This window comes from Streptomyces sp. NPDC086549, assembly GCF_044746205.1.
In the GTDB taxonomy this organism is placed as follows: domain Bacteria; phylum Actinomycetota; class Actinomycetes; order Streptomycetales; family Streptomycetaceae; genus Streptomyces.
The window spans coordinates 1-55945 of record NZ_JBIVBS010000031.1; the positions used below are offsets into that span (position 1 = coordinate 1).

General features: G+C 70.1%; 49 protein-coding genes, 2 tRNA genes and 5 pseudogenes (1 of these 56 cut by a window edge). 35 read left to right on the plus strand and 21 right to left on the minus strand.

Annotated elements, in window-relative coordinates; all coding sequences use genetic code 11:
- A partial coding sequence (locus ACIPSA_RS47850; RefSeq protein ID WP_402647709.1) for an ATP-binding protein occupies window positions 1–345 on the plus strand: 345 nt, incomplete at its 5' end.
- 243 nt (window positions 346–588) lie between these two features.
- Here the strand turns inward: ACIPSA_RS47850 and ACIPSA_RS47855 are convergent.
- Together ACIPSA_RS47855 and ACIPSA_RS47860 are read right to left on the minus strand one after the other, a co-directional pair.
- Window positions 589–1665, minus strand: a complete 1077-nt coding sequence (locus ACIPSA_RS47855; protein ID WP_402647711.1) for a YncE family protein — start codon at window positions 1663–1665, stop codon at window positions 589–591.
- A 154-nt stretch (window positions 1666–1819) separates the two neighbouring features.
- Complete coding sequence (locus ACIPSA_RS47860) at window positions 1820–2710, minus strand: YncE family protein (protein WP_402647714.1); 891 nt, start codon at window positions 2708–2710, stop codon at window positions 1820–1822.
- 869 nt (window positions 2711–3579) lie between these two features.
- Between ACIPSA_RS47860 and ACIPSA_RS47865 the strand changes: the two genes are divergently transcribed.
- Window positions 3580–4077: a hypothetical protein gene (locus tag ACIPSA_RS47865; RefSeq protein WP_402647715.1), complete on the plus strand. Its 498-nt coding sequence runs from the start codon at window positions 3580–3582 to the stop codon at window positions 4075–4077.
- A gap of 1369 nt (window positions 4078–5446) precedes the next feature.
- Here ACIPSA_RS47865 and ACIPSA_RS47870 read toward each other — a convergent pair.
- The 3 genes from ACIPSA_RS47870 to ACIPSA_RS47880 are packed head-to-tail and all read right to left on the minus strand — an operon-like array spanning window position 5447 to window position 6652.
- Entirely contained in the window at window positions 5447–5773 is a 327-nt protein-coding gene (locus ACIPSA_RS47870; RefSeq protein ID WP_402647718.1) for an antibiotic biosynthesis monooxygenase family protein, read from the minus strand.
- A 46-nt stretch (window positions 5774–5819) separates the two neighbouring features.
- Window positions 5820–6308 (minus strand): MarR family winged helix-turn-helix transcriptional regulator, encoded by a 489-nt coding sequence (locus tag ACIPSA_RS47875; RefSeq protein WP_402647720.1) that lies wholly within the window; start codon window positions 6306–6308, stop codon window positions 5820–5822.
- Window positions 6309–6316: 8 nt separating this feature from the next.
- Window positions 6317–6652, minus strand: a complete 336-nt coding sequence (locus ACIPSA_RS47880) for a hypothetical protein (protein ID WP_402647722.1) — start codon at window positions 6650–6652, stop codon at window positions 6317–6319.
- Between the two features lie 267 nt (window positions 6653–6919).
- On the opposite strand from ACIPSA_RS47880, the gene ACIPSA_RS47885 reads away from it, so the two are divergent.
- The 5 genes from ACIPSA_RS47885 to ACIPSA_RS47905 all read left to right on the plus strand — a co-directional run bounded on the left by ACIPSA_RS47885 (window position 6920) and on the right by ACIPSA_RS47905 (window position 11696).
- A complete protein-coding gene (locus ACIPSA_RS47885) occupies window positions 6920–7927 on the plus strand; it encodes a zinc-binding alcohol dehydrogenase family protein (RefSeq protein ID WP_402647724.1) in 1008 nt (335 codons plus the stop codon).
- A gap of 76 nt (window positions 7928–8003) precedes the next feature.
- Window positions 8004–8669: a peptidoglycan-binding protein gene (locus tag ACIPSA_RS47890; RefSeq protein ID WP_402647726.1), complete on the plus strand. Its 666-nt coding sequence runs from the start codon at window positions 8004–8006 to the stop codon at window positions 8667–8669.
- Window positions 8670–8681: 12 nt separating this feature from the next.
- Complete coding sequence (locus tag ACIPSA_RS47895; protein WP_402647728.1) at window positions 8682–9008, plus strand: hypothetical protein; 327 nt, start codon at window positions 8682–8684, stop codon at window positions 9006–9008.
- Window positions 9009–9121: 113 nt separating this feature from the next.
- Complete coding sequence (locus ACIPSA_RS47900) at window positions 9122–10603, plus strand: FG-GAP and VCBS repeat-containing protein (RefSeq protein WP_402647730.1); 1482 nt, start codon at window positions 9122–9124, stop codon at window positions 10601–10603.
- A gap of 61 nt (window positions 10604–10664) precedes the next feature.
- The gene (locus tag ACIPSA_RS47905; RefSeq protein ID WP_402647732.1) at window positions 10665–11696 is read left to right on the plus strand and encodes a YIP1 family protein; all 1032 of its coding nucleotides are present in this window, start codon (window positions 10665–10667) and stop codon (window positions 11694–11696) included.
- Between the two features lie 166 nt (window positions 11697–11862).
- On the opposite strand, the gene ACIPSA_RS47910 is transcribed toward ACIPSA_RS47905, so the two are convergent.
- Both ACIPSA_RS47910 and dcd read right to left on the minus strand, forming a co-directional pair.
- Window positions 11863–12360 carry a phosphoribosyltransferase gene (locus tag ACIPSA_RS47910; RefSeq protein WP_402647735.1) on the minus strand — a complete coding sequence of 166 codons (498 nt, stop codon included), beginning with the start codon at window positions 12358–12360 and terminating at the stop codon, window positions 11863–11865.
- A 5-nt stretch (window positions 12361–12365) separates the two neighbouring features.
- Window positions 12366–12941, minus strand: a complete 576-nt coding sequence (dcd, locus tag ACIPSA_RS47915) for a dCTP deaminase (RefSeq protein ID WP_402647738.1) — start codon at window positions 12939–12941, stop codon at window positions 12366–12368.
- Window positions 12942–13510: 569 nt separating this feature from the next.
- On the opposite strand from dcd, the gene ACIPSA_RS47920 reads away from it, so the two are divergent.
- From ACIPSA_RS47920 to ACIPSA_RS47930, 3 genes are all read left to right on the plus strand, one after another.
- Window positions 13511–13584, plus strand: a tRNA-Gly gene (locus tag ACIPSA_RS47920).
- Window positions 13585–13785: 201 nt separating this feature from the next.
- Entirely contained in the window at window positions 13786–14670 is an 885-nt protein-coding gene (locus tag ACIPSA_RS47925) for a HEAT repeat domain-containing protein (RefSeq protein WP_402647740.1), read from the plus strand.
- A gap of 59 nt (window positions 14671–14729) precedes the next feature.
- A complete protein-coding gene (locus ACIPSA_RS47930) occupies window positions 14730–15635 on the plus strand; it encodes a LysR family transcriptional regulator (protein ID WP_294003753.1) in 906 nt (301 codons plus the stop codon).
- Window positions 15636–15806: 171 nt separating this feature from the next.
- Here ACIPSA_RS47930 and ACIPSA_RS47935 read toward each other — a convergent pair.
- Window positions 15807–15986 (minus strand): annotated as a pseudogene (locus ACIPSA_RS47935) (Tn3 family transposase); the annotation flags it as partial.
- A gap of 6 nt (window positions 15987–15992) precedes the next feature.
- Here ACIPSA_RS47935 and ACIPSA_RS47940 point away from each other — a divergent pair.
- The 3 genes and pseudogenes from ACIPSA_RS47940 to ACIPSA_RS47950 all read left to right on the plus strand — a co-directional run.
- Window positions 15993–16061 (plus strand): annotated as a pseudogene (locus ACIPSA_RS47940) (hypothetical protein); the annotation flags it as partial.
- A 385-nt stretch (window positions 16062–16446) separates the two neighbouring features.
- Entirely contained in the window at window positions 16447–17040 is a 594-nt protein-coding gene (locus ACIPSA_RS47945; protein WP_402647743.1) for a PP2C family protein-serine/threonine phosphatase, read from the plus strand.
- Between the two features lie 128 nt (window positions 17041–17168).
- Window positions 17169–18875, plus strand: a complete 1707-nt coding sequence (locus tag ACIPSA_RS47950; RefSeq protein ID WP_402647745.1) for an RICIN domain-containing protein — start codon at window positions 17169–17171, stop codon at window positions 18873–18875.
- Between the two features lie 91 nt (window positions 18876–18966).
- Here the strand turns inward: ACIPSA_RS47950 and ACIPSA_RS47955 are convergent, their stop codons facing one another.
- The 4 genes from ACIPSA_RS47955 to ACIPSA_RS47970 form a co-directional block, all read right to left on the minus strand.
- Window positions 18967–21450 carry a non-reducing end alpha-L-arabinofuranosidase family hydrolase gene (locus ACIPSA_RS47955; protein ID WP_402647747.1) on the minus strand — a complete coding sequence of 828 codons (2484 nt, stop codon included), beginning with the start codon at window positions 21448–21450 and terminating at the stop codon, window positions 18967–18969.
- Between the two features lie 129 nt (window positions 21451–21579).
- A complete protein-coding gene (locus tag ACIPSA_RS47960; protein ID WP_402647750.1) occupies window positions 21580–22365 on the minus strand; it encodes a hypothetical protein in 786 nt (261 codons plus the stop codon).
- Complete coding sequence (locus ACIPSA_RS47965) at window positions 22362–22892, minus strand: SigE family RNA polymerase sigma factor (protein ID WP_402647752.1); 531 nt, start codon at window positions 22890–22892, stop codon at window positions 22362–22364. The genes ACIPSA_RS47960 and ACIPSA_RS47965 overlap by 4 nt, the downstream gene beginning before the upstream one ends.
- A gap of 146 nt (window positions 22893–23038) precedes the next feature.
- Window positions 23039–23185, minus strand: coding sequence for a hypothetical protein (locus ACIPSA_RS47970; protein WP_402647755.1), 147 nt, complete (start codon window positions 23183–23185; stop codon window positions 23039–23041).
- Window positions 23186–23678: 493 nt separating this feature from the next.
- Here ACIPSA_RS47970 and ACIPSA_RS47975 point away from each other — a divergent pair.
- Both ACIPSA_RS47975 and ACIPSA_RS47980 read left to right on the plus strand, forming a co-directional pair.
- Window positions 23679–24265 (plus strand): annotated as a pseudogene (locus ACIPSA_RS47975) (ABC transporter substrate-binding protein); the annotation flags it as partial.
- 494 nt (window positions 24266–24759) lie between these two features.
- Window positions 24760–24951: pseudogene (locus ACIPSA_RS47980) on the plus strand (non-reducing end alpha-L-arabinofuranosidase family hydrolase); the annotation flags it as partial.
- Between the two features lie 250 nt (window positions 24952–25201).
- Here the strand turns inward: ACIPSA_RS47980 and ACIPSA_RS47985 are convergent.
- A complete protein-coding gene (locus ACIPSA_RS47985) occupies window positions 25202–27856 on the minus strand; it encodes an RICIN domain-containing protein (protein WP_402647757.1) in 2655 nt (884 codons plus the stop codon).
- A gap of 892 nt (window positions 27857–28748) precedes the next feature.
- Here ACIPSA_RS47985 and ACIPSA_RS47990 point away from each other — a divergent pair.
- On the plus strand, window positions 28749–29228 hold the full coding sequence (locus tag ACIPSA_RS47990) for a DUF5990 family protein (RefSeq protein WP_402647817.1): 480 nt from the start codon (window positions 28749–28751) through the stop codon (window positions 29226–29228).
- Window positions 29229–29658: 430 nt separating this feature from the next.
- Window positions 29659–29742: transfer RNA gene (locus ACIPSA_RS47995), tRNA-Gly, on the plus strand.
- A gap of 310 nt (window positions 29743–30052) precedes the next feature.
- Here ACIPSA_RS47995 and ACIPSA_RS48000 read toward each other — a convergent pair.
- Window positions 30053–30151, minus strand: a pseudogene (locus tag ACIPSA_RS48000) (VapC toxin family PIN domain ribonuclease); the annotation flags it as partial.
- Between the two features lie 437 nt (window positions 30152–30588).
- Here ACIPSA_RS48000 and ACIPSA_RS48005 point away from each other — a divergent pair.
- From ACIPSA_RS48005 to ACIPSA_RS48020, 4 genes are all read left to right on the plus strand, one after another.
- Window positions 30589–30792, plus strand: coding sequence for a cold-shock protein (locus ACIPSA_RS48005; protein ID WP_004986771.1), 204 nt, complete (start codon window positions 30589–30591; stop codon window positions 30790–30792).
- Between the two features lie 180 nt (window positions 30793–30972).
- Window positions 30973–32463, plus strand: coding sequence for a DEAD/DEAH box helicase (locus ACIPSA_RS48010; RefSeq protein ID WP_402647759.1), 1491 nt, complete (start codon window positions 30973–30975; stop codon window positions 32461–32463).
- 84 nt (window positions 32464–32547) lie between these two features.
- A complete protein-coding gene (locus ACIPSA_RS48015; protein ID WP_374203003.1) occupies window positions 32548–32844 on the plus strand; it encodes a CBS domain-containing protein in 297 nt (98 codons plus the stop codon).
- 47 nt (window positions 32845–32891) lie between these two features.
- Window positions 32892–33206, plus strand: coding sequence for an SCO5918 family protein (locus tag ACIPSA_RS48020; protein WP_402647762.1), 315 nt, complete (start codon window positions 32892–32894; stop codon window positions 33204–33206).
- Window positions 33207–33342: 136 nt separating this feature from the next.
- On the opposite strand, the gene ACIPSA_RS48025 is transcribed toward ACIPSA_RS48020, so the two are convergent.
- Complete coding sequence (locus ACIPSA_RS48025) at window positions 33343–33717, minus strand: hypothetical protein (protein ID WP_402647765.1); 375 nt, start codon at window positions 33715–33717, stop codon at window positions 33343–33345.
- A gap of 700 nt (window positions 33718–34417) precedes the next feature.
- Here ACIPSA_RS48025 and ACIPSA_RS48030 point away from each other — a divergent pair.
- Both ACIPSA_RS48030 and ACIPSA_RS48035 read left to right on the plus strand, forming a co-directional pair.
- Complete coding sequence (locus ACIPSA_RS48030; RefSeq protein WP_059130428.1) at window positions 34418–34762, plus strand: MerR family transcriptional regulator; 345 nt, start codon at window positions 34418–34420, stop codon at window positions 34760–34762.
- Between the two features lie 793 nt (window positions 34763–35555).
- Entirely contained in the window at window positions 35556–37331 is a 1776-nt protein-coding gene (locus ACIPSA_RS48035; protein ID WP_402647768.1) for a SpoIIE family protein phosphatase, read from the plus strand.
- Window positions 37332–37367: 36 nt separating this feature from the next.
- On the opposite strand, the gene ACIPSA_RS48040 is transcribed toward ACIPSA_RS48035, so the two are convergent.
- On the minus strand, window positions 37368–38045 hold the full coding sequence (locus tag ACIPSA_RS48040) for a hypothetical protein (protein ID WP_402647770.1): 678 nt from the start codon (window positions 38043–38045) through the stop codon (window positions 37368–37370).
- Window positions 38046–38416: 371 nt separating this feature from the next.
- On the opposite strand from ACIPSA_RS48040, the gene ACIPSA_RS48045 reads away from it, so the two are divergent.
- From ACIPSA_RS48045 to ACIPSA_RS48085, 9 genes are all read left to right on the plus strand, one after another.
- Complete coding sequence (locus ACIPSA_RS48045) at window positions 38417–38677, plus strand: hypothetical protein (protein ID WP_402647773.1); 261 nt, start codon at window positions 38417–38419, stop codon at window positions 38675–38677.
- A 75-nt stretch (window positions 38678–38752) separates the two neighbouring features.
- Window positions 38753–39043, plus strand: a complete 291-nt coding sequence (locus ACIPSA_RS48050; RefSeq protein ID WP_402647776.1) for a hypothetical protein — start codon at window positions 38753–38755, stop codon at window positions 39041–39043.
- 133 nt (window positions 39044–39176) lie between these two features.
- On the plus strand, window positions 39177–39698 hold the full coding sequence (locus tag ACIPSA_RS48055; protein WP_402647779.1) for a DUF5994 family protein: 522 nt from the start codon (window positions 39177–39179) through the stop codon (window positions 39696–39698).
- Between the two features lie 519 nt (window positions 39699–40217).
- Window positions 40218–40637, plus strand: a complete 420-nt coding sequence (locus ACIPSA_RS48060; protein WP_402647782.1) for a DUF5994 family protein — start codon at window positions 40218–40220, stop codon at window positions 40635–40637.
- A 213-nt stretch (window positions 40638–40850) separates the two neighbouring features.
- Window positions 40851–41189 (plus strand): MerR family transcriptional regulator, encoded by a 339-nt coding sequence (locus ACIPSA_RS48065; RefSeq protein ID WP_402647783.1) that lies wholly within the window; start codon window positions 40851–40853, stop codon window positions 41187–41189.
- Window positions 41190–41421: 232 nt separating this feature from the next.
- Window positions 41422–41628 (plus strand): cold-shock protein, encoded by a 207-nt coding sequence (locus ACIPSA_RS48070; RefSeq protein ID WP_351566560.1) that lies wholly within the window; start codon window positions 41422–41424, stop codon window positions 41626–41628.
- 215 nt (window positions 41629–41843) lie between these two features.
- Window positions 41844–43340 (plus strand): DEAD/DEAH box helicase, encoded by a 1497-nt coding sequence (locus tag ACIPSA_RS48075; protein ID WP_402647785.1) that lies wholly within the window; start codon window positions 41844–41846, stop codon window positions 43338–43340.
- A gap of 79 nt (window positions 43341–43419) precedes the next feature.
- The gene (locus ACIPSA_RS48080) at window positions 43420–43839 is read left to right on the plus strand and encodes a hypothetical protein (RefSeq protein ID WP_402647788.1); all 420 of its coding nucleotides are present in this window, start codon (window positions 43420–43422) and stop codon (window positions 43837–43839) included.
- Between the two features lie 71 nt (window positions 43840–43910).
- Window positions 43911–44198 (plus strand): SCO5918 family protein, encoded by a 288-nt coding sequence (locus tag ACIPSA_RS48085; protein WP_402647791.1) that lies wholly within the window; start codon window positions 43911–43913, stop codon window positions 44196–44198.
- A 702-nt stretch (window positions 44199–44900) separates the two neighbouring features.
- On the opposite strand, the gene ACIPSA_RS48090 is transcribed toward ACIPSA_RS48085, so the two are convergent.
- Window positions 44901–45569 (minus strand): GtrA family protein, encoded by a 669-nt coding sequence (locus ACIPSA_RS48090; RefSeq protein WP_402647794.1) that lies wholly within the window; start codon window positions 45567–45569, stop codon window positions 44901–44903.
- 141 nt (window positions 45570–45710) lie between these two features.
- Window positions 45711–46334: a PepSY domain-containing protein gene (locus ACIPSA_RS48095; RefSeq protein ID WP_402647796.1), complete on the minus strand. Its 624-nt coding sequence runs from the start codon at window positions 46332–46334 to the stop codon at window positions 45711–45713.
- Between the two features lie 136 nt (window positions 46335–46470).
- Here ACIPSA_RS48095 and ACIPSA_RS48100 point away from each other — a divergent pair, with 136 nt between their 5' ends.
- On the plus strand, window positions 46471–47148 hold the full coding sequence (locus ACIPSA_RS48100; protein WP_402647798.1) for a response regulator transcription factor: 678 nt from the start codon (window positions 46471–46473) through the stop codon (window positions 47146–47148).
- Window positions 47149–47209: 61 nt separating this feature from the next.
- Window positions 47210–48580, plus strand: coding sequence for an ATP-binding protein (locus tag ACIPSA_RS48105; RefSeq protein ID WP_402647799.1), 1371 nt, complete (start codon window positions 47210–47212; stop codon window positions 48578–48580).
- A gap of 499 nt (window positions 48581–49079) precedes the next feature.
- On the opposite strand, the gene ACIPSA_RS48110 is transcribed toward ACIPSA_RS48105, so the two are convergent.
- Entirely contained in the window at window positions 49080–49274 is a 195-nt protein-coding gene (locus ACIPSA_RS48110; protein ID WP_402647802.1) for a hypothetical protein, read from the minus strand.
- Window positions 49275–49697: 423 nt separating this feature from the next.
- Between ACIPSA_RS48110 and ACIPSA_RS48115 the strand changes: the two genes are divergently transcribed.
- On the plus strand, window positions 49698–50744 hold the full coding sequence (locus tag ACIPSA_RS48115; protein ID WP_402647804.1) for a PucR family transcriptional regulator: 1047 nt from the start codon (window positions 49698–49700) through the stop codon (window positions 50742–50744).
- On the opposite strand, the gene ACIPSA_RS48120 is transcribed toward ACIPSA_RS48115, so the two are convergent.
- On the minus strand, window positions 50726–55492 hold the full coding sequence (locus tag ACIPSA_RS48120; protein ID WP_402647805.1) for a DNA repair ATPase: 4767 nt from the start codon (window positions 55490–55492) through the stop codon (window positions 50726–50728). The two genes, ACIPSA_RS48115 and ACIPSA_RS48120, sit on opposite strands and share 19 nt — an antisense overlap.
- A 101-nt stretch (window positions 55493–55593) precedes the next feature.
- Window positions 55594–55945, minus strand: partial view of an SPFH domain-containing protein gene (locus tag ACIPSA_RS48125; RefSeq protein ID WP_402647807.1) — the 3' end only. The gene runs 1676 nt beyond the window's last position; the window shows 352 of its 2028 coding nt (coding positions 1677–2028); the start codon falls outside the window, past its right edge; its stop codon occupies window positions 55594–55596.

Below are 55945 nucleotides of genomic sequence, written 5' to 3' on the forward strand. Positions count from 1 at the left end.
CGGATGCTCGGCCAACGGGCACGTCCGGTTCGGCGGGCGGGGATGGGAAAACCGACACCCGAGAGGGTGCACGGCGTCCCGTCCCCGACCCAACACATCCCTTTCGAACCGGAGGCAGCGAACCTGTTCTTCCAGCTGATCTCCGGCCGCTACGAACGCGCGTCCGTGATCGTGACCAGCAACAAACCGTTCGGACGCTGGGGAGAGGTCTTCGGTGACGACACCGTCGCCGCCGCCATGATCGACCGACTCGTCCATCACGCCGATGTGCTCTCCTTGAAGGGAGACTCCTACCGGCTCAAAGACCGCGACATCGGCCGCACACCGAGCGCGGCAACCGGGTGAACAACTGCACACACGGGGTCAAAAGTCACCGACCCCAAAGGGGTCCAGGTTCAGAGACCGCCGACAGTCTTCAGGGGTCTTTGCCAATCGGCTGGGGTTGCGGTGGTTGCAGCACTCCGCTGCTGTGCCTCACGTTGAGATCGATGCGGCCCTCCCGGCGCGAGCTGACACCTCCCGTACTCACGCCCGGCAGAACCTGATCACGCTCTGCCGGGTGCGATTCGCCTGGATCTGCTGCGTGCGCTAGAAGACTACGATCGCGACCGGATTGTCACCGACGCCGATCGGGGAGCCGACCACCTGGTTGGTTCGCGTGTCGATCACGGACACGTTGTCGTCGCCGGAGTTGGTGACGTAGGCGCGGGCACTGGGTTGGTCCACCGCCACCGCGAATGGGGTGTCCCCTACGCCGATGGGGGAGCCGACCACCTGGTTGGTTCGGGTGTCGATCACGGACACGGTGTCGTCGCCGGCATTGGCCACGTAAGCGCGGGCACGGGACTGATCAACCGCCACCCCGATCGGGGCGTCGCCGACGCCGACGGGCGACCCGACCAGCTGGTTGGTTACAGTGTTGATCACTGACACGTTGTCATCGTTGATGTTGGTGACGTAGGCGCGGGCACGGGGCTGATCCACCGCCACCCGCACCGGACCGCTGCCGACGCCGATGGGGGAGCCGACGGGTTGGTTGGTCACGGTGTTGATCACGGTCACGGTGCCGTCGAAGCCGTTGGCCACGTAGGCGCGCCGACGGGCCGTGTCCACCGCAATCCCATCCGGACCGTCGCCGACAGGGATGGACGAGCCCACCACCTGGTTGGTTCGGGTGTCGATCACCGTCACGGTGTCGTCGTTGGCGTTGGCCACGTAGGCGCGGGCCCGGGGCTGATCCACTGCCACGGCGAATGGGTCGTCGCCGACGTTGATGGGGGACCCGACCACCTGGTTGGTTGCAGTGTCGATCACGGACACGGTGTCGTCGCCGGAGTTGGCCACGTAGGCGCGTCGGCGGGCCGTGTCCACCGCGATTGCGACCGGGGCGTCGCCGACGCCGATGGGAGACCCGACCACCTGGTTGGTCTGCGTGTTGATCACCGACACGTTGTCGTCGTTCAAATTGACCACGTAGGCAGGGTCATCGCACACCGGCGGATGCTGGGCTGCCGCCGCCTCCGAAATGCCTGCGGGGAGCAGCGTGGTGCATAGTGCCGCCAAGGCCCCAGCCACCCACACACGTCGCGTGTGACGTGGCTGTTTCGATGCCTTGTTCATGCGCCTTTCGGGGCTGGGGGTGCTCTGGTCTGGATTGCTGTTCATGGGCATCTCCTGGATGCTGAGCCGTACGCGTCAAGAGTCCTGAGCCGGAGACGGCTCGACTGTGGATTGCCGGCAGTTAGCAGCTTCTTCGGTGCGCCCATCCGCCAGAGCTTGATCAGGCTCTGGCGGGCGCGGTTCGTTGGATTTGCTGCGGTCAGCCGACGATGGCGACTCCGATCGGGTTGTTGCCGACGGTGATGGGGGTCCCGATCACCTGGTTGGTGAGGGTGTTGATCGCCGAAACGGTGCCGGCGCTGAAGTTCGCCACGTAGGCGCGGGCCCGGGGCTGGTCCACCGCCACCCCGTACGGGCCGTCGCCGACGTTGATGGGGGACCCGATCACCTGGTTGGTCGTAGTGTTGATCACGGACACGGTGTCGTCGTTGAAGTTGGTCACGTAGGCGCGGGCCCGGGGCTGGTCCACCGCCACCCCGATCGGGCCGTCGCCGACGTTGATGGGGGACCCGATCACCTGGTTGGTCGTAGTGTTGATCACGGACACGGTGTCGTTGTTGAAGTTGGTCACGTAGGCGCGGGCCCGGGGCTGGTCCACCGCCACCGCGAACAGGGTCGTGCCGCCGACGTTGATGGGGGACCCGATCACCTGGTTGGTGCGGGTGTCGATCACCGAAACGGTGCCGGCGTCGGCGTTGGCCACGTAGGCGCGGGCCCGGGGCTGATCCACTGCCACCGCGAACGGGTTGTCGCCGACGTTGATGGGGGACCCGATCACCTGGTTGGTGCGGGTGTTGATCACCGTCACGGTGTCGTCGTTGGCGTTGGTCACATAGGCGCGGGCCCGGGGCTGATCCACTGCCACCGCGACCGGGTTGTCGCCGACGTTGATGGGGGACCCGATCACCTGGTCGGTGCGGGTGTCGATCACCGTCACGGTGTCGTCGTTCTGGTTGGTCACGTAGGCGCGACGGCGGGGCGCGTCCTCCGCGACCGCAACCGGGCCGTCGCCGACGTTGATGGGGGAGCCGACCACTTGGTTGGTTCGCGTGTCGATCACGGACACGGTGTCGTCGCTGGCGTTGGTCACGTAGGCGGGGTCGGCGCAGTGGTGTGGGCGCTGGGCTGCTACCGCCTGCGGAGCGCCTGCGGGCAGCAGTGCGGTGCATAGTGCAGCCACGGCCCCAGCCACCCATGCGCGTCGGCCATGACGCGCCTGTTTCGATGCCTTGTTCGTGCTTCTTTCGGGAATATGGGTGCACTCGTCTGGGGCGCTGTTCATCGGCGTCTCCTGGATGCTGCGTCTCACGCTTGGAAAGTCCAGAGCTCGGGGTACGGCCGCCGGGCTGTGCGCGGCTTCGATTTACCAGCCGTTAGCTGCATGATGACTCGGTCTTGGTGCGCCGCTTTGCAGGCTCGCTCGTGGACATTGTCGACTGCACAAACGGCCGAGCTTCGAACTCGTATGAATGGTCTGCAACCCTTCAGGGGGACCACTTCCGCTTGTTGGGTCGCTGGTGAGAAGGTCCGTAGCCCGACTGTCGTAATGCGGGCATCGGATATGGCCTCGAACTAGCGCCCAATCATCCTGCGCACAGTCCAGCAGGTCGGTGGAGTCTGATGACCCAGTGAAGCGCCGTTGCCCGTGTTCTGGAGCACCAGTTTGGAAGATCGCGCATGCGGATCACGGCTGACCTGGCAGGGCGCTGATGTGTATTCCTGGACCAATTACCGTGGCTCCCTGCTGCTTCCCGGCTGGTACTACCGAATCGGGCACGCAGGGGGCACGTGGGCTGCGGGCGGGGTCAGAGGGTCCCGCGCGGAGGCTGCGAGGATGACCCGCCGGACAGTACCTAGTAGGTTTCTCGCCCCGCCCGATTCCCGGGGGCGGGGCAGGACTGTCCGAATGGACACGACGAAGGATCCGGCTCAGTGGTGAGGATCAGGAGAACCCCCAAGGTGGTGCTGGCCGTCGCAGGACAGGCAGCGATGGTGGCCTTGCAGGTGTTGGTCCAGGAGGACGCGACCGAGACCGGCTCGTGGATGACGCGCCTGATCCCGCTGGCTCCCACACTGTTCGGCATGTACATGGTCTGGCGGCTGCTCCTGAACCCTTACGTATCGTTCGAGCAGGACCGCCTCCGGGTGAACAACATATTCACGTACTGCCTTGTCCCCTACCACCTGATCACGGCACTGGAGGGGCGGACCGCCCTCACCCTTGTCGTGTCGGGGTACGGCCGCCTGTCGGTGGCCGCACTCGACGCCGCCCCTCTGACAGGCAAGGCCAAGCGGGACACCGTCGCGCAGGAGTTGCTGCGCCGCCGCGACGCCGCCGTCCCAAGGGCCGGACATGGCTTCGAGAAGCGCAGCACGCTCGGGCTGCCGGAGTGGTTGGGGCCCATCACATCCCTCGCATGCTTCCTTGTGGGCGGCCTCGCGTCGGCCCTCGGATAACGCGGTCCGCGTTCTGGTGCGCTACCTCCTCGACTTCGCATAGATCGCCGTCACGGGGTGCTGAACCGGCCTCACCCCCGTGAGCCGGTACCAATTCGAGGTCGATGGAACGGCTTTGGGCTGGAGTTTCAATGCCCCAGTCAAGCGTCGCTGCCCGGATCCTGGAGCCGGTCATCACCGAACGGCCCAGAGACAGCCCGAGCGAGGGTGTCACGGGGTGCCTCTCGATGCGAACTATGGGCGGGACGGTCGCTGGGGTCTGCTCGGCTGGTCAGACGGTCATGCAGGGCTGCTGGCGGTTGGGTCCGGTCGCGATGGTTGCTGTACCTCGCTGCTGTACTGCGAAGGTCCAGGACCGATCGCCGCCCTAACAAGCTTGCGTGTGACGCTCAGCCCGTCGTGCTTGGAGACGATCCGTCGGAGCAGTGGTCGTACGCAGACTTCACCGAGGGATACGACGGGCTCAGAACTATCCAACTGCCTGAAGTGTTATCGCTGCAGACGTATCCCTCTGGGCCTGAGGCGGGCGTGATCCGCAGCAGTACTTCGTAGGACGAAATCTGTACGTGGCGAGTACCACCCGCGGCAATTCGTCCGAGGCTGTCTTGCTCCGAGCACTCGTTCTCTCCATCGCCGGCACACCAGAAGACACGCAGGGCGTGGGATGTGGTGTTCGTCAGGGTGATCGGGGCGACGTTCTCGGGATCGGTCGGATCCGGGTTACAGCCAGCAAGACAGAGACAGGCAAGACTCAGGAGGGCCGGCGTCACGCAAGGAGCGACACGGTTGATCAGAAACTGCACTGCCCCTCCCGAAGGTCGTCACGCGAATCCGCACCGTATCGCAAGATCGAGTATGCGGGTGCGGCCTGACCTGGCAAAACACCGGCCGGAGCCTTCGCAACTGCCCCTACCCGCGACCCGCCCCAGCTCCCATCCCGTCTGCCGTCGACCCACACACCGTGGAGCGGGCGTGGTTCCTGGCGTCCAGGTGGAGCGCGCCACTGTACGAACGACCTGGACGCCAGGGGCCGCGTCTGCTCGGCTCTGCCTGGGTCGACGGCAGACGGGATGGGAGCACCCCGCGCACGCCACACTCGGCCGGCACTCGCGAACGCCGCCCCCGCCATCTCGGAGCCTGAGCGCCCCCGCCGGAGGCATGTTCTGACCGGGGCACTCCGTGTCCAGGTCTCTACTCATGGGCCGTAGCTCGCTGCGGCCCCAGGGGCCGACCCCGGCGCCGAAGGCGCAGAGGGGTCGGGCCCCAGGGGCCAGCCCGCGCTTGCGCGGGCACTTGAACTCGGTGGAGAAGGTTGTAACTCAGTTGCCGTCGAAGAGACCTTTAGGCGGGACGATTCGCGAGGAATGGACTATGCGTTCTTGGGCTCGGCCTGTTGGACGACCTCGAAGGACCACAATGTCGAGCCCGAGGCGGCAGGCTTCGGCTTCTCGCCGCCCTCCCCACCACCCTGGTGCGCCGCCTTCATGGGCCCCTCCATCCACGCCTGGAACGACTCCTCGTCGCGCCACCGCGTATAGACGAGGTAGCTGTCGGTGCCTTCGACCGGGCGAAGAAGTTCGAACCACTCGAAGCCGTCAGAGCTCTCCACGGCGTGGGCTCGATGGGCGAACCGCTTCTCCAGCGTCTCTCGCTGCTCAGCGGGAACGGTGAGTACGTTGATCTTGACTACGCTCATGTCCCCATCCTGCCGCAAGGGTGATCAGGAGGGCGTGAGCGGCTGTCTAGCCCTCTTGGGAACCGTGACCGGCGGCCAGGTTGTGCTCGACCTGTTCGAGCCCTTCCAACAGTGCCTTTTGCTGTACGGGGGTCATGCCGGCGGTTGTGATCGCTTCGAGTTGCGCCCACAACTGCTCCACCGAGCGCCGCAGTGCGTTGCCGGCGGCGGTGGTCTCCACCAGCGTGGCTCGCCCGTCGTTCGGGTCGGGGCGTCGGCGGACGAACCCGGTCCGCTCAAGGCGTTGCACAGTGCGGGTCATGGCAGCCGAGTCCGTGTCGAAGAGCACGGCGAGGTCCGCCTGCCGCTGAGGTCCGGTGTCCCACAGATGCATCAGGAGCAGTTCGTGACCGGGGTGCAGCCCGACGGCCCGGAACAACTGCCGTGCCTGCACGACGTGCAGTCGCGTCACCCGGATCAGAGCGTTGCTGATGGGGCCGCTGCCGGCAGCGGTGGCGGAGGGGACGCCGCCCCGTCCGGGCCGTCGTGAAGTCATGGATCATCCTACTGCGCTGCGGCTTCAGACCGATTTGCGACGGCCGACGGACTCCACCGCGCGATGGAGAGCCACCGGCGAGCCAGGAGCGCCGTGTCGTCCTGATCGAGGGTGATGCGCGCGGCGCTCATGTTGCACTCGTCGACCAGCGCGACATCGCCTTGCTCCAGGACTCCGAAGCGGTTCTGAACGGCGACGACCAGAGACGACCGGCGCGATCGAACGGGCCTCGGCGAGTTGTTCGCCGGTGAAACGTTGCTGATGCCCAGGTGCCGGATCAGTCCCTCTTCGCGCGGCTCGGCAAGGACGACGAAGCGGTCGCCGAGCGGGGCGGGGGTGAACACGGGGGACGTGGACGTACCCATCAGCTGATCTCCAAGTCGGATCGGTCACCGAGCCGGGCCGGCAGCCGCTCGACCATTTAACTGTCTCGGACACATAAAGGTCACCGAAGTGCTGCAGCTCGGTGTCTCATCTCGTTGTCTCATCTCGGCGTCTCACTCGCCTTTCCGCCTGAAACCCCTCGACTCGACGGAATAGATCCACGATCGCAGGCATTCTCCTGTCTCAGACAGCTAACTCAGCTAACTTAACTGACGTGAGGTAGAGCGATGAAGGCAATCCAGATGACCGAGCAGGGCGGCCCCGAGGTGCTCCGGCTGGTGGAGCTCCCCGACCCGGAGCCGGGGCCGGGGCAGGTGCTGATCCGTGTGGAGTCCGCCGCGGTCAACTTCTCCGACGTCCTACGCCGCCGCGGTGACGTCTACCCGGTGGCCACGCCATCGCCGTTCGTGCCGGGCGCCGAGGTGGCGGGCACCGTCGTCGCCCTTGGGCCCGGTGTGGACGGCCCGGCGGTCGGCACCAAGGTGTTCGGCAGCGTCGGTGCCGACGGCTCCGGCGGATACGCGGAGCTGGCGCTCGCCTACGCCGCCGCAGTGATCCCGATCCCTGAGGGGCTCGACTCCGACGCCGCGGCCGGGATCGTCGTATCCGGACTGGCGGCGACCGTCATCCTCACCGAGCTCATCGGACTCCGAAAGGGCCAGAGCGTGTTCATCCCGGCCGCGGCCGGAGGGGTCGGCCAGTACGCGGTGCAGATCGCGAAGCTCCTGGGCGCCGGCACTGCTATCGCGGGCGCCAGCACTCCGGCCAAGCGTCAGATCGCCCTCGAGCTCGGGGCCGACCACGCCGTCGACTACACCCGGGACGACTGGCCGGAGAAGGTGCGGGAACTGACGGGCGGGGTCGGAGTGGACGTCGCGCTGGAGATGTCGGGCCCGGCCCGCCTGGAGCAGACGCTGCGTGCCCTGGCACCGTTCGGGCGTCTGGTCGTCCTGGGCTCGGTCAGTGGCACCACTGAGGGCCTGGACCCGGCCGTGCTGGCTTCGCTGCTGTACGACCCGGCTCCCAGTCAGTCCCTGATCGGCTTCAACCTGGGTGTCTGGTTCGAGCGGCGGCTGCCGGAGACGGGCAAGGCGCTGCAACGCCTGGTGGGTTGGGTCGCTTCGGGCGAGGTGCGCACACCAGCCACCCAGCCGCTGCCCCTCGCCGAGGCGGTCGAGGCCCACCGTCTTCTGGAGACCGGCCGGACCACGGGCAAGCTCGTCCTCAAGCCCTGATCCGTCGGGCCGCCCCCTCCACTGTGACCGGCTCCGGCTGCATCGGCCGGGCCGGTCCTGGCCCCAGCCTTGGCCAGTGGCACATCAGCGCACCCGTTGCGGCTGGGGCCGTACCAACCACGCCGGTTCCGGCTCCACCACGGTCCTGGCCGCCGCGGTCGCCGCGGTCGCCGCGGTCGCCGCGGTCGCCGCGGTCGTCGAGAAGACCCCACCGCCCGCCTCGGGCGCCGACGCCGTCGACGGCAATGCCCACTTCTACGGCTTCGAGATCGAGAACCTCGGCACCGGCCGCGACCCGTACCCCACGGCCCAACTCGACGCGGTGGAGCGGCTGTCGGCCGCTCTGTGCCGCGCCCACGGCTGGAGCGAGGCAAGCGTGACCGGGCACAAGGAGTGGACGCGACGGAAGATCGACCCGCCCTTCTCGATGCCGGGCATGCGCACCCGGATCGACGCCCGCCTCGGCCTGCGACCGGCGCCTGGCCCGACGCCGTACGAACCGTTCCCCGGCGCCGCCTGCTTCGTCGCCGGTCGCCGCAGCCCGCTGATCACGACGGTGGGCCGGCGCCTCGTCGCCGAGGGCCGCGGCCGCTACGCCGTCGGCCCCGGCCCGGTGTGGGGCGAGGCGGACGTCCGCTCGTACGCCGCCTGGCAGCGCACCCTCGGCTGCACCGGCCCGGCCGCCGACGGCATCCCGGGCCACGCGAGCTGGGACCTGCTACGCGTACCGCGCACCGGCTGAGGAGGCCGTCCGATGAGTGACGCGATGCGCCGCACCCTGCGGACGTCCCTGCAGACCCTGGTCGCGCTCCTCCCGCTGCTCGCCGGGGAGCCGTCGACCAGGAACGCTCCCGCGGTCGCGGTCGCGGTCGCGGGTGCGGTGGCGGTGGCGGTGGCGGTGGCGGTGGCGGTGGCGGTGGCGGTGGCGGTCGCCGCCGTGCTCACCCACGTGGCTCGGGGGACCCGGGGGTGTCAGCCGGTCCGGAACGCGTGCGTTCCCGACGGCCCCACCCCGCACAGCCGTCTCAGAAGAATTGCCGAACTCACGTACAACCCTTGCCTCTTGGCGCTGGTCTCCTGATCGCCGACCGCTCCATGACCCGAGGCACGACTCCCGGCGAACACGGGCGGTCCGGACACCACCGACTGTGGATGCCACGCCAGGTATCCCCCGCATGCCGCAGGAGAACCCGCATGCACACATTCCCGCGACTCGCCCTCGCGACGGCCACCGCGGCCGCGCTGACGGGCGGTCTTCTCACGTTCTCGGCCGCGACGGCGACGGCCGCGGACTCCGTCAAGGTCGCGCAGGCCGACTTCAACGGCGACGGCATCGGCGACGTCGTCACCTCGGCGGCCACCGCCTACGTCAACGGCCACAAGAACGCCGGTCAGGTCGTCGCGCTCTACGGCACCAACTCCGGCGTGACCTACGCCAAGCACACCACCATCAGCCAGAACACCGCCGGCGTCCCGGGCACCGCCGAGGACGGCGACATGTTCGGCGACGGGCTGGCGTACGCCGACTTCAACGGCGACGGCTACGACGACCTCGCCGTCGGCTCCCCGAGCGAGAAGGTCGGCACCGACACCAACGGTGGCGCCCTCGCCATCCTCTGGGGTTCCGCGAACGGCCTCACCGGCAAGGGGATCGACGTCCCCGACCCGGCCACCGGCTCCCACGACTACTGGGGCAGGGACCTGGCCGCCGGCGACTTCGACGGCGACGGCAAGGCCGACCTGGCCGTCGGCAGCTCGGCCAGCACCATCTACGTCTACAAGGGCGGCTTCAGCAGCAGCGGCACGCCCGGCGGGCGGTACACCATCAAGCCGCCGATCCACACGGGCACCAGCGACTTCCCGTACGGCCCGATGCACCTCACTGCCGGTGACATCAACGGCGACGGCCGCACCGACCTGATCGTCGACGGCTTCGAGACGGCCACCTCCCACGGCTGGAACACCAACTACTGGGTGCCCGGCACCGCGAACGGCCTGAGCGTCGCCTCCGCCAAGAAGCTCAAGACCGGCATAGTCACCGGCGTCGGCGACATCAACGGCGACGGCTTCGGGGACATCGTCAGCGGCGCCTCCTGGGACGCCACCACCGGCGACGGCACCACCATCCCGGACTCGGCCAAGGGCGGAAAGGTGAACATCACCTACGGCTCCGCCTCCGGCCCTGCGGGCACCACCGGCATCACCCAGGACACCGGCAGTGTCCCCGGCACCTCGGAGAAGGCCGACGGCTTCGGCTGGGACCTCGACCTGGGCGACGTCAACGGCGACGGCTACCAGGACCTGGTCATCTCCACCCCGAACGAGGACATCGGCGGCGTCTCCAACACCGGCCAGGTCACCGTCCTGTACGGCTCCGCGTCCGGCGTGAACACCGCCTCCGGCGCGCAGTCCTTCGCCCAGAGCACGGCGGGTGTCCCCGGCGACGACGAGAAGAACGACCTGTTCGGCGCGGACGTCAAGCTCGACGACGTCAACGGCGACGGGAAGGCCGACCTGCTGGTGGGCTCGTACGAGAACGGCGGCGACGGCCAGGTCATGTACCTGCCGTCCAACGGCACGAAGATCGTCACGACCGGCGCCCACACCGTCGCGCCCGGCTCCGTCGGTGTCTCGACGACGGGCACCCCCCAGTTCGGCGCCCTCTTCGCCGACTGAGCCGCCGTAGCTCTTCTCGACCGGTCGGGTTTCTGACATCCCCTTAGGCGTCCCTTAGGGGATGTCACAGCTCGGCAGCAAAGCCGGGTCCGGAGGGCCGGGCCCGGCACGTGACTCGCCCGGACCAGGTACGTTCGAAGACGTGGCTGGATTCAGGATCGGACGTGGCGGCCGGGACGACCGCGCCCCGCAAGGACAGCAGGCCCCGCAGGGACCGTCGTACGGCGCACAGGCGCCGCAGGGACAGCCGTACGGCTACCCGTCGGCGCCGCAGCCCTACCCGCAGCAGCGACCGCGGAGTACGCAGCGCGGCGGCGGCGCCCAGTGGCAGCAGGCGAACGGCGGCTACCCGGGCGGCCAGGGCGGCGACGGGCCGGAGTACTTCGGCGACGACTACGGCGGCCACCCGGGCCAGGGCGGCGCCCCGGACCCGTACGCGGCCAACAACCCGGGCCACACCCAGGCGTTCTCGGTCGGCGAGGACCCGTACAGCCAGAGCGGAACCTACCGCGCGGGCTCGTCCGCCCCGGCTGCCCCGGCAGGCCCCGTCGGCCCGCCCCTGCACTGGAAGGAGCTGCTGCGGGGCATAGTCTTCGCCCCCGCCCAGACCTTCCTCCGGATGCGGGACTACACGATGTGGGGCCCCGCCCTCATCGTGACGTTCCTCTACGGCCTCCTCGCCGTCTTCGGCTTCGACGGAGCCCGTTCGGACGCGATAAACGCCACGCTCTCCAACGCGGTCCCGATCGTCCTGACGACGTCCGTCGCGATGGTGATCAGCTCCTTCATCCTGGGCGTGGTGACCCACACCATGGCCCGCCAGCTCGGCGGTGACGGCGCCTGGCAGCCCACGGTGGGCCTGTCCATGCTGATCATGTCCATCACGGACGCGCCCCGCCTGGTCTTCGCCATGTTCTTCGGCGGCGACGCGGGCTTCGTACAGCTGCTGGGCTGGGCGACCTGGGTCGCCGGGGGCGCCCTGCTGACCATGATGGTCAGCCGCTCCCACGACCTGCCGTGGCCGAAGGCGCTGGGCGCGTCGGCGATCCAGCTGATCGCGTTGCTGTCGATCGTGAAGCTGGGCACGTTCTAGCAGGTCACCGACGCGAAAGAGCCCCCGGCGCACTGAGGCGCCGGGGGCTCTTTCGCGTCTTGAGTCCGGCTTCCGGCTTCCGGCTTCCGGCTTCCGGCTTCCGGCTTCCGGCAGGCAGCGCGCCGACGTCTGGCTCCCGGCGGGCAGCGCGCCGCGGGGCCGGCCGTCAGGCGTCGAGAACCTGCCCGGCACGCTTGATGACAGGCGGTTCGACGCTCCAGGGGAAATTCACCCAGTCATCGGTGCGCTTCCACACGTACTCGCACTTGACGAGGCTCTGCGACTTCTCGTAGATCACCGCGGAGCGCACCTCGGCCACGTGGTCGAGGCAGAAGTCGTGCACGAGCTTCAGCGTCTTCCCGGTGTCGGCGACGTCGTCCGCGATCAGCACCTTCTTGTCGGTGAAATCGATCGCATTGGGGACAGGAGACAACATCACGGGCATTTCAAGCGTCTGCCCCACACCGGTATAAAACTCCACATTCACAAGATGAATGTTCTTGCAGTCCAGCGCGTACGCCAGCCCGCCCGCGACGAACACCCCGCCCCGCGCGATGCTGAGCACGATGTCGGGCTCGTACCCGTCATCGGCGATCGTCTGGGCCAGCTCGCGAATCGCGACACCGAACCGCTCGTAGGTCAGGTTCTCGCGCAGGTCGCTCACGGCACTCACACCTGCGTCCGATGGAAGTTGAGGAAGGACCGCGAGGCGGTGGGCCCGCGCTGCCCCTGGTACCGGGAGCCGTAGCGCTCGCTGCCGTAGGGGTGCTCGGCCGGGGAGGTCAGCCGGAACATGCACAGCTGCCCGATCTTCATGCCGGGCCACAGCTTGATCGGCAGGGTGGCGAGATTGGACAGCTCAAGGGTGACGTGCCCGGAGAACCCGGGGTCGATGAACCCGGCGGTCGAGTGGGTGACGAGCCCGAGCCGCCCGAGGGAGGACTTGCCCTCCAGCCGCGAGGCGAGATCATCGGGCAGCGTGACGACCTCGTACGTGGAGGCCAGCACGAACTCCCCGGGGTGGAGGATGAACGGCTCGTCGCCCTCCGGCTCCACGAGCCGCGTGAGGTCGGCCTGCTCGATCGAGGGGTCGATGTGCGGGTACCGGTGGTTCTCGAACACCCGGAAGTAACGGTCCAGCCGCACGTCGATGCTCGACGGCTGCACCATGGATTCGTCGTAGGGATCGATCCGTACCCGCCCGGCGTCGATCTCGGCCCGGATGTCCTTGTCTGAGAGAAGCACGTCCTGAGGATACGCAAGGCGCGCGGAGCCGTGACAATCGTGACGACTCCGCGCGCCGATGACCGTACTGCTGACGGTACTGCGGCAATCCGCCGCCGGATACCGTCGGCTACCGCTGCCCTACCGCCAGCTACCGTCGGCTACCGCTTCTCAAGAGCTACCGGCACGACACTGCGCAGCCGGGCACACCGTGGACACCGGAGGAGCCGACCGGGGCCGAGCCGCTCGGCCTGCTGCATCGGGAACGAAGCGGTGCTGAACACGTGCCCATCGGCACAGCGGACAACGGTGCGTTCCATCAAGTCCTAGAGTCCCTTCCCCAAGAGCCGCGCCCGGCTTACTGCCCTGGCGCCAAAAGCACATTACGGGATCAAAGGGACGACTCTCCAGGCGGCACTCCGGCCCCATCCGGGCCCTGTCCCACCCCGCCACCGTACGCCCCAACTCCGGCCGCCCGCAGCCGGATCCCCCCTCTGAAACACACTCAGACCCCCAGGCCTGAGCGCCGGGGGTCCGCAATGGGGTACAGTGAGCGAGCATTCGGACACCGAATCCGATCGGCGTCTTACGCGGGTGTAGTTTAATGGTAGAACATCAGCTTCCCAAGCTGAGAGCGCGAGTTCGATTCTCGTCACCCGCTCCAGAATTGAGGCCCAGGTCCGAGACCTGGGCCTTGTTCGTTGTCCAGTCCGGTAGGTGGCACACCACGACCGCATCACAGAGCGGCATTCCTGGACGAACGGCCTGCCCGGGGCACGTACGAGTAGCGGGACCGCTCAGCCAATGTCAGACCCCTGCGGAATCATGACGCTCTGAAGCCGGGTCGACCTTGCTGGAGGGGCACGTGGTGAATGCCGACCTGATACGGGACCTCGGCAGGTCAGACCGGTACGAGGCAGCAGCAGACGCGTTGGTCACGTTCGGCGCCGACGGGGTGGAGCAGTTGGTGCGGGAGGTGATGGACGCGGAGTCCCCGGTGGACTGGCGGCCGATCACCGCCGTACTCGGGCGGATCGGGGAGGCAGGGTTCGACGGTCTGCTCCAGGGGCTCGTCTCCGCGTCCACCGAGGAGTCCCGCAAGCGAGTCGGCTTCGCGTTCTCCCAGCTCGGCGTGGCCGTTCTCGACCGTTACACCGCAGCCCTCGCCCACCCCGCGCCGCTCGTGCGCCGTCAGGCCGTCCGTGGGATCGAGCACTGCGGCGAGGCCGGCCAGTCGGCCGCCGTCCTGCTGCCGCTGCTCGGCGACCCGGACCAACAGGTCGCGCGGCAGGCCCAGGACACTCTGATCCGAACAGGCGAGCACGTGCTTCCGCTGCTCCGGCACGTCCGGGAGCGGGGGCCGGGCCGGCAGCGGGCGCGGGCGTTGACCGTACTCGCCGAACTCGGTGGCGAACCGGCGCTGTCGCGCGCCGACATGGCCGCGATCGAGCGACTCATCCGCATCAAGCTCCGAGACGATCGCCCCGAACCGCTGTGGGCCTGCTGGAACTACTGGATGGCCGTCCCCAGCGGAGACCAGGCCGGGATCATGCGCGTCCTCGGCCTGACCGCCGCACGGCCCGTGACCTTCGCGCTCGCGGTGGTCGAAGATCCAGCACTTGCTGGTTCCTCCGCGGATCATCTCGCCCTGCAGACGCAGCACAACCGACTCCTCACAGCCAGGGAAGGGGAAGCCCACCGACGGTCTCGCCGTGCGTGGTGTCCTCCACGGTGGGTTACGGCAGCGTGAAGTACAATCTCGGAAAACTGGATAGCTATTAAGCTGAAGTGAACGCTGGAGGTGGCGGCATGCTCGACGTCCGGCGCATCCTGTTGTTCACGGAGGTCGCCCGGCGCGGCTCGGTGACCGCGACAGCCCGCGCCCTCAACTACACCCCGTCAGCGGTATCGCAGCAGGTCAGCCGCCTGGAAGCGGAGGCAGGACAGCCTCTGCTGGAACGCCATGCCCGGGGCGTCACCCTCACCGACGCCGGACGGGCGCTGGCCGAACGAGGGCAACGGATCGAACGCGAACTGCAGGCCGCGGAAAACGAACTCGCCGACTACGTCGGCCTGCGCGCGGGCACCCTGCGCATCGGCACCTTCCCCACCGTCGGTGCCTCGCTCCTCCCACAGGCCGTGATCGCCTTCCGGGACGCCCACCCCGACGTACGGCTGACCGTCCGCAGCGCCCGCATCGCCGGGCTGTGGACGATGCTGGAGAACCGGGAGATCGAGATGTCCCTCATGTGGGACTACGACTGGAGCCGAATCGACCGGGAGGACATCGTCATCACCCCACTCCTCGATGACCCGCCGGCCCTTCTCGTCAGCGACCACCATCCACTCGCCGGCCGCGACGCCGCCTCACTCGCCGACTTCGCAGACGACTCCTGGATCACCCGCGCCGAGCATCACCCGGTGGCCGGAGCCCTCGTGCGCGGCTGCCGCGCCGTCGGCTTCGAGCCCCACATCGCCTACGAGGCCCACGACTACCAGGAGGCCCAGGCCATGGTCGCCGCCGGCATCGGCGTCGCCCTTGCTCCCACCCTGGCCCTGGAGGGCATCCGACCCGGCGTGAACGTCCTGCCCCTCCAGCCGCCGGCCCCCGTCCGCCGCATCCTCCTGGTTCGCATGGCCGACCACTCGCTCACCCCCGCCGCCCTGACCTTCGCCGGACTCCTCCGCGACGCCGCTGCGGCCCGAACCCTCTGACACCGAACCACGCCCACCGGTCATGGAACCGTCGCGCACACCGCTGCGAATCCAGGCCCCCGCACTTCGGTGTTGGACGTGGGCCACCGTCGGCGGCAAGCAACCTGGCCATACGTTGGGGCCCTCGGTCTGTATCTGACGCACCGCGTCGGCGATGTCGAGGGTGTTGTGGAAGATGACCAGGTTCGCCGGCAACGAGGTGAACTTCACGTCCTTCTCCTGCTCGTCGGGGTCGTCGGCGGCAACCGTGCCGCGCTGCCCGAAGCGGACCCAGTCGCAGAACGCGTTGAACGCCTCTGCCTCGTTCGTGGCCGCGGTCACCCGAGATCTGAGCGGCGCGCCGGAATCCACTCCGTCATGACAGTGCCGCTGCGGGAACGCGGGGTGCCCCTGGGACTGGCCCTGTTCTTCCGCCACCGCACCCCGGACCCCTTGGACGAGGACGACCTGCGGCTGGCCGAGGAACTCCGCGCCCGTGCGGCGGTGCTCGTCGACAATGCCCGCCGCTACGGCCAGAAACGGGTAACCGCGCTCGCGCTGCAGCGGACCATCCTCCCGCCACACCCCGCACTGGAGCACCCCGCCATCGAGGTCGCCTCCCGCTGTCTGCCCGCCCACACCGGTGGTGACTGGTTCGATGTGATCCCCCTGTCGGGTGCCAGGGTGGCGTTCGTGGTGGGAGACGTGGTCGGCCACGTCTGCGGCTACCGCCGCGTGGGCGTGGCCGCGACGGTCACCCTGACCGCCCCTCAGGGAAGTCGGGGCCACCTGCCTGTACGCGGTGTACGACCCCGTCTCCGGTCGCTGCGCCATGGCCAGAGCCGGCCACCCGCCGCCGGTCCCGGCCGCCCCCGACGGCACGGTCCGCTTCCTGGAGCTGCCGGCCGGGCCGCCTCTGGGCCTGGGCGGCATGCCCTTCGAGGCCGCCGAGTTCCACGTCGCCGAAAACAGCGTCCTGGCCCCGTACACGGACGGACTGATCGAGTCCCAGGTCCGCGACCTGGACGACGCCTGCGAGCTGCTGCGCTCCGGGCTCGCCGAACCCGGCCGCCCATTGGAGGAGACCTGCGACCGGATCCTGCACGACCTACTCCCTCAGCCCCAGACGGACGACGTCGCTCTCCTTCTGACCCGGACCAGGACCTTTGGCACCAGCCAGGTCGCCACCTGGGAACTGCCCGCCGAACCCTCCGTCGTGGCCCTGGCCCGTGAACTCGCCTGCGAGCGAGGGCCGGGAGCGGCCATCAGGCGTTCGCCACCGCCGACGTCAGCCGTGCCGCACTCCGCAGCGAACGGGAAGCGGTCAAGGCGAAAAAAATTCTGTGGCTCTTCGCGGCAACCTTTTCGGCCTCTCGGACCACTCAGCGTTGTCCGGCCAAGTGGTCCGGTCAGATGCAACGGCTGAAAGAGAGCACAGGCATGTCCCTGGAACGAGAGCACAGACATGTCCCCGGTCCACCCACGCGCGGTGGTCGTCCGAGGCATCGTGGTCGTCGGTTGCTCGCGCGTCGGGGACTCTGGGGGGGTCTCGCCATGGTGGTCGTGGCCGGCTCGGCTGTCGTGGTCAGCCAGGCTTCGGCGGACCAGAAAACCCTGGATCTGAAGAAGTGGTACGTGCTGGTCAACCGCAACAGCGGCAAGGTGCTGGACGACCGCGGCTCCGCCAAGAACGACGGCGCGGCGGTGGTGCAATGGGCGCGCCACGGCGGGGCCAACCAGCAGTGGCAGTTCATCGACGCGGGTGACGGGTACTACCGGCTGAAGAACCGGACCTCCGGCAAGGTGCTGGACGACCTCGGCTGGTCAAAGACCGCCGGCTCCGCCCTCGTGCAGTGGAAAGACCTGAACGGCAGCAATCAGCAGTTCAAGCTGGCCAAGTCGTCCAACGGCTACGTGCGTTTGGTCAATCGCTTCAGTGGCATGGCTGTCGGTGTCCGCAACGCCGCCAAGGCCGACGGGGGCGGCGTCGTCCAGAACCGCGACCGGGGCGGCGCCGATCAGCAGTGGCAACTCGTCCCGGCCGGAAGTGTCGGCGGCGGCGGTACGCCCACCGCGCCGGGCAGCGGCGCTCCCGCAAGCCCGACTCCGAGCGACACGCGACCGGCGTCTTCGCCGTCGCCTTCGCCTTCGTCTTCGTCGCCCGCGGGTGGAAGCAGTAGTTCGGCCAAGCGGTTCATGGGCAGTGACACCGTGCTCATCGGCGGCTCGATGTCCGACGCCTCGGCGGCCGCCGCGCCGTTCGACGTGCGCTACGCCTATGTGCACAGCCAGCCCGCGCCCTCGTCGGACTACTACACGGCAGCGAAATGCCAGGACGGGTGGTCGGGCTGGTGGGGCTGCTGGAACGGCAGCACCACGGCGCCCGGCACGTACGTGACCTGGCGGGACGACGTGGTGGCCCAGGCGAAGTACAAGGGCAGCGCGCGTCCGCAGAAGATGCTCTGGACCTGGTACTCGTTGCGCGACCTCGGGGACGCGGCAGGCGAGGGCGACGGTCCGGGCGAGGTCAAGGCCATCAACCGGCTCGACCTGCTCACCCGGTACCTGAACGACTACCGTTTCTTCCTCCAGAAGATCGGCACGTCACACGACGCGATCGACCTCGAGCCCGACTTCTGGGGCTTCGTCCGCTCGCTCGGCAATCCGCACCAGGTTCCCGCACAGGTCTCGGGCGCGAATCCGAAGGACTGCGGAACGCAGGAGAACAGCGCCACCGGACTCGCCCAGTGCCTGATCTCGATGGCACACAAGTACGCGCCGAACACCGCCGTGGGAATGCACCTTTCCTGCTTCGACTGGGAGACCAACACCCAGGCGTGCGTCAAGGACTACGCGAGCTTCGGAGCGAAGAACGCCGACTTCCTGGCCACCGATGTGTCGGACCGCGACGCGGGCTGGTACGCGCAGCCGGCCCACGGCGGCAGTGACCACTTCTGGAACGACCAGAAGGCCGCCGCCGCGCTGAAGTTCTACAAGACGATGGCCGAGTCCGTGGGCAAGCCGGTGGTCCTGTGGCAGATCCCCTTGGGCAACATGGCGCAGAACAACACCCGCAACCACTACAAGGACGACAAGGTGGACTGGTTCTTCGCCCACATGGACCAGGTCGCGAACGCCCACGTCGCCGGCCTGTTCTTCGGTGCAGGGCAGGACGAACAGACCACGGTCGAGTCCGACGGCGGAAACCTGATCAACAAGACGATCGCCTATCACAACTCGGGTGGTACAGCGCTTAAGTAGCGGCGCAGCACTCAACACGAAAGGCGCCCCCATCTCTTCGATGGGGGCGCCTTTCGTCATCTTCGTCGGGCTGGAGACTCCAGGAGGCGGGTCAGCGCTTCAAGGTGAGGATGCCGGGGCGGTACGGCAGGTTGTCGTAGGAGGTGCCCGGCGGGGTGTTCGGGGTCTTGCCCTGGTAGAGGAACTGCAGGTTGCAGGGGTCGATGGTCATGGTCTGGTCGGGGTTGTTGCGGACCAGGTCGCCGTGGCTGATGTCGTTGGTCCAGGTGGCGCCGCTGTTGGCCTTGCCCGCGAAGGGGTTGGACTCGGTGGCGGCCTGCGGGGTCCACGGACCGTCCAGGCTGGTGGCGGTGAAGGAGCGGAAGTAACGCTGCTCGCTCGCACCGCGCGCCTCGACGATCATGAGGTACTGGTTCTGGCCCTGGACCTTGTAGACCTGCGGTGCCTCGAACAGGTTCTTCACCGTGTCGGTCATGACCGTGGTGTACGACGAGCCGAAGCTGCTCGGGAAGTTGCCGATCGGCATGCTCGACTTGTAGATCTTGCCGTTGTCACCGGCGAAGAACAGGTACATGTTCTTGTCGTCGGCGATCAGGGTCTGGTCGATCGGGCCGGTGGCGGAGTCGGTGCGGGGGATGCTGCCGGTGAACAGCTGCTGCGGCGCGGACCAGCCGCCCGGGTCGGTGGGGTCGCTGGAGGTGCGGTAGCTGAAGGGCCACGGACCCCACTGGTACGCCAGCACCCAGATTTTCTTGGGCGCGAAGTAGAACAGCGTCGGCGCCACCGCCTTCTCGCTCATGCCGGTCTGGCGGGCCGACGCCATGTCCGACCAGTTCGTGAAGGGGCTGAACGCCATCGAGCCGTAGGACGATCCCGAGTAGTTCGACCCGTAGACCAGGTGCTTGCCGTTGTAGGTCACGGTGGTGAAGTCCTTCAGCGAGGCCCACCCGTTCGCCGGCTGCGCCAGCGCGTCCGTCGAGGTCCATCGGTAGGTCGACGGAAGAGCACAGGTGTCGTTCTTCGGCGCCGCGGTCGGCTGGAAGTTCCAGCGCTGGTTGGCGCCGCCGCCGTTGGTGTCCCAGATCTGGACGGGAGTGCCGTTGGCGGTCCGACCGCCGGGGAGCTCCAGCGCCCGGCCGCTGGCGACGTTGGTCAGCGTGTAGGAGCCGTCGCTGTTCCGGTGGGCCTTCCAGTGCTGGTGGGCACCGCCGTTGGTGTCCCAGACCGTCAACCTCGTCCCGTTGGCCGTCCGGTTGGCCGGCTCGTCCACCACCCGGCCGCTGGCGATGTTGGTCAGGGTGTAGGAGCCGTCGCTGTTCCGGCCCGCCCGCCACTGCTGGTTGGAGGCGCCGCTGGCGTCCCACACCTGGAGCGGGGTGCCGTTGTCGTTCTGTCCCGCGGGCTCGTCGAGAACGCGTCCGGCGGCCGCGTTGGAGAGCGTGTAGACGGTGCCGGAGGTGATGTCCCCGGCCTGTGTGCCGCCACTGCCGCCACTGCCGCCACTGCCGGTACTGCCGGTACTCCCGGTGCTGCCCAAGGCGGTGAGTACGGCGCTGTAGGCGGGCTTCCTGTTGCCGCCCGCGTCGAACAGCAGCGCGTTCTCACCGGTGCGCCAGGAGTCGCTGTCGCGGATGCCCCACACCGTGATGCCCGTGCAGCGAGCGACGTTCACGCACGCCTGGACGGCGTTGGTGTACGCGGTGGCGGACGCCTGGGCGATGTCGAGCTCGGTGATCTGGACGTCCACGCCGAGCGCGGCGAAGTTGGACAGGGTGGTCTGGAAGCTCGCCGGTGGGCCGCCGGCGCCGAAGTGGCTCTGGAAGCCGACGCAGTCGACGGGCACACCGCGGGACTTGAAGTCCTTGACCATCTGGTAGACGCCCTGGGTCTTGGCGTCGGACCAGTTCTCGATGTTGTAGTCGTTGTAGCAGAGCTTGGCGGAGGGGTCGGCGGCCCGGGCGGTGCGGAAGGCCTCCTCGATGAAGCCGTCGCCCAGCACGTCCTGGAACACGGAGCTGCGGTGCCGGCCGCTGCCGCCGTCGGCGAAGGCCTCGTTGACCACGTCCCAGGCGTAGATCTTGCCCTTGTAGTGGGTCATCTCCTGGGTGATGTGGTTCTTCATCACCGTGCGCAGGGTGCCGGCGTCGGTGATGGACTTGACCCAGCCCGGCAGTTGGGAGTGCCACACCAGGGTGTGGCCGCGCAGGCGCTGGCCGTGCGCGGAGGCGTGGCTGACGATCGAGTCGGCGGCGGCGAAGGTGAACGACCCGCGGGAGGGTTCGATGGCGTCCCACTTCATCTCGTTCTCCGGGGTGATCATCTTGAATTCCCGGTCGAGAACGGCGGAGTACGTGGAGTCGCCGAGCCTGCCCGCGGCCACTGCCGTGCCGAAGTAACGGCCGCTGCCGGCCGCCGCGTCGGCGGCCGTGGCCGGTGCGGCGGCCTCCGGCGTGCGTGCGGCCAGGGCGACCAGTGGTACGGCGGCGCCCGCGGCGGCGAGGACCACGGAGGCGGCGATCACGCGGCGGGTCGCCGGGCGGCGACGATGAGAGCGGTTCTGATCTGACAACGGCATGTCCTTCTGGCACAGCGGGACTTGATCCGGTCCCGGTCACCTGCCAGTTGCCGCCACGCACACAAAGGTTGCCGCGATCAAGGGAATCATTCTCACGGCCGCCGCCGTCGCCCTGCCGCTCAGCGGCGTTCACCGTGTCGGGACGAACCCTCCCCGGACCGACGCGGAGCCGCCCGAACCCCGCGCGTCGACGCGGTAGCCGTCGCCCGCGGCACTGTGCGCGCCCGCGCCGTTGTTGAACTGCGCGGCGAACTCATGGTTCCCGGCCGGCACGGTCAGGCCCGGCTTGAGGACCCAGCGGTAGACCAGCGCGCCGCCGGCCTCCTGGACGGTGACGGTGAAGTCATCACCCGGCAGGGTCTGCCAGGTCCCGGTGCTCTTCGCCCCGCCGGTCTGCACGATGCGGATCTCGACCGTGAGCGAGGTGAGCGGCTGGGTCGTCTTGAGGACGAGGTTGCTCTGGGTCCAGTAGACGGTGCTCTTCGGATCCAACGAGCCGGCCGACCACAGCGGCCCGTTCTGGCTCTCGTCGGCGGTCGGCGAGGGGCTGGTGGCCGACGGAGTCGGGCGCGAACTGCCCGGGCTGGTGACCGGGGGCGGCGCGACCGGGGTGGGGCGGGCCGATGTCGGGTGCGGGGAGCTGACGGTCGGGGACGGGGTGGCAGGCGTGGTCACGGTGGGCGTCGGCGGCGGGGTGGCGACGATGGCGGCGACGGCGAGGCCGCCGGTCGTCAGGATGCCGCCGGCGGCGAGCCCGGCGAGGGCGACCCTGGTCCCGGACCGCGCGAACGGTCGCGCGCGGTGACGGACGGCGGGGCCGGCCATGCCGCGTTCCACCCGGGCCAGCATCCGCGCGCGGTCGGGCCGGTGGGCCTCGGCGGCCTCGCGCAGCCGACGGTCGATCTCCTCGTTCACCAGTTCCTCCTCCCTGGCACCAGGTCCCCGGCCGCGTGTGCGCCCAGTAGCTTTTCCAGCTCGGCCATTCCCTTCGAGGTCTGGCTCTTCACCGTTCCGACCGATATGCCCAGCGCTGCCGCCGTCTCCTTCTCCGACAGGTCGAGGGCGTGTCTCAGCACCACGCAGGCGCGCTTGCGGTACGGCAGCCGGGCGAGCGCCGCGCGGACGTCCAGCACGGCCGCCGTGTCCGGCCCCTCCACCTTCTCCGGACTGCGGGACCGGAACAGCGTGATCCGGCGTCGCTCCCGGACTGTGCTGCGGATCCGTCCCCGCGCCAGGTTGGCCACCACACCGCGGGCGTAGGCGAGCGGGTGGTCGGCCTGCCGCAACCGGTCCCAGCGCTGCCACAGGGCGACCAGGGCATCCGCCGCGAGGTCGTCCGCCGCGTCGGACTCGCCGGTCAGGAGGTGTGCCAGACGGGCGAGTTCGGCGTAGTGGCGTTCGAAGAATTCGTGGAACTCCGCGGACGCGTCATCGAGGACCATCCCCCGGTCGCCCTCTCCTTGCCATGATGTGCGCATTGGTTGCGTGTTTAACAACAACGGGGGGCGCAGCCTAGCAGTGCCGGGCCCGGGATTCGAACGGCGGTCGTGCAAGGTTGCGGCGCGGTGAAGGCCGACCGGCGGGCTGGTCAAGGCCGGGGGAACCGGACGCCGGTCGGCTGCGCGACGTCCGGCTGTACGGCGGTGCCGTCGACGACCAGCGGCGCCAAGGGAATGCCCGTGACCAGTCCGCGCCTGCGCCACGGTTGCGGCGCGGCGTGCTTCGTTGCCCTCATGCCCGTCCATCCGGTTGTTCGAGTCGGCCTTCCGGTTCCCAGTTGCCGCGGAGGACGAGAAGGTTGCCGCCCCCGACGCTGTTTTCCCGGCGACCGGTGCACGGCACGAAAGGGAACCGTTCCCCAGGACCCGATGCCTTCCGTGTGCCAGGTGGGCCGGGTTTTTGAGATCCCGGTGGCCGGCCACCGGTCTTCACGTCCGTAAGGATCACCAGCACTTCAGGAAGCACCCTGACTCGATGAAGCGATCTTGGCACCTTGTCCTGGCGTCGGCTCTCGTCGCGGGAGCCGTCACACCGGTGGTTGCGGTGGGCAGCGCGGTCGCCGCAGACGGCGACATCACCTCGGCCGTCCTGGCGAACCGTGATGTCGTCCTGACCGGCAACGCGGTCGTGCGCGTCCCGCAGGGAACCCACACGTACACCGGCGTGATCAGCGGTGAAGAAGCCCTTCGCGTGTCCGGCACCGGCACGCTGGTCCTCGCCAAGGACAGCTCGACCTGGCCGACGCCCGCTGGAAGGGGAAGATCGCCTCCTCCTACCCGCACGACGACGACGCGGTCCTCTACCTCTACACCCTCTACGTGGAGAAGTACGGCTGGGACTGGCTCGCTCGACTGGCCACCCAGGACCTTCAGTTCGCCCGCGGCAGCTACACCCCGAGCGCGGCTGTCACCAGCGGCCAGAAGGCCATCGGCATCGGCGGCTCCGGCGCGCCGCTGTCCACCGGGCCGGTCAAGTGGGTGCTGCCCGAGCAGGCGCCGTTCATGTCCTGGGGACAGCGGGCCGCGATCCTCAAGCAGGCCAAGAACCCCACCGCCGCCAAGCTGTACCTGAACTGGCGGCTCTCCGTCGAGCAGCAGAAGGCCGCCGCCAACGGCTGGTCGTCCGCACCGATGTCACCCCGCCGACCGGGCTGAAGCCCGTCTGGGAGTACCCCAACGGCAACCTCGACGGCTTCCCTCGCTTCATGGCCGACCGCGCGGCGATCGAGCGCTGGAAGCAGACCTTCGCCCTGTACTTCGGTGAGGTGAAGGGCGACCCCTCACCGGGCTGGCTCGGCCTGCACCCCGGAGCCTGACCGCCGACCGGTGCCGCCCGGCCCCGCACTCCCCGCGCGATGGGCCGGCGGCCCGGCAACTCCTGGCCGTCATACAGGCGACGGACAGACTCAGCGACTCCGGCCCTGCCGACGCTCCTCCCCAGTACTCCAGTGCGGTTTCATGATCTGTCTGGCGAGTTCGTCGGCGGATCGTCGTTGGTAGTGGCAGCGCCGGGCTGTGGCCTGGTGTTATCTGCTCCAGTTGGACCAGTGCAGCAGCCTGGCTGTGAACGTGACCGGAGCGGTGAAGACGGCGGCGAGAAGGTGGCGGATCTCCGGGACGGTCACTGGGACAGGTGTGTTGGTGCAGCTGGGGTGGAGTGGGCCGGTGGGCCGGTCCTGGTCGGCGCCGCCGGCAAGGCGGCCAGAAGGCCGGGGCGAGCATGGCGAGTGTGATGTGCGGTGCCATGAGGTCCAGTGTCTGACCGGGTTGAGCTGTCCCGACTCCACGCAACTCGGGGCAGGCCGGGGACTCCACAAATCTCAGTACAGCTCACAACGACATCAGCCACGGCGACCTGGTCCGCAACAACCCCGACCAGACCATGACCGTCGACCCCTGCCACCTGCAGTTCCTCTACCAGGGCAAGTCCCCCACCGCACCGGCGAACACTCCCTACGACCGACTGCCGTACCGACCAGGCGTCCTCACCCTGAAGCACTGACCTACCCGGCCCCCGGTGATCGTGCTCGTGATCGGGTGCGTTCTGCCGGCGCGGAGACGAGCGGTTCACGGCGTGGGCAGCTCCACCTGCGGACCGACACTCACCGCCTCGAAGAAACCCCAGCCGCACGGCGCTTGGGTTTCTTCTTTCGTGGACTTTCACTGTGGGTCCGGCGCGACGCACTACGACGCCGCTGCGGATACTCGGGGCCGCAGGCTGTTGTGCCTGCGGCCCCGCTCGGGTGTCGGGGTCAGGACGGGTCGCCGTACTGCAGACCGCGTCCGTTGGTGCCGATGTAGACGCGCCCGAAGGTGTCGGGGTCGCCGGTGATGACGCCGAGGCTTCCGATGGCGCCCCACTGGTGGGCGTCGTCGTTGATGCGGAGCCAGGTGGCGCCCTTGTCGGTGGAGCGGAAGACTCCGGTGACGTCCTTGACGGTGCCGATCAGGTACAGAGCCTGGTAATCGGCGCCCGGTGCGGCCTTGCCGAAGCCGAGGGCGGAGGCGGACTTCACCGTGCTGAGTGTGGTGAAGGTGCGGCCGCCGTCGGTGGAGTGCAGCAGCCCCCTGTCGCCGGCGGCGATCCACAGGTCGCCGTTGATGCCGGGGACGGCGGTGAGCCGGCCGGAGGGGAGGTTGGTGGCGCGGGGGGTGAAGGTCGCGCCGCCGTCGGTGCTGGCGTTGAGTGTGCCGTTGGTCAGTGCGTAGAAGGTGCTGGCCGAGGAGCGGTCGGCGACGACGACGGCGTCGGTGCCCAGGCCGCTGACCTTCGACCAGTGCGCTCCCTTGTCGGTCGAGCGGTAAGGGGCCTGACCTGATTCGGCCCAGACGATGGTGGAGCCGTCCGCCGAGAGGGCGACATGGCCGCTGTTCGCGCTGGGGACGGGTTCGGCCGTGAAGCCGTTCCAAGTGCTGCCGCCGTCGGTGGAGTAGGCGCCGTCCTGCGCGCCGCCGGTGCCGACACGGACCATCACCGAGGGGTTGGACTGGGCGAAGTCGATGTCGGTGCTGCTGCTTATCAGCGGGTTCTTCATCCGTCCGCCGGGCACCTCGGTCAGGGAGTCGTGGCGGAAGCCGCCCTGGTCGCCCATGGAGGTGATGACGGTGGCGCCGCCGGGCGGGGCGATCGCGTCCGCCAGCGAGGTCTCCTCCAGCCCGCGGGCCCCGGAGGCAGCCCAGTGGCTGGTGCCACCGCTGTCGGAGGCGTTGGCGTCCTTGCTGCGCCAGATGCCGTTGCCGGTGCCGTACAGCACATGCCCGGAGTTGAAGGGGTCGATGGCCAGCGCGGTCATCCAGTGCCCGGTGTGGGTGCCGACGTACGGAGCGCCGGAGGCATCGCGCTGCGAGGCGTCGGCCAGCGCCTTCCAGGTCGTGCCGCCGTCGGTGGTGCGGTAGATCTCGTCCTCGGGCCACCAGCGGTCGAGGGTGGTGACCATCACCGTGGAGGGCTTCTGCGGGTCGACGGCCAGACCGGAGAACCCGTAACTGCCCTGCGAGGGAGAGATGTTCTTCCACGCGCCGCCGGACGGCGTGTACTTCCACACCGAGCCCGCCGTCGCGTCGTTGGGGCCGATGTCGTTGCTGTACGTCAGGTACAGCGAACCGTCACCGGAGACGACACCGTGCTGCGGCATCTGGCCGGTGGGCCGCCCGGAGACGGCTTGCCAGGTGCTGCCGCCGTCGGTGGAGCGGTACAGGGAGGTGTCCTTGTCGTTGACGCCGACGTAGACCGTGTTACTGCCGGCCGGGCCGTACGTCAGGAAGGAGATGCCCGCGCCGCTGCTCGCCCCGTCCTTGACGGGAAACGAGGAGACCTGACTCCATGTCGCGCCGTAATCGGTGCTGCGCCACAGGCCGTTCTTGCGGGTGCCCAGCAGCAGGGTGCCGTGGTCCGCGGGGTCGATCACGAGCCGCTCGCCCGCCCCGCGGCCGGGTTCGTTGCCGCCCAGCTTGAACGGCAGATCGGTGCGCTGGAAGGTGCGGCCCCGGTCGGTGGAGCGCAGGATCGCGCCGTTGCCGGCCCACTCGTTGGTGTAGGTGCCCGTCGAGAGGTAGAGCCGGCTGGGGTCGACGGAGTCGGTGGCCAGCGAGTCGATGCCCAGCAGGTTCCAGTCCTTCTCACCGAGCCAGTCGGTCAGCGGGATCCACTGCTCCGCCCCGGTGTCCCAGCGGTAGGCGCCGCCCATGTCGGTGCGCGCGTACAGCAGGCCCTTCTCCTTCTGGTTGAACACCAGTCCGGTGACGTAACCGCCGCCCACCACCTGGGCGTTCTTCCACGCATACGGTCCGGACGCAGGCTTGGCGTCCGCGCTGCCGGCTCCACCCGCCAAGGGGTCGGCCATCTTCACCAGCTTCCACTGCTGGTTGGTGCTTCCCAGGCCGGGATACTGGATGATGGCCGCCCCGTTGGCCGAGGAGCCTCCGGAGACGTCCAGGACCTGGCCGCTCCTGCGGGAGGTGAGGGTGACGGCGTCGGAACCGCTCACATCGTCGATCCGCCATTGCTGGGAAGGGGAGGAGCTTTCGGTCTGCTGCTCAGCGGCGGCCGACCGAGCGGTTGAATTGCCCGCTATGCCCAGGACCTTGCCGCTGTTGCGGTTCACCAGCTCGTAGTAGCCGTCCCCGATGGGCTTCAGCTTCCACTGCTGGTTGGCGGTGTGCTGGTCGGTCCACTGCTGCATCCGGGTGCCGTCGGCGGTGGAGAAGCCGTTGACGTCCAGCACCTTTCCGCTGCGCACGGAAACCAGCTCGTAGTAGGCATTGCCGTCGACCGTCGCGGCCTGCGAGTCCTCCTGTACGAACAGGAGATACGGCACGACGGCGAGGGGCGCGCCGAGCAGCACAGCGGTGGCAGTCCAGCGACGGCGGTGACGCCCGCGGCGCTCGCCGCGCGTGGGGTTCTTCATGAGGAGGTGCTCTCCTTGCATACCGTTCACGGAGGAAAAGCGGATCGCGGCCACCGGGACTGGCCGGATCCGACTCCTTGTGGTCACAGGCACCGCAAAGGTTGCCGCGAGCCGGAAACTTTTTCACTGCCTGACGCTGTCGGGGATGCTTCGGCGGGACAGGGCATGTGCTGGCGGAGGTTCCGAAACGTCCGGCGGACCCGGGCTGGGAGAGCCGGCCGGGGACGGCCGGCTCTCCCACGGGTGGTGCAGGTCCTTGGCCAGGGGAGGGCGGGCGAGTCGGAGCTGTGTGCGGGCGGCGGTGATCAGCCAGGCCCACCGGTCGACCGCTTCCGGCCATCGCAGCAGGGAGAACAAGTGTCGGCTGCACCGCCGACGCGCGACAGCTTGCTTGACTGGCATGCCTCTTGGCCGGGTGCCTTAGGCACTCGCACTCGCCAAGGCGTTCCGGGCTGCCTCTTCGGACCAGCCGATTCGTATCTCAAGCCCGCTCGCGCACGTCTCCTGCCGCCGCTCTGCGAAGCCGTGTCCACAGCGTGCCCGTACGGGCGGTCGACCACGGTCAACAGCGGTGTGATCCTGCGCTTCGGGGCGCCACCCCCAAAGACCTAAGAGCAGGTCAGCGGCCGCCCGGCAGCGAAGCGCCGTCCCTTCCCAAGCGGAGAGCGCGAGTTCGATTCTCGTCACCCGCTCCATGACGAAGGCCCAGGTCATCGACCTGGGCTTATGTGTCTTCGCGGACCACTCCCCATCGAGCGTGGTCCACGAACGGGTCGGCGGGAGGGGCGAGGAGGCCGCCGTTGAGGGTCTGGCCGCACTCAGTTACGAGGTCACCGCTGCCCGGGCCCGACCCAGTTCGCGGCCGGCTGGCCCCGGCCAGGACGTTGGCGGGATGATGGCCGGCATGCGCATCCGCATCGACGCCGTCGATTTGCCCGGCCTCACCTGCCCGGCTCCCGTCGACGGCAAAGTTCCTGAGTACCGCAACGTCCATGTCGCCGTGCAACGCCGCGACCGTCCGGCCGAACTCCTCGCACCGCAGCCCGGTGACGCGCGGTCCGCGACCTGGACCCTGGAGTGCACCACGAGCGTCTCTCCGTCCGGCATCGAGGTCAAAGGCCCCTACGTGCAGGACCGTCTGGGCTATCGGTTCATTTACCTGTCGTGGGGCACGGTCGACGAGTCGGGCACCTTCACGATGTTCCGCCGCGCCAAGCTGATGCTTGACGTCATCCCCGCCGACGTACTCGCCGCCGCCACACGTGAGGGAATGTTGGTCGGACGCCTCGGCCTGACCGACGCACAGGGCGGTCCTCTGTGCGCACGAGTCCAGCCCCCGCACATCACCTGGACGGCCGAACGCGCCGGCTAGGAGAGGTCGCACGCCGTCCCGGCCGACATCAGCGCCGACAGGACGCTCAATGGCGGCCACTGACCAGCATCCTTATGACTACCCAGACGCGTCGACCGACGGCCGCGCTTGCGGGTCCAGGAGATCCGTACCAAGTGAGGACAGCACCGCAGCGCCAGACCGTCGACCTGATGGTGGCCGCCAACGGCCGAGCTGCAGCGGCTCACTCTTCCGCGTAGCAGGGGCGCATTGCGCCGGAAGGTGTATGCACGCGCGAAGCCGCCCCAAGGTGGACATCCCCACCAGCCAAGCCAGGCGCAGAGCCCGTTCGTGCACGCGCTCTTCCGGCCGTTCTTCCAAACCGTGCCCATGGTGTGCCCGTAAGAGCGGACAATCACGGTCAACAGCGGTGCGATCCGCCCCTCACAACTACCTCAGCGAGAAGCCATCTGCGCAGGTCACAGGCTTAGAGACCGCTCAAGCGCCGTCGCTTCCCAAGCTGAGAGCGCGAGTTCGATTCTCGTCACCCGCTCCATGATGAGACCCCAGGTCAGTGACCTGGGGTCTGTGTGTTGCTGGAGCCCCCCGGACGCCGACCCGTCGAGCACACGAAGATCGGGCACGGGGAGGGCACGAGTGCTTGGCGGATGCCACGCAGCCACCGCTCACGTTTGCCAAAGGGCGCCGATGGCCTGAGGTTTCGTGGCCGACTTGGCAAGCGTTCGCATGTCCTGGCCTTCGGCCTGCCGTTCCCTCGGTGAGGCCGAGTCACGTGCCCCTGCGCCTGAAGGCGACCGCTGACCAGGTCCCGTCTGTGGATGGGACTTCAGTACCAGGTCACTCCGTCAAAGTGGCGGATCGTCGGGCAGCACCCGGAATGCCTTGTGGCGGCCCAGCGGGCAGACAGCCCGGAAGCCGCACCGGTCGAGGGTGAGAATCGCGTCCAAGTGCGGAGCTCGATCGGCCCGCGGGCCGCAAGACCGCCGCGGTCGCCCCGCCGGAACCGCCGTGTGGCCTTCCTCTCGCTGCTGGGGTCTCGGCGCGTTCGTCGGCATGTCGTCAGCTGATGGCGACGGCAGCCGCGCCCAAGCCGTCGAAGGAGGTCACGGCGCTGCGACCGGACAGACTCGACGGCAACAGTGCGGCCCGGGAGAGCAATTCCTGTGGTCGCGAAGTGAGAAATCGACACGGCGCACGAGAAATATTCCTGAGGTGGGAGACGGCCAGGAATTGTTCACCGCGTGGGGTCGCTCACGCCGTGCTACTGTCAGTATCAGTTGCAGGTGTGGTTGCCAGAATGGTTTTCCGGCGGCTGATCATCACGGCGACACGGAAAGCGCACAGAGCGTATTCCTGACACCGTCTCCGAAGGAGAAACAAAATGGCTACTGGCACCGTGAAGTGGTTCAACGCGGAAAAGGGCTTCGGTTTCATCGAGCAGGACGGCGGCGGCGCCGACGTCTTCGCCCACTACTCCAACATCGCCGCCCAGGGCTTCCGTGAGCTGCTGGAAGGTCAGAAGGTTTCGTTCGACATCGCGCAGGGCCAGAAGGGCCCGACGGCCGAGAACATCGTTCCCGCCTGACGCGTCGGCACTGACGCATACTTCGCAGCTGGGGCCCGCACCTTGGGGTGCGGGCCCCAGCTCGCTTCATTTTCAGGGCGATTCAGCCCTGTTTTTTTCGGCTCGTTCTCGCGATTCTCTGCGCCGTTCTTTTTACTGCGGAAATTCCTTGATACGCGCCCACGTCGAGGAAGGTTCCGCATGAACCGTGCACGCACAACTCGCACACGCACGACTCGCACATACGACCGCTTCGGAGGAAGTGCTGCTGTCGGCCGCTCCGGTGTTCAGAGCCGCTCCAAGGGCAACGGAAATCGGCGGGCCGCACAGGGTGAGTTCGCACCGCCGAAGACGACCACACCGGCGTTGCCCGCCGTCGAGACGTTCGCCGATCTCGCCATGCCGACGCCGTTGCTGGCCGCGCTCGGCCACGAGGGCGTGACCGTACCGTTCCCCATCCAGGCGGCGACCCTGCCGAACTCCCTGGCCGGCCGTGACGTACTCGGTCGTGGCCGCACCGGGTCGGGCAAGACGCTCGCCTTCGGCCTCGCGGTAATGGCCCGCACGGCAGGCCGGCGCGCCGAACCACGGGAGCCGCTGGCCCTGATCCTCGTACCCACCCGTGAACTCGCCCAGCAGGTCACCGACGCGCTCACCCCGTATGCCCGCGCCGTCCGGCTGCGGCTGGCCACCGTGGTCGGCGGAATGTCGATCGGCAGGCAGGCGAGTGCGCTGCGGGCCGGGGCCGAGGTCGTCGTCGCGACACCGGGGCGGCTCAAGGACCTGATCGACCGGGGCGACTGCCGACTTCGGGACGTCGCCGTCACTGTCCTGGACGAGGCCGACCAGATGACCGACATGGGCTTCATGCCCCAGGTCACCGCCCTGCTCGACCAGGTGCGGCCGGAGGGCCAGCGGATGCTCTTCTCGGCGACCCTGGACCGTAACGTGGACCTGTTGGTCCGTCGCTACCTGACCGACCCGGTGGTCCACTCCGTCGACCCGTCGGCCGGTGCCGTCACCACGATGGAGCACCACGTACTCCACGTGCACGACGCGGACAAGCACCGGACGACCACCGAGATCGCGGCACGGGACGGCCGGGTCATCATGTTCCTGGACACCAAGCACGCCGTGGACCGGTTGACCGAGCACCTCCTCAGCAGCGGCATCCGCGCCGCCGCCCTGCACGGTGGCAGGTCCCAGCCGCAGCGCACCCGGACCCTGGCTCAGTTCAAGGACGGTCACGTCACGGTGCTGGTCGCCACCAACGTCGCGGCCCGCGGCATCCACGTCGACAACCTCGACCTGGTCGTCAACGTGGATCCGCCCGGCGACCACAAGGACTACCTGCACCGTGGCGGTCGTACGGCCCGTGCGGGGGAGTCCGGCAGCGTCGTCACCCTGGTGACACCCGGCCAGCGCCGCGGCATGAGCCGGCTGATGGCCTCGGCCGGTATCACCCCGCGCATCACTCCGGTGCGCTCGGGTGAGGCGGAGCTGAGCCGCATCACCGGCGCCCAGGCGCCGTCCGGTGTCCCGGTCGTCATCACCGCTCCGGCCGTGGAGCGTCCCCGCCGCACGTCTTCCCCGTCCCGTGGCCGTCAGGGCCGCACCGGCCAGGGGCGGCCCGCCGGCGCGGCGGTGCGCCGCAGGGCACAGCGGCGCACCGCCATCGACTCGGCGGCCTAGGCCCTGCACGACCCCGGAGCCGCAGCGGTCTCCCCAGGCCGCAATGGCCACCAAGCCGACCAACCCGCACCGCAGGAGGCACTTTTGACGCCCACTCAGACGCAGGGCCGCGTGGCGGACCCCGCATCGACGACCGTGGTCGACGGCATGGAAGCGTACGGGCCTCGGGTCTGTGACGACATGACCGTCGAGGTGGCTCTGGCCGTCATGGCGGGTGCACGTGTCGAGTACCTGACTGTGTGCGACGGCGACGACCAGAGCACGGGTTCGATCACTCTGGCCCGGCTCGCCGTTCTCCGTGCCAGTTCCACGTACACGGACCGCATCCGTCTGCGGGACGTCCTCGGCAGCCGGCTCCGGCCTGTTCCCGTCCGCGGCTGATCCACCCCGCCCGGGTCAGTTCCTCTCCGTCATGCCTGGGAGGCATCATGCGTTGTGTCATCGCCCAGTACCCGTTCGACCTGACCAAGATCGGGGTGCTGGCCTCGATGAAGGGCGTCAAGCCCGAGCTGGTCACGGGCGCGTCCGTGACCATCGGCCGCCGCCGCTACCCCGTCAAGCAGGTGGGCCAGGTCACCACGGGACAGGACCGCCGTGACTTCACCGTCGGCGAAGTCACCCGGGCCATGGCGCGCCTCGGCTTCACCTGCCACGACGGCCCCGAGGCCGCGCCCGTGAGCGTTCCCCTTCCGCTCCGGACCCCGTCGGCACTGCTCGACGGCACCTGCCCTGTGGGCGTATGAGGACGGGCGGGTAACCGCCCTCAAGATTCCGGTGGGGGCTCTGTCGACGCGCGTCGACAGAGCCCCCACCGCTGTGTCCTCGTCCGCTCGGAGACTCTGGCGACTCTTGGCCGAGCAGCGGGGCGGGGACAGCGTCTCACCGGTCGAAGTAGCTGAAATCACCCACGGTCCATGCGCTGACGTCCTTGATCGCGACTCGGTACATGCCGCCCGTCTCCGGGATACCGAGGCTGCCCTGCAGGATCCGCGCGAGATGGAAGTGCAGATGCGTGGGATCTCCGCCGCGGCCGGGCCGTCGCCCTCGCGGGCCGCCGGTGAAGACGTCGGAGAACGGGCCGAGGCGGTCCGATCCCTTCAGGACCTCCGCCACCCGCTCCCTCCACACGGCCTCGGGAGCCAGCCGGCCGGTGATGACGGCGCCGCCGACGACCACGGTCAGCGACATCTGATTGCTTTGCTCGGACTCCACCGCGGCGGAGAGAGCGACAAGCAGTTCATCAGGGTTCGACATGAGAGCTGATCCTATTCAGCTGCCTGTCTCGGGCCCGCCCCGCGGGGGGTGAAGCAGCTTCGCGGACGGCGGGAGGCGGTTCTTGACCGAGCGGCGAGGGGCCCCATCCGTCGTGGAGCCGCGCGCGACGACCCAGGGGGAGGTCATCGTCGCAGGTGGCAGGATTCCTCCTCTGCCATAGGGGTGAAATCTACTCTTGCCAGAGTAGACATTACCTCGCGGCATGGTTACGCTTCCTGTCGTAGAACACGGTCGAACGAGACCCGGCAGAAACGAACTGGCGGGTAGCTGTACACGAAGTTCGCAGGTCAGTGCGGCTCTCGAGCCTCGAAGCCAAGGTTTCCCAGAACGGCGACGGCGCTGGGAGCCGCACTGGGCGGCTCGCATGTCGAGGAGCTGCCGCAGCAGTACCGCAGTGCCGATTCATCCAGTGGTTGGTTCAGAGAAGAGCGGAGGAGCAGACGCCATCAGGATCGCCCGGCCCGAGTAGCACTCGGCCCGGGTACCGCAAGACCCCGGAATGGATGGTGGTCCCCGGTCAAGCAGCTGCGATTCCCCGCTACCCCGCCCTCTGCCGGGCCGGGTAGCGGAAACAGAAGGTCGGCACAGCAGTAGGGCCGACAGATGGTGTTGAATTTCCTTCGGGGCCTTGGTGCCGTACGGCACCAAGGCCCCTCGACGCGTTGCACAGCGAGGTGACATGACAGCGGACAACCCTCTTAGTGATTTTCTGGACGATGACGACTACCCCGCCTACACGATGGGCCGGGCAGCCGAGATGCTCGGCACCACCCCGGGCTTCCTTCGAGCCATCGGCGAGGCTCGTCTGATCACTCCGCTCCGCTCGGAGGGCGGGCATCGCCGGTACTCCCGCTATCAACTGCGGATCGCCGCTCGCGCCCGCGAGCTCGTCGACAGGGGCACTCCGATCGAGGCCGCCTGCCGCATCGTCATCCTCGAGGACCAGCTCGAGGAAGCTCAGCGCATCAACGCCGAGTACCGTCGTGCCGCGGACGAGGCGGCCGGCAGCTCCGGTTCCAGCTGATCGCGTGGACTCGGGCCACCCGGAGCGCCTTGTGGTGGCCACACGAGAGTGCGGGCCGGAAGTCCCGCGGTGGGGGTGACGACAGCGTCGGCTGTCGTGGGAGCGACGGGATGGAGCTGGGCCGGTTCCCGCCCGTCCGGCGCCCCCAGCCCTCACCGGGCCGACCTCAAGGGGCCGATTGCCTTCGGCGGCTTCGTACACAGCCTGCATGATCTTCTTGCGGTACGTCTTCCGCTCGCGCAGTGGTGCCATGACGTGCCGTCCCTCACCATCCCCAGTCGTGCCGAAGTCGATGTCATCAGCGGTCGCTGTCGTGGTGGGGCGGGTCGGACCGGCCGGAGGGCGGACGGCCACCCTGGCAAGCCGATGTGCCGCGGCAGGTTCGACGGCCGATGGTCACGTTCATGGCGCGGACCTGCCCTCGGGCTCGTCTGCGACAGCCCGATGTTGTTGATCACCGGGGAACGACACCCGCGTAGGAGTCGGTGTGCGAACAACTCCCGGTGGCTTCAGGCTGCTCCGCTCCCGAGCCCGAAAGTATGCGTGTGACCAGCTGTTTTCCTGGCTCGGGAGCGACTGGTCAGAGCCTGTCCTCGGCGCGTGGGGCCTCCTTGCCGACCGCTGCGGCGAGGGCGAGCCGTACAGCGGTGTCGTGGAGGCGCCGCCGTGCCGACCGTGCGGCCGGGTACTCGCCGGGGGACCATCGAGGCACCAGCGTCTTCGGGACCCCGGCGGCCGGGGCCCCGGAGGCGGTGCGGTCTGTGCAGGAAAGGGCGGCGGCGTGGTGGACGGCGTGAGGCCCGATGACGAGCGGGCGTGGCTGCCGCCGGCAGCGGAGCCGGGTCTGTGGCAGCAGGTGGTCGAGCAGCTGGGCACGGCTGTGACCGTGATCGACCCGGCGGGGCGGATCGTCGCGGTCAACCCGGCCGCCGAGCGGCTGCTGGGGCGCGCGGCAGCGGTGATGTACGGGCAGGACCTGCATGACCTGTGCCATCGGGATCCGGGAGGCGCCCGCATCCCGCGAGAGCGGTGTCCGCTGCTGCGGGCACTGGCCGAGGGGCGGTCGGCTCGCGGGGACGACGACAGGTGCCTGCGGGGCGACGGACGGCTGATCCCGATCTCCTGGTCGGCCACGCCTCTGACGGACGACGGCGTCTGCGAGAGCATGGTCGTGCTGACCGTCGAGACCGCGGCGGACCTCCGTGTCCGTAGGGAACGTGCGGAACGCGCGGAACAGGCGGAACGTGCGGAGCAGTCAGAGCGGGCGGAACAGGCGGAACGAGCCGCTCATACGAGCGCTCTGGAGAGTCTCACCGAGCGGTTGACACTCGTCGCGGAGATCACCGACGTACTCGGTCAGACCCTGGAGGTGGACGAGGCCCTCGCCCGGTTGAGCCGGCTCCTGGTTCCCCGCCTCGCCGACTGGGCCGCGGTGGACCTCCGGGTCGGCTCCCGTCAGGTGCACCGAGTTGCCGTGACCGGCCCCGAGGGCCGTGACGCCGGGCAGGAGGACTGGCGTGGCAATCTGCCCCCGGCCGGGAAGGCGGCCCACTCGCCCCTGGTCCAGGTACTGAACGGAGGCGGCCCCGTCCTGCAGGACCGGGCGGACCTGGACGCACCGCCCGGCTCCCCGCTGGCCACCGTCCACAGCGCCTTCCTCGGAGCAACCGGCGCGTCATCCGTCATCACGGTGCCGCTGGGCAGCGGACGGCAGGTCACCGGTGCGCTGACGCTGGTGCGCACCGACCCGGCACGGCCCTTCGACACCGGCGATCTGGACGTGGTGAGCGACATCGGCCGCCGGGTCGGCCTGGTCATCGACAACGCCCGCCGGTTCGGCCGGCAGCGCGCGGTCGCCGAGGCCATGCAGCGCAACCTCCTTCCCCCGCTGCCCGAGCACGGCCGGTTCCAGCTGGCCGCCCGGTACCAGCCCGCTCCGCCCGGCTCCCAGGTCGGTGGCGACTGGTACGACGCGTTCACCCTGAGGGACGGCACGCTCGCCCTGGTCATCGGCGACGTCCTGGGCCACGATCTGACCGCAGCGGCCGGCATGGCGCAGCTGCACGGCATCCTTCGCTCCCTCGCCTGGGACCACACCGGGCCGACCGGCGCCGTCGTGGACCGCCTCGACGACGCCATGCACGCCATCACCACCGTGCGGATGGCCACCCTCGTCCTGGCCCGGGTGGAAGGTCCGGACACCGGCCCCTGGACACTGCGCTGGACCAGTGCCGGGCACCCGCCGCCCCTGCTGCTGAGCCCCGACGGGAACGCGCAGTACCTCGAAGCCGGGCAGGGACTCATCCTCGGAACCCACCTGGGCGCCGGCGGTCATCGGCCGAGCGCCGCCCACGCCCTGCCGCCGGGGTCCACGCTCCTGCTCTACACCGACGGGTTGGTCGAAGTTCCCGGCAGCGACCTGGACACCGAACTCGACCGACTGCGCCGCCATGCCCTCGCCCTCGCCCACGAACCGCTGGACACCCTGTGCGACCAGCTGTCCGCCCGGATGCCCCCGGGCAGCACCGACGACATCGCCCTCCTCGCCCTGCGCCTGCCCGTGCCCTGACCGGTGCGGAGGCGTGATGCATGACGGGGTGGCCGCTCACGCCCCCGGAGCCAGCACCAGAATGCGGAACGGACCGGGCGGCACGGCCTGGAGGGTGTCGTCGGCGTACCGCCAGCCCCAGGACCGCATCGTCTCAGCGGTCCTGTCGTCCCGGACGTCCACCAGCGCGACGCCGAGCGCAGCGCCGTGGTCGGCGAGCAATCGCCGCTGCAGGCGCCGGGCGAGGTTCCAGACATGGTCCCGGTACTCCCGGCGCACGCGAGGCGGGACGACGATCCCGGAGACGACGAAGAGCCGCCCGGAGCCGGCGCGGCGGAGCAGAGTCCCCCGAACGTGTCCGTCGAAGCCCGCCCACCACGGACCCGCGCCACCCGTGGGGAAGCCGTAGGCGTATCCGGTCAGGGCGGTGGTCTCCGCGATCAGCAGCGAGAACCCCGGTCGTCGTGCGTCGGCCGTGAGATGGCGCAGGAAGGCGACACGCGCCTGGTTCCACGCCCATGGATCGCCACCGGAGGTCTCCGCGTACAGGTCGCCCAGCTCCTGCAGACGGTCCGCGACCTGACCACGCGTCAGCGGGCGGACGCGTTCTGCGACCTGGGGCGAGGATCTGCGCCCCGCCTTCGGCGGGCCTGGTATGCGGGTACGCGGCCTGCCCCGTGCGGGCCGGAGCGCGGGGAGGGTCAAGGTCGTCGGGAGGAACACCTGCGCGGTCATGACCAACCCTGCCCCACGCGGACGAAAGCCGCCCCGGCGTCGTCGATCCCCGAGAACGGCACCGATGCCTGAGGCGGTGCGCGCCGTGCCCTCGGTGTCTCCACGGTACTCCCGGCCGGGCCCGCCTCGGCGACTGCGCCCCGGCGGTCGCTGTTCTCCCGGCCCAGGCCGGCTCGCGTGGCCAACGGGCTCGGCCGGGCGACCGGCAGGTGGCCGGTCGGCCGGTCATGGGACGCACAGCCGCCCTTACCCGGCATACCCTTCAAAAGGGGGCCGCCGTGGAAACGCGACGCAGCCCCCGCACCGTCGCCCGGCGTGTCGGGCAGCGACCGGAAGCATGGTTCGTACCCGTCGCCTGCCAGGAGGTCCGTATGGAGCACGAGCCCTTGCCCCCCGAGAGCCACGCCGAGGTCCGCATCGTCGCCGCGACGCCGGAGGTCGCCCGTCGCGTCGCCGCAGTGCTCCGGCGCTGCTTCGACTCGACCGAGCAGCGCAGCTACCCCGCCGGCCGCGAAGGAGGGACCCGGCTCCATCTCACCCTCGACACCACGCACACCGCGGAACCCGCACGGTCCTGGCTCGCGACCAGCGGTTCGACAGAACAGGCGCACGCACACGCCGACGAGGTATGACCCGGGTCCGTGAGGCCACGAGGATCCGCCGTCGCGTCCGTCCCCGCGCGGCCGTCACCCCGGAGAACGACAGCCATGACGAAACTCCGCGAACGCAAGAACAACCGGGAGGCGGTCCTGCGATCCCTGTACGGGGCCGTCGAACTCAATCGCCCCGAGGTCAGCGGAGCGGCGCTCCGCGCCGAGCTGGGCCTGCCCGACGAGGACCTCTCCGCCGCCTGCGCCTATCTGGCTGACGAGGGCCTGATCAGCGTGGACTGGACGTCGCACCGGACCCCCGCGGCCGTCTCGCTGACACATGAGGGTATCTGCCTGATGGAGGAGCTGGAAGAAGAGGAACAGGAGAAGACAGAGCCGGACGACTGACCCGTCCGCTTCTTCTCGACCAGGAGTAGCCTGACCGCACCGAGAGCTTCTCGCGCAGCGCTTCCGGCGGTGCCGTTCCCGGCGACGGACGGAACGGGCAGTCGTCCTACGGCTCCCGGGACGGGACCGCACGATGGAACCCAGCACTACGCCGGCCGAAGTCGCGTTCGGTGCCGACGCGCACACATACCGCATGCCCCTGCCCCGCCTGGCCCTCACCCCGGACGTCAGCCACGGCCCGTTGGACGGGGCCTGGTGGCCGCGCAGCGGCGCGCTGGAACTCGAACTCCCCTCGCTCGTCGGCTCGTTGGAGCCGGACCCGGGGGCCGCGATACGGGTCACCGTGGACCCCGCCGAATGGCCCGACGCGCCGCGCACGGTCATGGCGCCCGGCCGGGTGATCGCCGTGGAGCCGGCCGGACCCGGAAGCGACGCGCACGTCATCACTCTGGACTGCGGCACCGTTGGACGCTGGGTGCTCCTGGTCGTCCCGCCCGAGGAGCCCGCCGGAACAGCCGCCCGGCTGCTGGCCACCGCCGCCGACCCCGAGAACCCGCTGACCGCCGCGCGCATGCTGGTGCTCGCCTGCGGGTCCCCCCAGGCCGTTCAGGCACTGGGGGAGGGCCCGGTAGGCGCGACCGGGGAGGCGGAATGAGGGACGGGGCCCCTGGGAGCCCACGGCAGGGACCATCGACCGGCCTCAACCACCGTCCTCGCGCGAGCCGTTGCCCACTCAAGACGAAGCGCCTGCGCTCTTCGAGCAGTGCCGCATCGTCCGCGCGCGTGGCGAACTGGACACGCGGACCGTGGCACCACTGGTCCGCGCCCTGGCCGAGGCCCGCGCGGCCCGGCCCGGACGGCTCCTCCTGCATCGTGGACCTGAGCGAGGTGACCTTCACCGACTCCAGCATCCTGACGCCACTGTGCGAGGCGTGGTCCAACTGCCGCGCTCGGGGCGGCTGGATGCGCATCGTCCACGACGACCACACGACCGACCTGGTCTTCCGCCACTGGCCTGCTCGACCGTTTCCCCGCCTACGCGAACGCACAGGACGCCTGGGAGGGACGAACGTCCGACTCCGCACTCCGCCACCGCGAGCGCGCTCCTGGCCGCCGAGGCGCACCATCCGGCCGAGGACGACGTACCGCGCCGAACCACTCGACAGGACACCTCATGAGCAACCGACTACGCCCCCTGCCACCGGCCCCGCCCCTCCTCCGCCTGTACCTCGCCCCCGAGAGCACCGTGCCACGCCGTATCGACGGGGCCTGGTGGCCGCGTACCTTCGATCTCCTGGCGGAACTCCCGCCACTGCTCTCCGGTCTGCCCCGTGCCTGGGGCCAGATCGTCAGTGTCCTGGTGAACGGCACGGCGTGGGCCGACGCGCCGGGTCGCATGCTCGTCTGCAACCAGGCCGTCCGGCTGCGCAGGACCACCACGGCGGCGCGCACTCCGAGCACCATCGTTCTGATGGCCCCTGCCCATGGGCGCCGGGATCTGCTGGTCGTGCCACCGGAGGCCACCGAGCGGGCCGCCGAAACGCTCATGTCCGCAGTCGGGCTGACGCCAGAGCAGGGCCACTTCGCGAGCTGAGTGCGCGGGTTCGGCCCGTCCGGCGGTACGGGTAGGGGGAAACTGCGGCGGCTCGTCGGGCTGCGCGTGGAAGGAGATCTGTCACGGCGAGACCACAACTCCATGCCTGTCGGCGTTAGGGTTGTCGCACGAGGCAGATGGCGCTGATTCCTTCGGAGCCCAGGTGCCACGCACGCCCGGGTCCCTCGCCGCGCCCCCGAAGACGAAGGTGCCATGCCCGCCGAGAACGCCCCTGCCGCCGGTAACCTCGACGACGACGACTATCCCGCCTACACCATGGGGCGGGCCGCCGACGTTCTCGGCACCACCCCCGCTTTCCTCCGGGCCGTCGGCGAAGCCGGGCTGATCACTCCTCTGCGTTCGGAGGGCGGTCACCGCCGGTACTCCCGGCGTCAGTTGCGCATCGCCGCCCGCGCCCGGGAGCTGGTCGACCAGGGCACCCCCGTCGAGGCCGCGTGCCGCATCATCATCCTGGAGAACCAGCTCGACGACGCCCTCCGTTTGAACCGGGAAATGCGTCGGAAGCTGGAGGAGCGCGGCGCGGATACCTAGTCTCACCAATACAGATACACAGTCTTCAGCGGGATGAGAATTAGCGGGCGATCCCGAAAAACACGTGACCGCTTCCACCTGACCGTGTTAGCGTAATAGCAGTTGCAGTTTTGGTTGCCAGGGATTTTTTTTCTTTGCAGAGCTTTCCGGATCTTTCCGGAGGGGTGATCATCGCGGCGACTCGGCTCCGCAAAGTGCGGAGTCCGACACTGCCCCCCAAGGGAGATTCAATATGGCATCTGGCACCGTGAAGTGGTTCAACGCGGAAAAGGGCTTCGGCTTCATCGAGCAGGACGGCGGCGGCGCTGACGTGTTCGCCCACTACTCGAACATCATCAGCAACGGCGGTTTCCGCGAGCTTCAGGAAGGCCAGAAGGTTAGCTTCGACGTCACGCAGGGCCAGAAGGGCCCGCAGGCCGAGAACATCGTTGCCGCCTGACGCTGACGCGAACGTCGCGAGCCACCGGCTCGCGCACCATGTGGCTGGGGCCCGCGCTCTTGGGGTGCGGGTCCCAGCCCATTTTTTCTACTCCCGTAAGGCCGTAAGGAACGCAAGGAACGTCAACCCAAGGTCTTCGGATTTCACTCGGCTCAGTCCTGTGATTCCCCCTCAAGGAATTCCTCGATACGTGCCGCATCGAGGAAGGCTCCATCGTGGACCGCACCCGTTCCGCTCGTTCCAGCAGTTCCAGCCGCTTCCGGGCGCAGGAACCACACCGTCGAAATTCCGGTCCGGGCCCCCGGCACAAGAGCGGCCAACGAGCACGCCCCGCCGCACGCCGACAGGAGTTCGCCCTGCCGGTCACTCTCACCGAGCCGCTGCCCGCGGTCGAGACGTTCGCCGAACTGGACATGCCCGAACGGCTGCTGGCCGCACTCCGCGTCGAGGGCATGACCGTTCCCTTCCCGATCCAGGCGGCCACGCTGCCAAACGCGCTGGCGGGCCGGGACGTCCTGGGACGGGGGCGTACGGGCTCGGGCAAGACGCTCGGCTTCGGCCTGCCGGTACTGGCCCGCCTCGACGGGCAGCGGGCCCAGCCCAAGCAGCCGCTCGCCCTCGTCCTCGTCCCCACCCGGGAACTGGCCCAGCAAGTCACCGACGCGCTCACCCCCTACGCCCGCGCCCTGCGGCTCCGGCTCGCCACCGTGGTGGGCGGCATGTCGGTCGGCCGTCAGGCGAGCGCCCTGCGCGGCGGAGCCGAAGTCGTCGTCGCCACGCCGGGCCGACTCCAGGACCTCATCGAGCGGGGAGCCTGCCGGCTGGACCAGGTCGCCGTCACCGTCCTGGACGAAGCCGACCAGATGGCCGACATGGGCTTCATGCCACAGGTGACCGCACTGCTCGACCAAGTACCCTCCCGCGGACAGCGGTTGCTGTTCTCGGCCACGCTGGACCGCAACATCGACCTCCTGGTGCGCCGCTACCTCCACGACCCCGTGGTGCACTCGGTCGACCCGTCCGCGGGAGCCGTCACCACCATGGAGCACCATCTGCTGCACGTGCGCGACGCCGACAAGGACACCGCGGCGACCGAGATCGCCGCCCGCGACGGACGCGTGATCATGTTCCTGGACACCAAGCACGCGGTGGACCGGCTCGCCCAGCGCCTGCTGTCAGTCGGGGTACATGCCTCGGCCCTGCACGGCGGCAAGTCCCAGCAGCAGCGCAACCGGACGCTCGCCCAGTTCAAGGACGGCCACGTCACAGCCCTGGTGGCTACCAACGTCGCCGCCCGCGGCATCCACGTCGCGGGCCTCGACCTCGTCGTGAACGTCGACCCTCCCGGCGACCACAAGGACTACCTGCACCGCGGCGGCCGTACCGCACGCGCCGGCGAGTCCGGCACCGTCGTCACCCTCGTCCTGCCGCACCAGCGCCGCGCGGTGGACCGTCTGATGGCCGACGCCGGCGTCACTGCGCGTACCGCGCAGATCCGTCCGGGCGAGGCCGAACTGCAGCGCATCACAGGCGCCCGGACCCCCTCCGGTGTGCCCGTCACCCTCACCGCACCGGCCGACGGACGACGCGAGGGCAGACGCGAAAGCAAGGGATCCGCCGGCCGGAATCGCGGGGGCGGAGCCGCCAGCCGTGGCGGAAGCGGTCGAGCCGCCGCCCGAGCCCGTCGCTCCGCCCCGAGGAACACCCCGTAGCCCACGTACGGGGATGCACTCCCAGCAGTCAGGCAGATCCGTCGCCCGTCCCGCCCGTCCCGACGAAGAGGAGAAGCCCTTGCCGCAGTATCCGTCCGGAACACAACAGACCGACGACGCCGACAACGCCCCCGACGGCACCGGTCTGACCGCCAGCGATGCCATGCACGCTCCCGGACCGCAGGTGGACGACCACATGGCCGTCGACGTGGCTCTCTCCGTGCTCATCGGTGCACGCGTCCCGCACCTGCTCCTCCAGGACGAGGACGGGCGGTGCGCGGGACTGGTCACCCGGGCCCAGCTCACCGCGCACCGCGGCGGCTCGTGGTACCGCGACCGGACGCGGCTGCGGGACATCCCGCTCGACCGCGGACCGTTCACCTCGTCCATGGCCGTACTCAGCGAGGCGGAAGCCGCCATGCGGGTCCGGGCCCTGCACGTGTCCCCCGTGATCGACGAGCACGGCTACGCCCTGGGCGTCCTCGCTCTCACGCCCTGACCGCCGTCCGACCACCGTCCTGCGGTCGGCCGGCCTCTCCGGTGTTCTTCCCCACCCCTGTGGAGGCTTCCATGCGCTGTGTCATCGCCCATTTCCCCTTCGACCTGATCAAGAGCGAGGTCGAGCAGTCGATGAGCGGCATCACGCCCGAACCCGTCACCGGCGTGTCCGTGACCATCGGCCGTCGCGTCTACCCCGTGATGCAGGTCGGGGAAGTGATCACCAGGCTGAACCGCCGGGACTTCACGACGGGCGAGATGCGCCGGGCACTGACCCGCCTCGGCTTCACCTGCCACGAGGCACGCCCAGTCATCCCGGCCCTGGACACACGAGCCGACGAGGATGCGTTCGGTTGGTGACGCTGTTCCGGGGCGACGACAGGTCATGCGCCGTTTGCGGGTTGGAAAACCGAGGATGTGGCACCCGGACTGTGAGCGGACCGGACGCGCGAACCGTGTCCCGTTGGGGCCGGCGGTTCGGCAATGAGCCGCAAGCCGCACGAGGCCGGTACGGCCCGCTCCGCCCGGTGGTCGCCGCCAGGCTGCGCGGCGACCACCGGTGTGGCCTGACCGAGCCGTGCCCACGGCGCTCCGCATGTGCGCGCAACCGCCCACTGGACGGGCACCTCCAGAACGGCCGGCTGCGACTCGGCAAGGGCCGCGCACACCTCGCACCACCCCCACCGATGACTCCGTGCCCTCCGCGTGCCCTCGAGTACGGACAACAAGGGTCGGCAGCGGTACGTCCCGCCCACTTCGAACCTGAGGAGAAAGCGCGTCTTCGCAGGTCAGCGCCTCCGCACCGGCCCAAGCGCCGTCGCTTCCCAAGCTGAGAGCGCGAGTTCGATTCTCGTCACCCGCTCCGGCAGAAACCCCCAGGTCGTGGACCCGGGGGTTCTTTGTTGTCTAGACCGGTAGGCGGGTGCCGCATTCTCGTCACCCGCTCCATATTTGAGGCCCAGGTCAGAGACCTGGGCCTTGTCGTTGTGTCTGGCGGTCAGTCGCCGTGTGCCAGATTCGCGCCAGATGGGTTTCCCGCCCTTTTCTCTCTCACCAGCACGCTCACGCTCGCTTCCGGGGGTGATTTCTGACGCCTTGTTCCGGATCGGGCCCGCCGCTGAAGGCGGCGTCGCCGGGGGCCACGCCGCGGATTCCCTGGTGCAGCACGGCGGGTACGACGCCCTTGAGCCGCGGCACCGCGATCCGGGTTCTGTCATGGGCGGAATCGGCGAAGACGAACAGGCGCAGCACCAGGAAACGTCCGGTTCCGGCGAGCCCGGCGGCGCTGAGGTAGACGGCCTGCTCGGAAAAGATCCCCGGTGACGGCCGCACCATGTGCAGAACGGCCATCGCGGCGCAGGTCACCGCGTAGGCGGCCGCGGCCGACCCCGCGGACTGCCAGTGCCGGCGCCATCCGGCGCGGCGCCCGGCCCCGAAGGTGAAGCGTGCGTGGAGCTCCGTACAGAGGAAGGTGGAGGCAACAGTGATCAGCGCGTTCGCCACCGGCCAGGGCATCAGGGCGGCGCACAGCGACACAGCGGCACTGGAGGCAACCCCGGCACCGCCGCCGCACAGGACGAAGCGGGCGAAGGCAGCGGTTGGACCGGGAACGGCCGGGGTCCGCCGTGCGTCGTCCTGGTCGGTCGCCGTCCGCACCGTACGCACCGTGCCCCGTGCCCCACACCGTGCTTCGCGCGCCGTCTCCGGCTTGGACGCGAGCGGCGACTTCATGGGTTTCCTTCCGGACGGGCCAGCTGTGAACCTCTGGGGCGCGCTGGGTCGACCCATGCCGCTGCCCGCCGACGGCGCCGAGGCGGTGCACCCCCGAGCCGAGGGTGGGTCGCGCCGCATCCTCGGGCCGGGGCTGGGCCGTCAGCTCGCCGTGTTCGAGGTGGCCGGCGCGACGGTGTTGCCGGTCACCGTGCCGGTGGCACCGTCGATGGTGACCAGGTGTCGGACGCCGTCGGTGCCCAGCACCTCGACCTCCCACGCGCTTCCGCCACCCTGCTCTGCGATCACGCGCAGCGCGTCCGCCTTGCCACCGGAGACCGCCTTGCCGGCCGCCTCGATCGCCGCCTCGGCCGAAACCGCCGGCAGCGGCGCGGGCGCGAGGGTCCCTTCAGTGACCTGACCGCTCTGGCTGCTCCGGTTGCCCTGGCTGTCGGTACCGGGCTTGAATTCGTCGTCATGGCCGCCGCGACCGCCTCGTGCCTGCCCGTACGCGCGCTGCCGGCCGTCGTCCCCGCCTGCCCGCCTGTGCTCTGCCGCAAACTGGCCGTGGTCGCCCTTTTCGCCGTGGTCGTGGTGGACGACCGCAGCGACGCCGGTCGCGGCTGCGCCCGCGAGGAGAACCACGACGCCGAGGGCGGCCCCACGACGCCGGCTCACCCGCGGGAGACGCGCCCGGAAGGTCTTGGCCGACTTGGTCGACTTCGGCTCCGCGACCGGTGAGTCCGGCGTCGACTCGGGCTGCTTCGGGGCTTCGGGTTGGGACATGCTCGGGCTCCTGATCGCTTCGACCGGCCCGGTGCCGGCGGCTGCGATCAGCTTGGAATGCCGTTGCTGAAGCCAGGCTGAAGGTGGCTGAAGGCGTCTTCAGCCACCGCCGGTCCGGCGTGCGAGGCTGTATGCCGTGCGCGTACTGGTGGTCGAGGACGAGAAGCGGCTGGCCGCAGCTCTGCGGCGAGGTCTCATGGCAGAGGGGTTCACCGTCGATGTCGCCCACGACGGGAACCAGGGACTGTGGCTCGCCCTGGAGCACAGCTACGACGTGATCGTGCTCGACATCATGCTGCCCGGCCTCAACGGCTACCGGGTCTGCGCCAGGCTGCGCTCGGCCGGGAGCGACACACCGATCCTGATGCTCACTGCCAAGGACGGGGAGTACGACGAGGCCGAGGCGCTGGACACCGGTGCCGACGACTTTCTGTCCAAGCCGTTCTCCTACGTCGTCCTGGTCGCCCGGCTCCGCGCCCTCCACCGTCGTACCGGCCACCGGGTCCCTCCGGCAGTCCGGCTCGGTGACCTGGTGATCGATCCGGCCCGCCGCACATGCGTCCGTGGCGGCATCGAAGTCCGGCTCACCGCACGGGAGTTCGCCATTCTGGAGTACCTGGCCCGCCGCGCCGGCGAGGTGGTGTCCAAGCGCGAGATCCTCGAACATGTCTGGGACTCGGCCTTCGAGGCGGAACTCAATCTCGTCGAGGTCCACGTCAGCGCCGTACGCCGCAAGATCGACACCTCCTTCGGGCGCTGCGCCCTGGAGACCGTCCGCGGCGCTGGATACCGGCTGGCGGTCGACGGTGGCTAGACGACTCGTCCGCCGCGCCGGCGAGATACCGGCAGCGATCCGGCGCCTGCGCTCGGCCGCCGTGAGGCTCGTACGACACCCGTGGCCGGGATCGGTGCGGGCCCGGGCGACGCTCGGGGCGACCGCGGTCGTCGCCCTCGCACTGACCGCAGCCTCCTTCGCGCTGTTCGCCCTTCTGCACGCCGACCTCCAGCGCAACGCCAACGACGCAGCCACCGCGCAGGCGGACGCCGTCGGTCAGCTGGCCGCCCAGGGCAAGCTGCCCGACCTGCTGGCCCTCACCCACGGTGCCGACTTCATCCAGGTGGTCGACAGCAGCGGGCGCGTGGTGGCCGCCAGCCAGAACCTCGTCGGCCGCCCGGCCGTCGCCGGCCTGCGCCCCCATGAGGGCAAGCTGCGCGCCACCTGGTCCGGCGAACCGTTCGGCGAAGGACACCGCCAGCGGATCGTCGCCGTCACCGCCCAGACCCCTGGCGGCGTGGTCACCGTGTATGCGGGCACGTCGCTGCGGGACGCGGACGCGGCCGACGAGATCACCAAGGCCGCGCTGGGCATCGGCACGCCGCTGCTGCTGGCCACGGTCGCCCTGGTCACCTGGTGGGTGACCGGCCGGGCCCTGCGTCCGGTGGAAGCCATCCGCTCCGAGGTCGCCGAGATCACCGGACACGCTCTGCACCGCCGCGTCCCGGTACCGGCCGCCCAGGACGAAGTCGCCCGCCTCGCCCGCACCATGAACGCCACCCTCGACCGCCTGGAAGACGCCGTCGTGCGCCAGCGCCGGTTCATCGCCGACGCCTCGCACGAACTGCGCAGCCCCATCACCGTCCTGCGCACCCAGTTGGAGGTCGCCCTCGCCCATCCGGACCCGGCCCTGTGGCCGGACCTGGTCAGCGACGCCCGGGAGGACACCGTCCGGCTCCAGGACCTCGCCTCCGACCTGCTGCTCCTCGCCCGTCTGGACGCGGCCGAGCCGGTGAGCCGCGTGCCGCTGGACATGGCCGAACTCTGCCGTACGGCCGTTGCCGCACGCCACGACGACCGGCTCGCCATCGACACCAGGCTGCAACCCGGCCTCACTGTCGAGGGCAACCGCGGCTGGCTCATCAGGCTCCTCACCAACCTCCTCGACAACGCCCAACGGCATGCCGATCGCCGCATCGAACTGGCGCTGCGCACCGACCTGGACGCCGGCCTGGCCGTACTGGAGGTGACCGACGACGGACCCGGCATTCCCGATGCCGACCGTGAGCGGATCTTCGAGCGCTTCACCCGCCTGGACGACGCCCGCAGCCGGGACCTCGGCGGAGCCGGCCTCGGGCTGGCCATTGCCCGCGACATCGTCCATCAGCACCACGGCACTCTCCGCGTCGAACCCCACCCGCACGGCGCCCGCCTCGTCGCCCGTCTCCCGCTGTCGCCGTCCGGGACTTGAAGCGGATCCTCAGGCCCGACGCCGATCGCCGCATCCGCCCCGCGACTTCGAGTGCATCGCCGCCGTCACCGGCCAGGCCCTCCAGTGGCACGGCCCCGAAGCCGACAAGTGAGCCAGAGCCAGGCGTCGACCGTTCCGGGGAGACGCGACAGCCGACTGCGGCACGGGTGTACGTCGCCAGAAGGCCTGTGCACGCGCGAAGATCTCCGGAGCTGAACGGCCGACCAAACGGATTCGAGCGCACCGCTCGCTTACGCATGCGCCCGGTCCGTCGGGTGCCGAGGCTGTGCCCACGACGTGCCCGTACGAGCGGACAAGCGCGGTCAACATCGGTACGACCAGACCCGCGCAACCGTATTGGGGACGGCGCATCCGCGCAGGTCACCTGCCATGCAACCCCGCAAGCGCCGTCGCTTCCCAAGCTGAGAGCGCGAGTTCGATTCTCGTCACCCGCTCCAGAATGAAACCCCAGGCCAGCGGCCTGGGGTTTGTTTGTTGTCTAGTCCAATTTGGGGGTTCCGCGCCCTTTCTCCGCGGACTGGCCGACGCGGATCATCGTGTCCTGGTAGGAGCGTCCCGACGTCCTCCCGGACCACCTGCGGAAGCTGCCGGGCTTGATCAACTGCAGGGCCACGTCCCGGAGGGCCGTGAGCAGCGCGTGGAGCGCGGGCCTGGCCGGCGATGTGTCCTGCACCGCTGCATGAATGGCCCTGACCGGTTCCGGCTGCGCACTCTGCGTACCACGACGGCGGGGTGGCGGCTCGCCAGTCCCATGGCCGGGATGAGGCTGATCCCGAGGCCGGCGGCCACGAACCCCTGTGCCGTTGCGTAATCCACGCTCTCCACCAGCACTGCCTACGTCGCCGTCCCGCTCATCACCGTGTCCGCGCTCGACACCACTCCCGGCCAGGTCGGCGTGCTGGCCGCGCTGAGCACTGTCGCCTTCCTGCCTCCCCGCCTTCCCGCCTTCCTCAGGACGGTTGCGCGCGGTGCCTCACCGCGGATGAAACGCGACCTCCCATGTCGGGTGCGCGCGGCTCGTCGTACGCTGGCGGATCGCAGGTGCGGTGTGCGGGGGAGGAAACGGGAGTTGGCTACTGCCGGAGCGGCCACGGGTATGTCTGCTTCGTCCGACGACGATGCCTGGGCGCGGCTGCTGGAGGACGTGGCGAGAAGCGGGCGGCGGCTGCGGCGCGCGGAGCTGGAGTCGCTGCGCGAGTACGGCGACCGGGCCGCCGAGGAGGGGCGGGGGCTCGCCGAACTGGTCGACGAGCGGCTGGCCGTGACCGGAAGGGTCTGGGAGGGGCAGCCGGTCGACGCCGCGTCGATGACGGCGCTGCGGGCGGCGGTGGCCGCGCTCGCCGACGGGCACGGGCGGGCGTACCGGGAGCGGCTGCGCCGGGAGGAGGCCGGGCGGCGGGAGTTCGTGGCGGACCTGCTGAGCAGCCGCAGCGACGTGGGGCGACTGGCCGAGCACGCCGAGCGTTTCGGGCTCAACCTGGCGTGCGCGCATGTCGTCGCGGTCGCCGAGGGCGACGGCTACGACCTGGAGGATCCGCTGGTACGGGCGCTGGAGCGGCGGCTGCTCGGCCGATTCGGTGAGCAGGAGATCCTGCTGGCGGTGAAGCACGGGCGGCTGGTGTGCATCGTGCCGTCCGGCCCGGGCGAGGCCGCGGCGGTCAAGGCGTTCGCGGAGCTGACACAAGGCCGACGGGTCGTGGTGGGCCGTCCGCACAGCGGGCCCGGCGGGGTCGTGAACTCCTACGAGGAGGCCCGGTCGGCGCTGGAGCAAGCGGCCCAACTGGAATTGCGTGGACCGTTGTTGTACGCGGCCGAGCTGCTGGTCCTGCCGGTGCTGCTGCGGGACCGGGAGGCCCTGGTGAATCTGGTGCACGGGGTGCTGGGCCCGTTGCGGACGGCGCGCGGCGGGGCCCGGCCGCTGCTGGAGACGCTGATCGCCTACGCCGATTCGCGCTACGTCGCGGCGGAGGCGGCGCGGCGGCTCGGGCTGAGCGTGCGCGCGTTGGCGTACCGCATCGCACACGTCGTACGACTGACGGGCCTGGATCCGGACGACGCGTTGCAGCGCTACACCCTGGAGACGGCGGTGTTCGGCGCGCGGCTGCTGGGGTGGCCGGACCAGGGTCAGCCGGCGGACGGGTAGGCGGCGGACGGATAGGCCGCGGAAGGGTAGGCGGCGCACAACGCCTGCCAGCGGGCGGTCTGTTCGGGTGTGGCCCGGTCGCGAAGCCGGGCGAGTTTGAGCAGGTTGGCCTCCGCGGCGCTGCCGAGGGTCCGTGCCTCGGCGAGATAGTGGTCGTCGAGCAGGGTCTCGACCTCGGCCTCGCTCTGGACGGGGTCGATCCGGGCGGCGAGCTGCGCCATGGTGCGGTACGAGCCCTGGAGCAGGAACGGCGGTTCCAGGCGGTCGGCGTCCTCCTGGGCGGCGGAGGCGATGTAGGCGCGGTTGACGGCCAGGACGGTCCGCTGGACGCCGCGCAGCCGGGTGAGCGTGGCCAGCACTCGGTCCAAGTCCGTTACGGGATGGTTGAGTTGGTCGGCCTGGGCGCCCGGGTCGCCGTCGGCGAGGGCGACCAGCAGGCGCAGGTCGGCCGGGTCGGCTCCGGCGAGCGGGGCCAGGACGGGGTTGGCGGCGAGGGCGTTCTCCAGGAAGGAGAGCGCGAACAGGTCGTCGTGGCCGCTGAGCACCTCGCCGAGGTTCCAGACGTCGGCACGGTTGGCGAGCATGTCGGGGATCTGGAAGCGCTGCCCGTTCGCGGTGTACGGGTTTCCCGCGAGGCAGACGGCGAAGCGGCGCCCGCGCAGGTCGAAGCTTCGGGCGACGCCGTCGGCGACGGCTTCGATCCGGCGCTGCGCGTCGCACAACGGGATGAACTTCTGCAGCAGTTCGGCGCCGACGTGCTGGATGTCGTCCAGGTACAGCAGGACGTTGCTGCCCGCCTCCAGGGCGAACACGATCTTCTCCACCTCGCGCCGGGCGGCCGCGTCGGGGGCGCGGTCCGGGTCGAGCGAGGTGGTGCCGGTGCCGAGCGCGGGGCCGTCGACGCGGACCATGAGCAGGCCGAGCCGGTCGGCGACGTACTCCAGCAGGGTCGTCTTGCCGTAGCCGGGCGGGGACAGGAGCAGGAGCAGGCCGCTGCGGTCGGCCGGTCCTGTGGGGTCGAGGGTGCCCAGCTGCTTGGCCAGGTTGTCGCCGACGAGGGGGAGGTAGACCCGGTCGATGAGCTGGTTGCGGACGAAGCCGGCGAGCGGGCGGGGACGGTGGTCGTCCAGACGCAGCCGGGCCCGCTCGGCGGCCAGGACGTCCGCGCGCCGCCGCTGGAAGGCGCGGAACGCCGGTGCCCGCTGCTCCCGGAACTCCTTCGCATGGTGCGGAAGTTCGTCGACGCGCACGGTCAACCGGCCGTCGCGGACGCGGGGGTGGACGCCGAGGAGGCCGTCGACGGTCTCCTGGACGGCACCGGCGATCTCGTAGCGCGGCAGGTCGGGTGTGCACAGGTGGGCCACGGCCTCCGGCACGCCCTCACCCTCCGAGTGGACGGCCGCATACGACCCCAGCCAGGCGTCGGCGAGTTGGCGGCGCGCGGGCAGGTCGGCGCCGAGCGCGTCCAGGTCCGCGGTGAGGGCGGGGGCGGCGTCCGTGTGGCGGAAGCCGTCGAGGAGGGTGCGCGCGGCGGCACCGGTGGCGAAACCCTCGCGCGGATCGGCGAGTTCGGCCACCAGGTACTCGCCCGCCCGCGGTGCCGGAGGGAGCCCGGCGGAGGCGGTGAACGCGGCCACCGCGTCCGAGAGTTCGGCCGCCAGCTCGGACCAGGCCGTCGCCGGTGCGGCACCGTCGGGTCCGAAGTGGGCGCGGGCCAGCGCCAGGGAGCGGGCGCGGCGCTGCCAGGCGGCGCGCCGGTCGTCGGTCGCGGCATGGGCCCAGAACAGCTGGGCGGTGGCGCGTACCTCGGCGGGGTGCTCCAGCAGCCCGGCACCGGTCCGCAGCCGCAGCAGCGCGCCGAGGATGACGGTGGCGTCGTGGTCGTGGACGCCGCGCTCGTAGCCCTCGTCGTAGGCGCTCTCGGCCGCGCGGCGGACCTGGTCGAGCAGCGGCTCGTCGGCGGTGGCCGTGGGCAGCAGCGCGGCGGCCAGGTACTCGGCTCGGTAGAGCGCCGGTGACTCGCTGACCAGGGGCTGCGTCCAGAACTCGCGCCCGGCCAGCAGCTCGGGGAGGTGGGCGGACCGCCGGTAGCCGGTGCCGGTGACGGCGAAGGCCAGCCCGTCGCCGTCCGGCTGCAGGGTGAGTTCCACCGGTTCCCGGCGGACGGCGAAACGGTGCCGTCCCAGCCGTACGGCGGCCCCGCCGTCCTCGGTCAGATCGGCCCGGTCGCGCAGCTCGCGCAGGGCGCTGCGGACGGCGTCGAGCAGGCCGTCCTCCAGTTCCTGGGCGCGCACCTGGTCGTCGAGGTCGCGCAGCTCCCCGGCGGCGGCACGGACGCGCGTCGCCATCTGGTCGGCGGCCTGCGCGGCGTGGATGTCGGCCGCCGAGCCGAGCCCGGCGAGCCTGCGGCGCAGCGCCTGAAGGGCCCGTAGCGCGGAGGCGGCCACCCGGTCGGCGCGGGCGGCGGCCTCGTCCAGCAGGGTCTGGCGCCGGGCGGCGAACGCCTGCCGGATCTCCTCGCGGCGCAGCGCCAGGTCGGCGGCGAGGTCCTCGGCCTCGGCGAAACGGGCCTCCAGTGCGTCCAACCGCAGCAGCAGACGGGCGAGTTGGTCGTCGCAGGCGGCCGGGGAGCCGGCGGCGGCCAGGGCGGCGGTCGTCGCCTGGGCGAGCAGGGCCGACTCGGCGGCGTGGGCGGCGCGGTGCTCGGCGTCCAGCAGGACCCGGCGGCGGTTCGCGAGGACCGCGCGGGCGCGGTTGACCGCCGCCAGCACCTCGCCGATGGCCAGCAGCACGGCCGTCGTCGCGCTCGGATCGGCGGCGACCGCGCCGGTGACCAGGTCGGTGACGGTGGCCAGGGCGTCCGCCTGCTCGGTGAGACCGTCGGTGAGCCGCTCGGCCTCGGCGGCGGTGGCGACCGAGGCGGCGTCCTCGGCGGCGCGCAGGGCGGCGGCGAGGGGGGCGGCGAAGGCGTCGGGACCGGCGAAGAACGCGAAGGCCCGCTCGGTCGCCGTCGTGAGCTCGTCGGCCAGGTCCGCCTCGACCCGGTCCAGCGCGGCCGGGTCGAGCTGGGGCAGGTCGCGCAGGGTGCGGCTACGGCCCTGGGCCCGGCGGAGTTCGGCGAGCAGCGCGGTCCAGGCGTCCGCGTCGGCGGGCGGTTCGCCGTGGGAACGGCGGATCAGCCCGGCGGCCTCCTCGCGCGCCCGGTCCAGCTCCCGCGCCGCACGGGCGGCGAGCTGCCGGATCCTGGCCTGCTCGGCGGCCAACTGCTCAGCGGCAGCCCGCAGTTCGGCCAGCGGTTCGAGCAGGCCGGTGTCGGCGAGCCAGTAGTGGCGGTCCGCCGCCTTGGCGCAGACGTCGAGGATCAGCTCCGGGGCGGCCGTGGCCGGGTTATCCGGCGCGGCGGCGGTCGCCGTACGGACCACGTCGAGGCATTCGGCGATGCCGTGCACCAGGTCGGCGTTGCCGATCCGCTCCAGGGGGCCGTCGCCGACCGCCTGGGCGGCGGCGTACTCGGCGGACTGGAAGGGGGTCTGCCACAGCTGGAGTTCGTGCGTGCGCACCGGCTCGCGGTCCGCTCTGAGCAGGACGAGGGTGCCGTCGGGGAGGAGGGTGTGCGCGGCTGCGTGCAGGGCGCTCGCTGCCTCGCGGCGGACGGTGTTCCAGGGCAGCAGCAGGACCTGGGCGCGGCCGGGGCGGCGCAGGACGTAGAGGAGGTCCTCGCCGTTGGGGGCGGGGAGTACGGCGTCGAAGTGCAGGCCGTCCGCGGCGGTGTCGGCGACCGTGGCGTCCGCCGTACCGGTGTCGCTGCCGTTGCCGCCGTCGATACGGAAGGTCCGGTGGCTGCCGTCCGCCAGCTCGTAGCCGCCGGGGAAGATCAGGCCCTGCTCGGCGGGCAGCAGCCGGGCGCCGCGGCCGACCGAGTCCTGGCGGCGCACCGAGCCGGTGCGGGTGTTGACGACCAGGTAGCGGTCGGCCGGTTCGTTGTAGGGGCGGATGCGCAGGAGCAGCAGGGGGCCGGTCACCGCGTAGGCGACCGTGGCGTCCGCCAGACTCTGCAGCGGCTCGTCGACCGGCTCCCTGAACAGCGGCCGGTCGCCGGGCACGGCGTGGACGGTGAGGCTGCCGCCGGTGGTGGCGACCGAGACCGCGCCCTCGCCGCCCTCGATCAGGATCCGCCCGTCGGCGTGGTCCTCGCGTCCGGTCGTCCGCCACGGCAGCTCGGAAGCGGACTGCTGCGGCAGGTCACGTTCCCCGTGGTTGCCCAGGTACTCGACCCGGTCCGCCCCCAACTGCCAGCTCAGGACCCGTAGATCACCGTCGTTCTCACCGGTGCGGAACACCGCGAGCAACCGCCTCGACGCCGTGCGCACCAGGTCGGCGAGGCGGGCGTCGCGGTAGTAGCGCAGCAGTTCGGCCAGGTCGCGGCGGAAACGCTCGTCGTCCAGCAGGCCGGGGGCCCGCTCCGGACCCAGCGCCGAGCCGTCCAGGGCGTGCAGCGACAGCAGTCCCGCGTCGAGGTCGGGCGCGGAGGTCCCCAGCAGGAGGACGTCGGGGCGTACGGCGACGATGCCGCGGGCGGTGCCGGCGCCTCCGGTACGCGGCCGGGCCGTGCCCGCGAGCGTCAGCGGGCGGGAGCCGAACGCCTCCTGCCGGCGGGCGTTCAGCTCGGCGGCCCGTCGGCCCAGTTCCGCCGCGCGGTCGGCGAGGCGGGCCCGCAGGATCTGGTAGGTGCCGTCCTCGACGCCCATGGTCGTTCCCCGTTCCTGCTTGCTGCCGTTGATCGTCTGCGGCGCCGTTGTGGCTGGTCGCGCAGTTCCCCGCGCCCCTTTGGGGCGCGGTTGTTGTCGCGCTACTTCGCCGTACCGTTGGCGAGCTGTACCGGGTCGACCGAGACGGTGTTGCCGTCGGCCTGACCGCCCAGCAGCTTCAGGAGCAGCGCCAGGTTCCACGGGCCGCCGGCCGCCAGGCCGCGCAGCACCTCCGTCGCGTCGCCGCTGAAGCTCTTCTCGCCGCTGAGCCATTCCGCGCCGAGGGCCTGTACCGTCTCCGAGCCCTGGACCGCGCCGTCGATCGACTTGCCGAAGGACACCGCGCCGACCAGCCGCTCCAGGAACACGCTGTCGCCGCCCACGATGTCGATGTCCGCGCTCTCCAGTCCGGCGGCCAGCACGGCCGCCTGTGCCTCGGCCACCGTCCGCTGG

What these genes read in the sequence shown, in the direction of transcription:
- ACIPSA_RS47950 (WP_402647745.1), top strand. Translation starts at nt 17,169, where the DNA reads ATGGTGGTCGTGGCCGGCTCGGCTGTCGTGGTCAGCCAGGCTTCGGCG.
- ACIPSA_RS48055 (WP_402647779.1), top strand. Translation starts at nt 39,177, where the DNA reads ATGGAACCCAGCACTACGCCGGCCGAAGTCGCGTTCGGTGCCGACGCG.
- ACIPSA_RS47970 (WP_402647755.1), bottom strand. Translation starts at nt 23,185, where the DNA reads ATGAGGGCAACGAAGCACGCCGCGCCGCAACCGTGGCGCAGGCGCGGA.
- ACIPSA_RS48115 (WP_402647804.1), top strand. Translation starts at nt 49,698, where the DNA reads ATGTCTGCTTCGTCCGACGACGATGCCTGGGCGCGGCTGCTGGAGGAC.
- ACIPSA_RS48045 (WP_402647773.1), top strand. Translation starts at nt 38,417, where the DNA reads ATGGAGCACGAGCCCTTGCCCCCCGAGAGCCACGCCGAGGTCCGCATC.
- ACIPSA_RS48010 (WP_402647759.1), top strand. Translation starts at nt 30,973, where the DNA reads ATGAACCGTGCACGCACAACTCGCACACGCACGACTCGCACATACGAC.
- ACIPSA_RS48060 (WP_402647782.1), top strand. Translation starts at nt 40,218, where the DNA reads ATGAGCAACCGACTACGCCCCCTGCCACCGGCCCCGCCCCTCCTCCGC.
- ACIPSA_RS48040 (WP_402647770.1), bottom strand. Translation starts at nt 38,045, where the DNA reads ATGACCGCGCAGGTGTTCCTCCCGACGACCTTGACCCTCCCCGCGCTC.
- ACIPSA_RS48095 (WP_402647796.1), bottom strand. Translation starts at nt 46,334, where the DNA reads ATGTCCCAACCCGAAGCCCCGAAGCAGCCCGAGTCGACGCCGGACTCA.
- ACIPSA_RS47855 (WP_402647711.1), bottom strand. Translation starts at nt 1,665, where the DNA reads ATGAACAGCAATCCAGACCAGAGCACCCCCAGCCCCGAAAGGCGCATG.
- ACIPSA_RS48005 (WP_004986771.1), top strand. Translation starts at nt 30,589, where the DNA reads ATGGCTACTGGCACCGTGAAGTGGTTCAACGCGGAAAAGGGCTTCGGT.
- ACIPSA_RS48020 (WP_402647762.1), top strand. Translation starts at nt 32,892, where the DNA reads ATGCGTTGTGTCATCGCCCAGTACCCGTTCGACCTGACCAAGATCGGG.
- ACIPSA_RS48090 (WP_402647794.1), bottom strand. Translation starts at nt 45,569, where the DNA reads ATGAAGTCGCCGCTCGCGTCCAAGCCGGAGACGGCGCGCGAAGCACGG.
- ACIPSA_RS47895 (WP_402647728.1), top strand. Translation starts at nt 8,682, where the DNA reads ATGAGTGACGCGATGCGCCGCACCCTGCGGACGTCCCTGCAGACCCTG.
- ACIPSA_RS47870 (WP_402647718.1), bottom strand. Translation starts at nt 5,773, where the DNA reads ATGAGCGTAGTCAAGATCAACGTACTCACCGTTCCCGCTGAGCAGCGA.
- ACIPSA_RS47875 (WP_402647720.1), bottom strand. Translation starts at nt 6,308, where the DNA reads ATGACTTCACGACGGCCCGGACGGGGCGGCGTCCCCTCCGCCACCGCT.
- ACIPSA_RS48120 (WP_402647805.1), bottom strand. Translation starts at nt 55,492, where the DNA reads ATGGGCGTCGAGGACGGCACCTACCAGATCCTGCGGGCCCGCCTCGCC.
- ACIPSA_RS48065 (WP_402647783.1), top strand. Translation starts at nt 40,851, where the DNA reads ATGCCCGCCGAGAACGCCCCTGCCGCCGGTAACCTCGACGACGACGAC.
- ACIPSA_RS47965 (WP_402647752.1), bottom strand. Translation starts at nt 22,892, where the DNA reads ATGGTCCTCGATGACGCGTCCGCGGAGTTCCACGAATTCTTCGAACGC.
- ACIPSA_RS47985 (WP_402647757.1), bottom strand. Translation starts at nt 27,856, where the DNA reads ATGAAGAACCCCACGCGCGGCGAGCGCCGCGGGCGTCACCGCCGTCGC.
- ACIPSA_RS48030 (WP_059130428.1), top strand. Translation starts at nt 34,418, where the DNA reads ATGACAGCGGACAACCCTCTTAGTGATTTTCTGGACGATGACGACTAC.
- ACIPSA_RS48085 (WP_402647791.1), top strand. Translation starts at nt 43,911, where the DNA reads ATGCGCTGTGTCATCGCCCATTTCCCCTTCGACCTGATCAAGAGCGAG.
- ACIPSA_RS47990 (WP_402647817.1), top strand. Translation starts at nt 28,749, where the DNA reads ATGATGGCCGGCATGCGCATCCGCATCGACGCCGTCGATTTGCCCGGC.
- ACIPSA_RS47905 (WP_402647732.1), top strand. Translation starts at nt 10,665, where the DNA reads ATGTCACAGCTCGGCAGCAAAGCCGGGTCCGGAGGGCCGGGCCCGGCA.
- ACIPSA_RS47900 (WP_402647730.1), top strand. Translation starts at nt 9,122, where the DNA reads ATGCACACATTCCCGCGACTCGCCCTCGCGACGGCCACCGCGGCCGCG.
- ACIPSA_RS47955 (WP_402647747.1), bottom strand. Translation starts at nt 21,450, where the DNA reads ATGCCGTTGTCAGATCAGAACCGCTCTCATCGTCGCCGCCCGGCGACC.
- ACIPSA_RS47945 (WP_402647743.1), top strand. Translation starts at nt 16,447, where the DNA reads ATGGCCAGAGCCGGCCACCCGCCGCCGGTCCCGGCCGCCCCCGACGGC.
- ACIPSA_RS48070 (WP_351566560.1), top strand. Translation starts at nt 41,422, where the DNA reads ATGGCATCTGGCACCGTGAAGTGGTTCAACGCGGAAAAGGGCTTCGGC.
- ACIPSA_RS47930 (WP_294003753.1), top strand. Translation starts at nt 14,730, where the DNA reads ATGCTCGACGTCCGGCGCATCCTGTTGTTCACGGAGGTCGCCCGGCGC.
- ACIPSA_RS48025 (WP_402647765.1), bottom strand. Translation starts at nt 33,717, where the DNA reads ATGTCGAACCCTGATGAACTGCTTGTCGCTCTCTCCGCCGCGGTGGAG.
- ACIPSA_RS47885 (WP_402647724.1), top strand. Translation starts at nt 6,920, where the DNA reads ATGAAGGCAATCCAGATGACCGAGCAGGGCGGCCCCGAGGTGCTCCGG.
- ACIPSA_RS48050 (WP_402647776.1), top strand. Translation starts at nt 38,753, where the DNA reads ATGACGAAACTCCGCGAACGCAAGAACAACCGGGAGGCGGTCCTGCGA.